Origin of the sequence: Streptomyces sp. NPDC048337 (assembly GCF_043201175.1) — a bacterium.
In the GTDB taxonomy this organism is placed as follows: Bacteria; Actinomycetota; Actinomycetes; order Streptomycetales; family Streptomycetaceae; genus Streptomyces.
The window spans coordinates 25,694-83,146 of the sequence record NZ_JBICYR010000029.1 but is presented as its reverse complement, the minus strand read 5'-3'; the positions used below and the strand labels follow the sequence as shown (position 1 = coordinate 83,146).

General features: G+C 70.7%; 49 protein-coding genes, 4 tRNA genes and 1 pseudogene. 45 read left to right on the top strand and 9 right to left on the bottom strand.

What is annotated here, in order from left to right:
- The 4 genes and pseudogenes from ACGFYU_RS33200 to ACGFYU_RS33185 form a co-directional block, all read left to right on the top strand.
- Positions 1 to 436, top strand: a pseudogene (locus ACGFYU_RS33200) (hypothetical protein); the annotation flags it as partial.
- A 173-nt stretch (positions 437 to 609) separates the two neighbouring features.
- Positions 610 to 2,025: a pyridoxal phosphate-dependent decarboxylase family protein gene (locus tag ACGFYU_RS33195; protein ID WP_393831005.1), complete on the top strand. Its 1,416-nt coding sequence runs from the start codon at positions 610 to 612 to the stop codon at positions 2,023 to 2,025.
- Positions 2,022 to 2,477 (top strand): HD domain-containing protein, encoded by a 456-nt coding sequence (locus tag ACGFYU_RS33190; RefSeq protein ID WP_393831004.1) that lies wholly within the window; start codon positions 2,022 to 2,024, stop codon positions 2,475 to 2,477. Before ACGFYU_RS33195 ends, ACGFYU_RS33190 begins: the two co-directional genes overlap by 4 nt.
- A 177-nt stretch (positions 2,478 to 2,654) precedes the next feature.
- Positions 2,655 to 2,849: a hypothetical protein gene (locus ACGFYU_RS33185; RefSeq protein ID WP_393831003.1), complete on the top strand. Its 195-nt coding sequence runs from the start codon at positions 2,655 to 2,657 to the stop codon at positions 2,847 to 2,849.
- Between the two features lie 8 nt (positions 2,850 to 2,857).
- Here the strand turns inward: ACGFYU_RS33185 and ACGFYU_RS33180 are convergent, their stop codons facing one another.
- Both ACGFYU_RS33180 and ACGFYU_RS33175 read right to left on the bottom strand, forming a co-directional pair.
- Positions 2,858 to 3,355, bottom strand: coding sequence for a DUF4231 domain-containing protein (locus tag ACGFYU_RS33180; protein ID WP_393831002.1), 498 nt, complete (start codon positions 3,353 to 3,355; stop codon positions 2,858 to 2,860).
- Positions 3,356 to 3,480: 125 nt separating this feature from the next.
- A tRNA-Gly gene (locus ACGFYU_RS33175) sits at positions 3,481 to 3,551 on the bottom strand.
- Positions 3,552 to 3,729: 178 nt separating this feature from the next.
- Between ACGFYU_RS33175 and ACGFYU_RS33170 the strand changes: the two genes are divergently transcribed.
- From ACGFYU_RS33170 to clpX, 5 genes are all read left to right on the top strand, one after another.
- Positions 3,730 to 3,806: transfer RNA gene (locus ACGFYU_RS33170), tRNA-Pro, on the top strand.
- A 190-nt stretch (positions 3,807 to 3,996) separates the two neighbouring features.
- Entirely contained in the window at positions 3,997 to 5,379 is a 1,383-nt protein-coding gene (gene tig, locus ACGFYU_RS33165; protein ID WP_393831001.1) for a trigger factor, read from the top strand.
- 287 nt (positions 5,380 to 5,666) lie between these two features.
- Positions 5,667 to 6,284: an ATP-dependent Clp protease proteolytic subunit gene (locus tag ACGFYU_RS33160; protein ID WP_329195206.1), complete on the top strand. Its 618-nt coding sequence runs from the start codon at positions 5,667 to 5,669 to the stop codon at positions 6,282 to 6,284.
- Positions 6,285 to 6,370: 86 nt separating this feature from the next.
- The gene (locus ACGFYU_RS33155) at positions 6,371 to 7,045 is read left to right on the top strand and encodes an ATP-dependent Clp protease proteolytic subunit (protein WP_382641456.1); all 675 of its coding nucleotides are present in this window, start codon (positions 6,371 to 6,373) and stop codon (positions 7,043 to 7,045) included.
- Between the two features lie 153 nt (positions 7,046 to 7,198).
- Complete coding sequence (gene clpX / locus ACGFYU_RS33150) at positions 7,199 to 8,485, top strand: ATP-dependent Clp protease ATP-binding subunit ClpX (RefSeq protein WP_393831000.1); 1,287 nt, start codon at positions 7,199 to 7,201, stop codon at positions 8,483 to 8,485.
- Positions 8,486 to 8,553: 68 nt separating this feature from the next.
- Here the strand turns inward: clpX and ACGFYU_RS33145 are convergent, their stop codons facing one another.
- Positions 8,554 to 9,462: a hypothetical protein gene (locus ACGFYU_RS33145; RefSeq protein ID WP_393830999.1), complete on the bottom strand. Its 909-nt coding sequence runs from the start codon at positions 9,460 to 9,462 to the stop codon at positions 8,554 to 8,556.
- 170 nt (positions 9,463 to 9,632) lie between these two features.
- Here ACGFYU_RS33145 and ACGFYU_RS33140 point away from each other — a divergent pair, with 170 nt between their 5' ends.
- Positions 9,633 to 12,254 (top strand): valine--tRNA ligase, encoded by a 2,622-nt coding sequence (locus tag ACGFYU_RS33140; protein WP_393830998.1) that lies wholly within the window; start codon positions 9,633 to 9,635, stop codon positions 12,252 to 12,254.
- A 63-nt stretch (positions 12,255 to 12,317) separates the two neighbouring features.
- On the opposite strand, the gene ACGFYU_RS33135 is transcribed toward ACGFYU_RS33140, so the two are convergent.
- Positions 12,318 to 12,866, bottom strand: a complete 549-nt coding sequence (locus tag ACGFYU_RS33135) for a vitamin K epoxide reductase family protein (protein WP_393830997.1) — start codon at positions 12,864 to 12,866, stop codon at positions 12,318 to 12,320.
- A 151-nt stretch (positions 12,867 to 13,017) separates the two neighbouring features.
- Here ACGFYU_RS33135 and ACGFYU_RS33130 point away from each other — a divergent pair, with 151 nt between their 5' ends.
- Entirely contained in the window at positions 13,018 to 14,163 is a 1,146-nt protein-coding gene (locus ACGFYU_RS33130) for a sensor histidine kinase (RefSeq protein WP_393830996.1), read from the top strand.
- On the opposite strand, the gene ACGFYU_RS33125 is transcribed toward ACGFYU_RS33130, so the two are convergent.
- Positions 14,164 to 15,207, bottom strand: a complete 1,044-nt coding sequence (locus ACGFYU_RS33125) for a rod shape-determining protein (RefSeq protein WP_393830995.1) — start codon at positions 15,205 to 15,207, stop codon at positions 14,164 to 14,166. It lies immediately after the preceding gene.
- Positions 15,208 to 15,345: 138 nt separating this feature from the next.
- Between ACGFYU_RS33125 and ACGFYU_RS33120 the strand changes: the two genes are divergently transcribed.
- The 10 genes from ACGFYU_RS33120 to ACGFYU_RS33075 all read left to right on the top strand — a co-directional run bounded on the left by ACGFYU_RS33120 (position 15,346) and on the right by ACGFYU_RS33075 (position 27,823).
- Positions 15,346 to 16,857 carry a bifunctional folylpolyglutamate synthase/dihydrofolate synthase gene (locus ACGFYU_RS33120; protein WP_393830994.1) on the top strand — a complete coding sequence of 504 codons (1,512 nt, stop codon included), beginning with the start codon at positions 15,346 to 15,348 and terminating at the stop codon, positions 16,855 to 16,857.
- Positions 16,858 to 16,860: 3 nt separating this feature from the next.
- Complete coding sequence (locus tag ACGFYU_RS33115) at positions 16,861 to 17,229, top strand: DUF4233 domain-containing protein (protein ID WP_393830993.1); 369 nt, start codon at positions 16,861 to 16,863, stop codon at positions 17,227 to 17,229.
- A 64-nt stretch (positions 17,230 to 17,293) separates the two neighbouring features.
- The gene (gene ndk / locus ACGFYU_RS33110; RefSeq protein WP_382641438.1) at positions 17,294 to 17,704 is read left to right on the top strand and encodes a nucleoside-diphosphate kinase; all 411 of its coding nucleotides are present in this window, start codon (positions 17,294 to 17,296) and stop codon (positions 17,702 to 17,704) included.
- A 318-nt stretch (positions 17,705 to 18,022) separates the two neighbouring features.
- A complete protein-coding gene (locus tag ACGFYU_RS33105; RefSeq protein WP_008738981.1) occupies positions 18,023 to 19,042 on the top strand; it encodes a rod shape-determining protein in 1,020 nt (339 codons plus the stop codon).
- A gap of 130 nt (positions 19,043 to 19,172) precedes the next feature.
- A complete protein-coding gene (gene mreC / locus ACGFYU_RS33100) occupies positions 19,173 to 20,120 on the top strand; it encodes a rod shape-determining protein MreC (protein WP_393830992.1) in 948 nt (315 codons plus the stop codon).
- Positions 20,121 to 20,133: 13 nt separating this feature from the next.
- Positions 20,134 to 20,838, top strand: a complete 705-nt coding sequence (gene mreD / locus ACGFYU_RS33095; protein WP_393830991.1) for a rod shape-determining protein MreD — start codon at positions 20,134 to 20,136, stop codon at positions 20,836 to 20,838.
- Positions 20,839 to 20,851: 13 nt separating this feature from the next.
- Positions 20,852 to 23,026 carry a penicillin-binding protein 2 gene (mrdA, locus tag ACGFYU_RS33090; RefSeq protein WP_393830990.1) on the top strand — a complete coding sequence of 725 codons (2,175 nt, stop codon included), beginning with the start codon at positions 20,852 to 20,854 and terminating at the stop codon, positions 23,024 to 23,026.
- 14 nt (positions 23,027 to 23,040) lie between these two features.
- Positions 23,041 to 24,240 carry a rod shape-determining protein RodA gene (gene rodA / locus ACGFYU_RS33085; RefSeq protein WP_393830989.1) on the top strand — a complete coding sequence of 400 codons (1,200 nt, stop codon included), beginning with the start codon at positions 23,041 to 23,043 and terminating at the stop codon, positions 24,238 to 24,240.
- A 49-nt stretch (positions 24,241 to 24,289) separates the two neighbouring features.
- Positions 24,290 to 25,810 (top strand): CHAD domain-containing protein, encoded by a 1,521-nt coding sequence (locus tag ACGFYU_RS33080; RefSeq protein ID WP_393830988.1) that lies wholly within the window; start codon positions 24,290 to 24,292, stop codon positions 25,808 to 25,810.
- A 72-nt stretch (positions 25,811 to 25,882) separates the two neighbouring features.
- Positions 25,883 to 27,823, top strand: coding sequence for a TIGR03960 family B12-binding radical SAM protein (locus ACGFYU_RS33075; RefSeq protein ID WP_393830987.1), 1,941 nt, complete (start codon positions 25,883 to 25,885; stop codon positions 27,821 to 27,823).
- A gap of 47 nt (positions 27,824 to 27,870) precedes the next feature.
- Here ACGFYU_RS33075 and ACGFYU_RS33070 read toward each other — a convergent pair whose 3' ends face one another.
- Entirely contained in the window at positions 27,871 to 29,283 is a 1,413-nt protein-coding gene (locus ACGFYU_RS33070) for a recombinase family protein (protein WP_393830986.1), read from the bottom strand.
- A gap of 140 nt (positions 29,284 to 29,423) precedes the next feature.
- On the opposite strand from ACGFYU_RS33070, the gene ACGFYU_RS33065 reads away from it, so the two are divergent.
- The 9 genes from ACGFYU_RS33065 (at position 29,424) to galE (ending at position 41,014) form a co-directional block, all read left to right on the top strand.
- Positions 29,424 to 29,567: a hypothetical protein gene (locus ACGFYU_RS33065; protein ID WP_393830985.1), complete on the top strand. Its 144-nt coding sequence runs from the start codon at positions 29,424 to 29,426 to the stop codon at positions 29,565 to 29,567.
- 50 nt (positions 29,568 to 29,617) lie between these two features.
- Positions 29,618 to 30,643: a hypothetical protein gene (locus ACGFYU_RS33060; RefSeq protein WP_393830984.1), complete on the top strand. Its 1,026-nt coding sequence runs from the start codon at positions 29,618 to 29,620 to the stop codon at positions 30,641 to 30,643.
- Between the two features lie 111 nt (positions 30,644 to 30,754).
- Positions 30,755 to 31,534: a TIGR03936 family radical SAM-associated protein gene (locus ACGFYU_RS33055; RefSeq protein WP_393831008.1), complete on the top strand. Its 780-nt coding sequence runs from the start codon at positions 30,755 to 30,757 to the stop codon at positions 31,532 to 31,534.
- Between the two features lie 235 nt (positions 31,535 to 31,769).
- Complete coding sequence (locus tag ACGFYU_RS33050) at positions 31,770 to 35,750, top strand: ribonuclease E/G (protein ID WP_393830983.1); 3,981 nt, start codon at positions 31,770 to 31,772, stop codon at positions 35,748 to 35,750.
- A gap of 286 nt (positions 35,751 to 36,036) precedes the next feature.
- A complete protein-coding gene (rplU, locus tag ACGFYU_RS33045; protein WP_015033583.1) occupies positions 36,037 to 36,357 on the top strand; it encodes a 50S ribosomal protein L21 in 321 nt (106 codons plus the stop codon).
- A gap of 13 nt (positions 36,358 to 36,370) precedes the next feature.
- Complete coding sequence (rpmA, locus tag ACGFYU_RS33040; protein WP_226732937.1) at positions 36,371 to 36,625, top strand: 50S ribosomal protein L27; 255 nt, start codon at positions 36,371 to 36,373, stop codon at positions 36,623 to 36,625.
- 177 nt (positions 36,626 to 36,802) lie between these two features.
- Positions 36,803 to 38,248, top strand: coding sequence for a GTPase ObgE (obgE, locus tag ACGFYU_RS33035; protein WP_393830982.1), 1,446 nt, complete (start codon positions 36,803 to 36,805; stop codon positions 38,246 to 38,248).
- A gap of 67 nt (positions 38,249 to 38,315) precedes the next feature.
- Complete coding sequence (locus tag ACGFYU_RS33030; RefSeq protein WP_393830981.1) at positions 38,316 to 39,941, top strand: glycosyltransferase family 2 protein; 1,626 nt, start codon at positions 38,316 to 38,318, stop codon at positions 39,939 to 39,941.
- Positions 39,942 to 40,000: 59 nt separating this feature from the next.
- A complete protein-coding gene (gene galE, locus ACGFYU_RS33025; protein WP_393830980.1) occupies positions 40,001 to 41,014 on the top strand; it encodes a UDP-glucose 4-epimerase GalE in 1,014 nt (337 codons plus the stop codon).
- Positions 41,015 to 41,085: 71 nt separating this feature from the next.
- Here galE and ACGFYU_RS33020 read toward each other — a convergent pair whose 3' ends face one another.
- Positions 41,086 to 42,234: a glycosyltransferase gene (locus tag ACGFYU_RS33020; RefSeq protein ID WP_393830979.1), complete on the bottom strand. Its 1,149-nt coding sequence runs from the start codon at positions 42,232 to 42,234 to the stop codon at positions 41,086 to 41,088.
- Positions 42,231 to 45,110: a CDP-glycerol glycerophosphotransferase family protein gene (locus tag ACGFYU_RS33015; RefSeq protein WP_393830978.1), complete on the bottom strand. Its 2,880-nt coding sequence runs from the start codon at positions 45,108 to 45,110 to the stop codon at positions 42,231 to 42,233. The genes ACGFYU_RS33020 and ACGFYU_RS33015 overlap by 4 nt, the downstream gene beginning before the upstream one ends.
- Before the next feature lie 167 nt (positions 45,111 to 45,277).
- Here ACGFYU_RS33015 and ACGFYU_RS33010 point away from each other — a divergent pair, with 167 nt between their 5' ends.
- From ACGFYU_RS33010 to ACGFYU_RS32980, 7 genes are all read left to right on the top strand, one after another.
- Entirely contained in the window at positions 45,278 to 46,315 is a 1,038-nt protein-coding gene (locus ACGFYU_RS33010; RefSeq protein WP_393830977.1) for a glycosyltransferase family 2 protein, read from the top strand.
- Entirely contained in the window at positions 46,312 to 46,743 is a 432-nt protein-coding gene (locus tag ACGFYU_RS33005; protein ID WP_393830976.1) for a GtrA family protein, read from the top strand. Before ACGFYU_RS33010 ends, ACGFYU_RS33005 begins: the two co-directional genes overlap by 4 nt.
- 76 nt (positions 46,744 to 46,819) lie before the next feature.
- A complete protein-coding gene (proB, locus tag ACGFYU_RS33000) occupies positions 46,820 to 47,947 on the top strand; it encodes a glutamate 5-kinase (protein WP_393830975.1) in 1,128 nt (375 codons plus the stop codon).
- Positions 47,948 to 48,032: 85 nt separating this feature from the next.
- Positions 48,033 to 48,446, top strand: coding sequence for a hypothetical protein (locus tag ACGFYU_RS32995; RefSeq protein WP_393831007.1), 414 nt, complete (start codon positions 48,033 to 48,035; stop codon positions 48,444 to 48,446).
- Positions 48,447 to 48,512: 66 nt separating this feature from the next.
- Positions 48,513 to 49,790 carry a glutamate-5-semialdehyde dehydrogenase gene (locus ACGFYU_RS32990; RefSeq protein WP_393830974.1) on the top strand — a complete coding sequence of 426 codons (1,278 nt, stop codon included), beginning with the start codon at positions 48,513 to 48,515 and terminating at the stop codon, positions 49,788 to 49,790.
- Between the two features lie 77 nt (positions 49,791 to 49,867).
- Positions 49,868 to 50,425, top strand: a complete 558-nt coding sequence (locus tag ACGFYU_RS32985) for a hypothetical protein (protein ID WP_393830973.1) — start codon at positions 49,868 to 49,870, stop codon at positions 50,423 to 50,425.
- 67 nt (positions 50,426 to 50,492) lie between these two features.
- Positions 50,493 to 51,638: a hypothetical protein gene (locus tag ACGFYU_RS32980; protein ID WP_393830972.1), complete on the top strand. Its 1,146-nt coding sequence runs from the start codon at positions 50,493 to 50,495 to the stop codon at positions 51,636 to 51,638.
- On the opposite strand, the gene ACGFYU_RS32975 is transcribed toward ACGFYU_RS32980, so the two are convergent.
- Positions 51,622 to 52,728, bottom strand: a complete 1,107-nt coding sequence (locus tag ACGFYU_RS32975; RefSeq protein WP_393830971.1) for a M48 family metallopeptidase — start codon at positions 52,726 to 52,728, stop codon at positions 51,622 to 51,624. The genes ACGFYU_RS32980 and ACGFYU_RS32975 overlap by 17 nt on opposite strands.
- A gap of 139 nt (positions 52,729 to 52,867) precedes the next feature.
- Between ACGFYU_RS32975 and ACGFYU_RS32970 the strand changes: the two genes are divergently transcribed.
- From ACGFYU_RS32970 to ACGFYU_RS32935, 8 genes are all read left to right on the top strand, one after another.
- Entirely contained in the window at positions 52,868 to 53,035 is a 168-nt protein-coding gene (locus ACGFYU_RS32970; RefSeq protein ID WP_382646447.1) for a hypothetical protein, read from the top strand.
- A gap of 51 nt (positions 53,036 to 53,086) precedes the next feature.
- Positions 53,087 to 53,704, top strand: a complete 618-nt coding sequence (nadD, locus tag ACGFYU_RS32965) for a nicotinate-nucleotide adenylyltransferase (protein ID WP_393830970.1) — start codon at positions 53,087 to 53,089, stop codon at positions 53,702 to 53,704.
- Positions 53,705 to 53,728: 24 nt separating this feature from the next.
- Positions 53,729 to 55,372, top strand: a complete 1,644-nt coding sequence (locus tag ACGFYU_RS32960) for an LCP family protein (RefSeq protein ID WP_393830969.1) — start codon at positions 53,729 to 53,731, stop codon at positions 55,370 to 55,372.
- 118 nt (positions 55,373 to 55,490) lie between these two features.
- The gene (gene rsfS / locus ACGFYU_RS32955) at positions 55,491 to 55,937 is read left to right on the top strand and encodes a ribosome silencing factor (RefSeq protein ID WP_328925687.1); all 447 of its coding nucleotides are present in this window, start codon (positions 55,491 to 55,493) and stop codon (positions 55,935 to 55,937) included.
- On the top strand, positions 55,934 to 56,590 hold the full coding sequence (locus tag ACGFYU_RS32950; RefSeq protein ID WP_393831006.1) for a histidine phosphatase family protein: 657 nt from the start codon (positions 55,934 to 55,936) through the stop codon (positions 56,588 to 56,590). The genes rsfS and ACGFYU_RS32950 overlap by 4 nt, the downstream gene beginning before the upstream one ends.
- A gap of 124 nt (positions 56,591 to 56,714) precedes the next feature.
- Positions 56,715 to 56,787, top strand: a tRNA-Ala gene (locus ACGFYU_RS32945).
- 143 nt (positions 56,788 to 56,930) lie between these two features.
- The gene (locus ACGFYU_RS32940) at positions 56,931 to 57,164 is read left to right on the top strand and encodes a hypothetical protein (RefSeq protein ID WP_008738908.1); all 234 of its coding nucleotides are present in this window, start codon (positions 56,931 to 56,933) and stop codon (positions 57,162 to 57,164) included.
- A 139-nt stretch (positions 57,165 to 57,303) separates the two neighbouring features.
- A tRNA-Ala gene (locus tag ACGFYU_RS32935) sits at positions 57,304 to 57,376 on the top strand.
- Positions 57,377 to 57,453: the final 77 nt, after the last annotated feature.

Sequence of the window (57,453 nt, the reverse complement as noted above, 5' to 3'; positions counted from 1 at the left end):
GGCCCCGGCCCCGGCCCCGGCCCCCACCCCGGCCCCGGCCCCGGCCCCGGCCCCGGCCCCGGCCCCGGCCCCGGCCCCGGCCCTGGCCCCGGCCCCGGCCCTGGCCCCGGCCCCGGCCCCGGCCCCGGCCCCGGCCCCGGCCCCGGCCCCGGCCCCGGCCCTGGCCCCGGCCCCGGCCCTGGCCCCGGCCCTGGCCCTGGCCCTGGCCCTGGCCCCGGCCCCGGCCCCGGCCCCGGCCCTGGCCCCGGCCCTGGCCCTGGCCCTGGCCCTGGCCCCGGCCCTGGCCCCGGCCCTGGCCCTGGCCCTGGCCCCGGCCCCGGCCCCGGCCCCGGCCCCGGCCCCGGCCCCGGCCCCGGCCCCGGCCCCGACCCCCTGGCCCTGGCCCTGGCCCCGACCCCCGCGAAGCCCCCGCCAGGGACCGTCCCCGGCCCCGTGAAACCCCCGCCAAGAGACCGGCCAAGCCCCCGGCGAGGGAACCGGCCCCGACCCCCGCGAAGCCCCCGCTCAGGGCCCGCAGGGCGCCGGCCCGCGACCACCGGCGCGCGCACGCGGGCCACTCGCCCCCGATTGGCCCGCCCACAACCCCCGGCCCCCACCTACCGTGCCCCCATGGACCCCACGCTCGCCACCGACCTCGCCCACCTCCCCGCCCTCCTCGCCGCCACCCACCGCGCCGCCGCCACCACCCTCGCGACCCTCGACGCACGCCCCGTCGTACCGCCCCCCACGAAGCCCCCCACGAAGCCCCCCACCCCCGCCCCCCTCCCAGAGCACGCCACCGGCACGACCGCCGCCCTCGCCGCCTTCCAAGACCGCTGGGAGCCGCGCCTCTCCGCCTCCGCCGGCCCCCGCTACCTCGGCTTCGTCACCGGCGGCGCCACCCCCGCCGCCCTCGCCGGAGACTGGCTCACCTCCGCCCACGACCAGAACTCCAACTCCTCCTTCGACGGCGCCGGCCAGGACCTCGAACGCGAAACCGTCGGCTGGCTCCGCACGCTCTTCCACCTCTCCGACGCCCACTCCGGCACCTTCGTCTCCGGCGCCACCATGTCCAACACCACCGGCCTCGCCATCGCCCGCGAATGGCTCGGCGAACGCCTCGGCGTCTCCCCGGCCGAGGACGGCGTCGCCGCCCTCGGCCCCGTCCGCGTCCTCTCCGGCGCCCCGCACTCCTCCATCGCCAAGGCCCTCTCCATCCTCGGCCTGGGCCGGAGCTCCCTCGTCCGGATCCCCACCCTCCCCGACCGCGAGGCCGTCGACCCAGCCGCCCTGGACCGCGCCCTCGCGGACACCCCCGGCCCCGCCGTAGTCGTCGCCAACGCCGGCACCGTCAACACCGTCGACTTCGACGACCTCCCGGCCATCGCCGCCCTCCGCGACCGCCACGACTTCTGGCTGCACACCGACGCCGCCTTCGGCGCCTTCGCCGCCCTCTCCCCGGACCACGCCCACCTCGCCGACGGCATCGACGCCTCCGACTCCCTCTGCGTCGACCTGCACAAATGGCTGAACGTCCCCTACGACAGCGCAGTCCAGTTCACCCGCCGCCCCGACCTCCAGGCCCGCGTCTTCCAGGCTCGTATCTTTCAAGAGGGCGCCGCCTACCTCGGCTCCCTCGGCGACCAGCCCGACCTCGTCCACCTCACCCCGGAGAACTCCCACCGGCTGCGCGCCCTCGCCGCCTGGTTCACGCTCCGCGCGTACGGCCGCCAGGGCCACCGCGAGATCGTCGAACGCGACATCGCCTGCGCCCGCGCGCTGGGCGCCGCACTGGAACGGGACCCGGCCTTCCGCCTCCTCGCCCCGGTCCGCCTCAACGTCGCCTGCTTCACCCTCGCCGACGACCCCACCCCGGCCCGCCTGACGGCTCTCCGGGAGGCCGTGGGCGCCGAGGTCTTCGTCACCCCGACCGTCTACGCGGGAACCCCCGCCCTGCGCGCCGCGTTCTCCAACTGGCGTACCACGCAGGCGGATGTACGCCGGGCCGCGGAGGCCCTCGGCGCAGCAGCAAGGGAGATCGCATGACGAGCCGTCCCCTGACCCTCATCGAGGTGGAGGCCCTGGCGCGCACCGCGCACGAGGGCCAGACGGACAAGGCCGGCCGGCCCTACGCCGAGCACCTCGCGGCCGTGGCCGAAGGCGTCCGCCTGCGCGGCGGCAGTCCCGAACAGCAGGCGGCGGCCTGGCTCCACGACTCCATCGAGGACGAGGCCCTCAGCCTGACCTGGCTGGATTCCGCCGCCCTCCCGCAGTCCGTCAAGGACATGGTCCTCGCGGTCACCAAGCGCCCCGGCGAACCGGTCGAGCAGTACACGGCCCGCATCCTCGCCACTCCCGGCGCCCTGCTCGTCAAAGAGGCCGACCTGGCCCACAACGCCGATCCCGTACGGCTCTCCGTCCTGGACGGCCCCACCCGCGACCGGCTGTCCGCGAAGTACGCGTATGTCCGCTCCCTCCTCGGCCTCACCACCCCGTGACCCCCGCACCGCGCCCGAAATATGCTCTGCGCACAGTGCCGTTGGCGGAAACGGAACGATGGTGATTCGTCACGGGGCGGATAGCCGGGGCCCGTTGGTGGGAGGATGGTCCATGTGGGGGTGTGCGTGGCCGTGCGCCCCTGGCCGACCAGGGGACGACCGAAGGTGTGATCAGTAGTGGCCATTTCGCTGTCAGTGGTGGTTCTGTTGGCGGTCATCCTGGTGGTGCTGATCCGCGGCAACCACCTCAAGGCGGGCCCCGCCATCGTCGCGGCCCTCTTCGGGTTCTTCCTGGCGTCCAGCTCCATCGCGGACGACGTGAACCGTTTCCTCAACTCCCTCGCGACGATGATCGCGAACATCAAGCTCTAGCGGACCCCCTAGAGGTCCCGCCGTTCCTGCCGCGCTTCGGGGATGACGTGCTGCGCCTGGAGGTCGGCGTTCACCTGACCGCCCAGGGTCATGACGTTCAAGGTGGCCGAGTTCTCGTTGGCGATGGCCTTCTCCACCCGCGAGACCAGCCGCGTGAAGGACTCGCCGTCCGAGAGGCCGGCGTACGGTCCCACGCGGGTCTCGAAGTAGACCTGCTCGTGGCCCAGGAGCTGCTCGGTCGACCGGTAGTTCTTCCACATCTCGCGATAGCGGTAGACGCTCTCCAGCGACACCGAACAGACGACGACCAGGCTGAGCACCGTGGCGGTGATCCTGGCGAACGGCAGGTCGATGTTGACGAGCGCGGGAACCAGCGCACCGCCGACCACGGACGCGGTCCGCATCCTGAGATGCACGGCCTTCATCCTGACGGCCTTGCGGTCGTACCACCCCTGATACTGCGCGAGCCTCTCCAGATACCGCTGGGTCGCATCCGCCTCCGGCATGCGGGGAGTACACCGACACGCGACGGCGCCGTCAATGGAAAGCCCCGCCAAGCCCGGTAAATGGCCGGAAACAACGGAGGGCCAGGCCGAGGAAAAATCCTCCGACCTGGCCCTCACATGCTCAGAGCGGGCGACGGGAATCGAACCCGCGTAGCTAGTTTGGAAGACTAGGGCTCTACCATTGAGCTACGCCCGCAACGCGTGCGCCGCAGGTCCGGGGACCGCGGCACGAACAGCATCCTAGCGGGTCGCGCCGGGGGAGCGCACACCCCTTTCGCGTCGCGCGCGGCGACCTGTCGGCGAGTCGGTCCGCGAAGTCGCGAAACCCCGCGCGTCGGAGGGTCTCCGGGCATGTACCCTACGTGTCGCACCGACGGGGTGTGGCGCAGCTTGGTAGCGCGTCCGCTTTGGGAGCGGAAGGTCGTCGGTTCGAATCCGGCCACCCCGACCACCAGCAGTGTCCCCTTTTTCTTGCTCCATCGAGGGTCACCACAAGATCGCGTTGTGGGCTGATTGCCGCTTGCGGCTACTATGCAAGCTGCGTGCCCGTGTGTCTGATGTACCGGGCCGAAGTCCGCTGAACCGCTGAATCGCAGCGAGACGGCAGAACCCCCAGCAGTCAGCCACAAGGAGACCGAACCGTGAAGAGCGCCGTGGAGACCCTGAACCCGACCCGGGTTCGGCTCACTGTCGAGGTGCCCTTCGAGGAGCTCAAGGACAGCCTCGACGCGGCGTACAAGAAGATCAACCAGCAGGTCACGGTGAAGGGCTTCCGCAAGGGCAAGATCCCGGCCCGCGTCATCGACCAGCGCTTCGGCCGCGGTGCGGTCCTGGAGGAGGCCGTCAACGACGCCCTCCCGAAGTTCTACACCGAGGCGGTCAACGAGGCCGACCTGAACCCGCTGGGCCAGCCCGAGGTCGACATCACGGAGCTGAAGGACGGCGAGCTGCTGGCCTTCACCGCCGAGGTCGACGTGCGCCCCGAGATCGAGATCCCGGACTACTCCGGCATCGAGGTCGAGGTCGACGCCATCGAGGTCTCCGACGAGGACGTCGAGAAGTCGGTCGAGCAGCTGCGCGGTCGCTTCGCGTCCACCAAGGACGTCGAGCGCGCTGCCCAGGACGGCGACGTCGTGACGATCGACCTCGAGGCGAAGGTCGACGGCGAGGTGCTCGAGGACGGCGTCGCCTCCGACGTCTCCTACACCATCGGCTCGGGCGAGCTCCTCGAGGGCATCGACGAGGCCGTCAAGGGCCTGGAGGCCGGTGGCGAGGCCACCTTCACCTCCCAGCTGAAGGGCGGCTCCGCCGAGGGCAAGGACGCCGAGGTCACCGTCAAGGTCTCCAAGGTCTCCGCCCGCGAGCTGCCGGAGCTGGACGACGAGTTCGCGCAGATGGCGAGCGAGTTCGACACCCTCGACGAGCTCAAGGCCGACAGCCGCAAGCGCCTCGAGAACATGAAGCAGTACGACCAGGCCACGCAGGCCCAGGAGCGCGTCCTGGAGAAGCTGCTGGAGCTCGTCGAGGTGCCGATCCCCGAGAAGCTGCTCGAGGACGAGGTCAACACCCGCAAGCACAACCTGGAGCACCACCAGCTCGGCCAGATGGGTCTGACCATCGAGAAGTACCTGGAGTTCCAGGGCAAGACGGTCGAGGAGTTCGACGCCGAGACCAAGGAGCAGGCGGTCAAGGGCATCAAGACCCAGTTCGTCCTGGACGCCCTGGTCAACAAGGAGAAGCTGGGCGTCAACCAGGAGGAGCTCACCGAGCACCTCATGCGCCGTGCCGCCTCCTCCGGCATGTCCCCCGACCAGTTCGCCCAGGCCGTCGTCGAGGGTGGCCAGGTTCCGATGCTCGTCGGCGAGGTCGCCCGCGGCAAGGCCCTCGCGGTCGTCGTCGAGGCCGCCAAGGTCGTCGACACCAAGGGTGAGGTCGTCGACCTCTCCGACGACGAGGACGAGGTCGAGCAGGCCGCCGAGGTCGTCGAGGCGGCCGTCGAGTCCGACGCGGACGAGGCCAAGTAACACCCCGGGCGAAGCCCGCTGAGCAGGACCCCGAGCAGTGCCCCGAAGGGCCCGGACGCAGCCGCGTCCGGGCCCTTCGGCACAGGGCTCGAAAGGCCCCCGGACCTTGCGCTCCCAGCGAACAGTTCGGGAAGCGGGATGGCGTTGTCCGACCTGCGCGTTAGGGTCCATGAATACGAGGGCTCTGCATTACCCGGACGCCGGCGGACGTGTCCGCACCGGCCGGGTGCGCCCCAGAACGAGACGCTGAGACGGCACATGGCCGTCGGAGACGAGCAGGTGGATACGTGACGAATCTGAAGCCTTACGCCGCGGGTGAGCCGTCCATCGGTGGCGGCCTCGGCGACCATGTCTACAACCGGCTGCTCGGCGAGCGCATCATCTTCCTCGGCCAGCAGGTCGACGACGAGATCGCCAACAAGATCACGGCGCAGCTCCTCCTCTTGGCCGCCGAGCCTGAGAAGGACATCTACCTGTACATCAACAGCCCCGGTGGCTCCGTGACGGCGGGCATGGCGGTCTACGACACCATGCAGTACATCCCGAACGACGTCGTCACCATCGGCATGGGCATGGCGGCCTCCATGGGCCAGTTCCTGCTCACCGGTGGCACCGCGGGCAAGCGCTTCGCGCTCCCGAACACCGACATCCTGATGCACCAGGGTTCCGCCGGCATCGGCGGCACCGCCTCGGACATCAAGATCCAGGCCCAGTACCTGCTGCGTACCAAGCAGCGCATGGCTGAGATCACCGCGCACCACTCCGGCCAGACCGTGGAGGCGATCATCCGCGACGGCGACCGCGACCGCTGGTTCACGGCGGAGGAGGCCAAGGAGTACGGCCTCATCGACGAGATCATCTCCGCCGCGTCCCTGGTCCCGGGCGGCGGCGGCACCGGGGCCTGATCCCGGCCCCGGCGCGCGAGACCTCGTACGACGTCCCGTACGCCAGCCCGTACCAGGCAAGCCTCAGCCCGCAGAACGCCACCAGGATGGTGAACACCCAGATGCACATGAACAACCTTTCTCCCGCGAGCGGCCTCTACACCGGCCCCCAGGTGGACAACCGCTACGTCATCCCGCGCTTCGTCGAGCGCACCTCGCAGGGCGTGCGCGAGTACGACCCGTACGCGAAGCTCTTCGAGGAGCGCGTGATCTTCCTCGGGGTGCAGATCGACGACGCCTCCGCCAACGACGTCATGGCGCAGCTGCTGTGCCTGGAGTCGATGGACCCGGACCGCGACATCTCGATCTACATCAACAGCCCCGGTGGCTCCTTCACCGCGCTGACGGCCATCTACGACACGATGCAGTTCGTGAAGCCGGACATCCAGACGGTCTGCATGGGCCAGGCGGCCTCCGCCGCCGCGGTCCTGCTCGCCGCCGGCACCCCCGGCAAGCGCATGGCCCTGCCGAACGCCCGTGTGCTGATCCACCAGCCCTCCGGCGGCACCGGCCGTGAGCAGCTCTCCGACCTGGAGATCGCGGCCAACGAGATCCTGCGCATGCGCGACCAGCTGGAGACCATGCTGGCCAAGCACTCGACGACGCCGATCGAGAAGATCCGCGACGACATCGAGCGCGACAAGATCCTCACTGCCGAGGACGCGCTCGCGTACGGCCTGATCGACCAGATCGTTTCCACCCGTAAGAGCAGCGCGGTCTGATCCTTGCCGCCAGTTGGCGTGAGCACGCTGCCGGATTGGGCGGTGTGAACCACGTCAAGGGGGCCCCGTACGGGGCCCCCGGCAAGGTACCGTCGGATATGAGGCACCAGGAGCGCTGAACCAGGCGTCTCCCAGGCGAAGGGGAAGCACCTCGTGGCACGCATCGGTGACGGCGGCGACCTGCTCAAGTGCTCGTTCTGCGGAAAGAGCCAGAAGCAGGTGAAGAAGCTCATCGCAGGACCCGGTGTGTACATCTGCGACGAGTGCATCGACCTCTGCAACGAGATCATCGAAGAGGAGCTCGCGGAGACCTCCGAGGTGCGGTGGGAGGAACTCCCGAAGCCCCGTGAGATCTACGAGTTCCTGGAGAGCTACGTCGTCGGCCAGGAGCCGGCGAAGAAGGCGCTCTCCGTCGCGGTGTACAACCACTACAAGCGGGTCCAGGCCGGCGAGAACGGCGGCGCGCAGGGCCGCGACGACGCGATCGAGCTCGCGAAGTCCAACATCCTGTTGCTGGGCCCCACGGGCTCCGGCAAGACCCTCCTCGCCCAGACGCTCGCGCGCATGCTGAACGTCCCGTTCGCCATCGCCGACGCGACGGCGCTGACGGAGGCCGGGTACGTCGGCGAGGACGTCGAGAACATCCTGCTGAAGCTGATCCAGGCGGCCGACTACGACGTCAAGAAGGCCGAGACCGGGATCATCTACATCGACGAGATCGACAAGGTCGCGCGCAAGAGCGAGAACCCGTCGATCACCCGTGATGTGAGCGGCGAGGGCGTTCAGCAGGCCCTGCTCAAGATCCTTGAGGGGACGACCGCCTCCGTCCCGCCGCAGGGCGGCCGCAAGCACCCGCACCAGGAGTTCATCCAGATCGACACGACTAACGTGCTCTTCATCGTGGGCGGCGCCTTCGCCGGCCTGGAGAAGATCATCGAGTCGCGTGCGGGCGCCAAGGGCATCGGCTTCGGGGCGACGATCCGCTCGAAGCGCGAGATCGAGGCGAGCGACCAGTTCCAGGAGGTCATGCCGGAGGACCTGGTGAAGTTCGGGATGATCCCCGAGTTCATCGGCCGCCTCCCCGTCCTGACCTCCGTGCACAACCTGGACCGCGAGGCCCTGCTCCAGATCCTCATCGAGCCGCGTAACGCGCTGGTGAAGCAGTACCAGCGGTTGTTCGAACTCGACGGTGTCGAGCTGGACTTCGAGCGCGAGGCGCTGGAAGCCATCGCGGACCAGGCGATCCTCCGCCAGACCGGCGCGCGCGGCCTGCGCGCCATCATGGAGGAGGTCCTGATGTCGGTGATATACGAGGTCCCGTCCCGCAAGGACGTGGCCCGCGTGGTCATCACCGCGGATGTGGTCCGCTCCAACGTCAACCCGACGCTGGTCCCGCGGATCGTCCCGAAGGACCAGGGCCCGCACGAGAAGTCGGCCTAGACGCAAGAGGTACGCAGAAGGGGCGCCCCCGGCTGGGGGCGCCCCTTCTGCGTGTGTGCCGCCCGCCGCTACTTCTTGACGCGGGAGGTGTTGTAGAGCTTCGCGGCGAAGTCGGCGGTCTGCTCCAGCGTGTAGCCCTTGCCGCCGCCGAGGATGGCGGCCACGTCCATGGCGCTGACCATGCTCATGGTGCTGTAGTCACCCCAGATGCAGATCGGCATCGTGAATTCCTTGGGGCCCTTGGACTTGGTGTCCGTGGAGACGAACTTGGCCTCCTGGCACTTGAGCACAGCGCCCTTGAAGCCGGCCGGGGTGATCGCCTTGGGCGTGCCGACGAGCTCGGCCTTGCCGTCCTTGTCGTCCTTGCCGGCCTTCAGCTTGGCCATCGCGAAGTACGCGTCCACGGCCTTCTCCGGGTCCGCGATCTCGCCGTAGACACCCTGGAAGTTGATCGCCTTCATCGACAGCGGGTTGCTCGGGTCGCCGGACACGTAGTCCATGCCCACCTGGGTGGGGTTCTTGACGCCGGCGGCCTCGGCCTCCTTCTTGTCCTCGTCGGTGAACTCCTCCTGCGTGTACTTCGGGTCCTTCTTGAAGGTGTCCACCGTCTCCGGGGCGACCAGCTTGTAGCCCTTGGTGTCCGCCGCGATGGAGCCGCCGGCGCCGCCGCCCTTCAGGAAGTACCAGCCGCCGCCCGCGATCAGCGCGACCGCGACGACCACCGCGATGATCACGCCGGCCTTGGACTTCTTCGGCTGCTGCGGGGGCATGCCGCCGTACGGGGGCTGCTGGTAGCCGTAGCCCGGCTGCTGGGGCTGCTGCGGGTAGCCCTGCGGGGGCACGCCCGGCTGCTGCGGGTAGCCGTAGCCGGGCTGGGGGGCGGGCTGCCCGTAGGGACCCGGCGGCGGGGGCTGCTGCCCGTAAGGTCCCGGCTGCTGCGGCTGCTGCCCGTAAGGCCCTGGCTGGTTGTAGCTCATCCCTGCGTCCCCCTTTAGGAACTTCTTATGTTTGCCCACATCCTCTCGGAAGATCGACTCTGTCCGGGCGCCGGGGTCCCAGGCGTTACGGAACTACGACGCGGGTACCGGGCGGCCGCCGCGCGGTATCGATTCGTAACGGGGGTGGGGCCACCCTTATCCTGTGGCTCGTGACCGAGAACACGCAGACACCCAGCAGCCCCAACTCCGAATTGCCGACCTCGTACGCGCCGGCCGAGGTAGAGGGGAAGCTCTACGAGCGCTGGGTGGAGCGTGGGTACTTCACGGCCGATCCCGCGAGCGAGAAGCCCGCGTACACCATCGTCATCCCGCCGCCGAACGTCACCGGCTCCCTGCACCTGGGGCACGCCTTCCAGCACACGCTCATGGACGCGCTGACCCGCCGCAAGCGGATGCAGGGCTACGAGTCGCTGTGGCTGCCCGGCATGGACCACGCTGGCATCGCCACCCAGAACAAGGTCGAGCAGCAGCTCGCCGAGGAGGGCAAGTCCCGCCACGACCTGGGCCGCGAGGAGTTCGTCGAGCGGGTCTGGCAGTGGAAGGAAGAGTACGGCGGCAAGATCCTCGGCCAGATGCGCCGCCTCGGCGACGGCGTCGACTGGTCCCGTGAGCGGTTCACCATGGACGAGGGCCTGTCCAAGGCCGTCCAGACCATCTTCAAGAAGCTCTACGACGACGAGCTGATCTACCGCGCCGAGCGCATCATCAACTGGTGCCCCCGCTGTCTGACGGCCATCTCCGACATCGAGGTGGAGTACCAGGAGGACGCGGGCGAGCTCGTCTCCATCAAGTACGGCGAGGGCGAGGACACCCTGGTCGTCGCCACGACCCGCGCCGAGACGATGCTCGGTGACACGGCCATCGCCGTCCACCCGGACGACGAGCGCTACAAGCACCTGCTCGGCAAGCTCATCAAGCTCCCGCTGACCGACCGCTCGATCCCGGTCGTCGCGGACACGCACGTCGACCCCGAGTTCGGCACCGGCTGCGTCAAGGTGACCCCGGCGCACGACCCGAACGACTTCGCCATCGGGCAGCGCCACGGCCTGCCCAATATGACGATCATGGACGAGCACGGCGTCATCACCGTCCACGGCCCCTTCCTCGGCCTGGACCGCTTCGAGGCCCGTTCCGCGGTCGTCGGCGCCCTGCGCCAGCAGGGCCGGATCATCGCCGAGAAGCGCCCGTACCTGCACTCCGTCGGGCACTGCTCGCGCTGCAGCACCACCGTCGAGCCCCGCCTGTCCCTCCAGTGGTGGGTCAAGGTCGAGACCCTCGCCAAGGCCGCCGGTGACGCGGTCCGTGACGACCGGGTCACGATCCACCCGAAGGAGATGGAGAAGCGCTACTTCGACTGGGTCGACAACCTCAACGACTGGTGCATCTCGCGCCAGCTGTGGTGGGGCCACCGGATCCCGGTCTGGTACGGCCCGAACGGTGAGGTCGTCTGCGTCGGACCGGACGACGAGGCGCCGACGGGTGAGGGCTGGGTCCAGGACACCGACGTCCTCGACACCTGGTTCTCGTCCGGCCTGTGGCCGTTCTCGACGCTGGGCTGGCCGGAGAAGACCCCGGACCTGGCGAAGTTCTACTCCACCGACGTCCTGGTCACCGGCCACGACATCATCTTCTTCTGGGTCGCCCGGATGATGATGTTCGGCCTGTACGCCATGGACGGCGAGGTCCCCTTCAAGACGATCGCGCTGACCGGTCTGGTCCGCGACGAGCGCGGCAAGAAGATGTCGAAGTCCTTCGGCAACGTCGTCGACCCGCTGGACTGGATGGACAAGTACGGCTCCGACGCCGTCCGCTTCACCCTGGCCAAGGGCGCCAACCCGGGCACCGACGTGCCGATCGGCGAGGACTGGGTCCAGGCGTCCAGCAAGTTCGCCAACAAGATCTGGAACGCCACGCGCTTCGCGCTGATGAACGGCGCCACCATCGAGGGCGAGCTGCCGCCGGTCGAGCAGCTGTCCGCGACCGACCGGTGGATCCTGTCGCGCCTCAACAAGACGGTCGCGCAGGTCGACGCGTACTACGACGACTTCCAGTTCTCGAAGCTCAGCGAGGCGCTGTACCACTTCGCCTGGGACGAGGTCTTCGACTGGTACGTCGAGCTCTCGAAGACGACCTTCTTCGCGGGTGGCGAGCCCGCCAAGGCCTCGGCCCGGGTCCTCGGCGAGGTCCTCGACGTGATGCTGCGCCTGCTGCACCCGGTGGTCCCGTTCGTCACCGAGACGCTGTGGACCACGCTGACCGGCGGCGAGTCCCTCGTGATCGCTGACTGGCCGAAGGACAGTGGCTTGCGCGACGAGGCCGCCGAGGCCGAGATCGAGGGCGTCCAGAGCCTGGTCAGGGAGGTCCGCCGGTTCCGCAAGGAGCAGGGCCTCGACGACAAGCAGAAGGTCCCGGCCCGCCTGGACCTGGCGGGCACCGCGCTCGCCGCCCACGAGGACGCCATCCGCCAGGTGCTGCGCCTCCAGCCGGAGGGCGAGGCCTTCAGCGCCACCGCGACCCTGCCGGTCGCCGGCGCCACCGTCGCGCTCGACCTGTCGGGCACCATCGACGTCGAGGCCGAGCGCAAGCGCCTGACCAAGGACCTCGGCGCCGCCGAGAAGGAGAAGCAGCAGGCCGAGGCGAAGCTCGGGAACGAGGCCTTCCTGGCCAAGGCCCCCGACAACGTCGTGGACAAGATCAAGGGCCGCCTGGCCAAGGCCGAGGCGGACATCGCCCGGATCCAGTCCCAGCTGGCCACGCTGCCGGCCGCGTAACACCCCGTACGAGAAGGGCCCCCGCACCGTTCGACCGGTGCGGGGGCCCTTCGCGTACGCGCTTCACAGCAGGCGGCTGCCGAACTCCGTCAGGATCAGCACGGCCACCACGCCGTACGCGGTGAGTGGCACCAGCCAGTGGGGGAGGGCCCGCAGCCGGGAGCCGGGTCCGGAGAGGTGCCGTGTGACGTACCAGAAGAGCGGGATCATCACCGCCCAGACGACCATGCACCACGGACACAGCGCCCCGATCACGTACAGGCACTGGCCGACCAGCCACACCGTGAAGGCGAACCCCGCCGCGATCCCGGCCCACAGGCCGCGCCACAGCCACCGCGGGAACCGGGCCCCGGCCACCAGCGCGATCCCCAGACCCGAGAGCGCCGCGAAGCCGGCGACGCCGAGCAGCATGTTGGGGAAGCCCAGCAGATTGCCCTGCCAGGTGGTCATCACGTCGCCGCAGCTCAGTACCGCGTTGACATTGCATCCCGGGGTGAAGAGGGGGTCCTCCAGGGTGCGGATGCGGTCGTGGGTGAGCACGCCGGAGGCCAGCGTGCCGATCAGCCCGCCGACCAGCAGGAGCAGGGCGGTGCCGCGGGAGTGCGTGGTCATCTTTCCGACGTTACGAGCGCCGCGCGAGCCGGGGCAGAGCGGAAGGTCGTCGGTCCGCTGGGCCTTTCGACCTGTCCAAAGTGCCCTAAATCACTCTTTCTCGGGTCGGGTGAATCCCGATCCCGGATGCTCACCACGGATGATGGAGGGCATGCACGTCAAGCCCGTCGCCTCGGCGCTCCACTGGGCCGCGGCCTCCGGCCGCCGGCTGACCCGGGGCTGGGCAGGCTCGCAACGGGCGCTGGACCTGCTCACGGCGATCAGCTGTCTCGCCCTGATGGCGCTGGACCTGCCCGGCCTGGCCGCCGCCGACAACTCGCTCAACGGCCCGCTGGCCGCCGCCGTCCTGGCCGCCGGCTGTTCGACCCTGCTGGTGCGGCGGCGCGTGCCGTGGATCTCGTACCTCGCGGCGCTGCTGTTCATAGGCTGGCTGCACGAGCTCACCCTGATCCAGTTCGCGCTCTACTCGGTGGGCCGCTACCGCGGCCGCCGCGCCGGGATCCTGGCCACCCTCGCGTACCTGTGCTTCGCGCTGGTGATGTTCAACGTCCCGGGCTGGCCGGAGTCCACGACGCTGAGCGGTTTCCTCAGCCTGGTCGTGCCCATCGGGGCGCTCGCCTCGGCCGTGGGCATCGCCGCGTACCGGCACGACCTGGTGGCGGAGCTCACCGCCCGGCGGGCCGAGTCCGCCGTGCTCCAGGCCGTCCAGCAGGAGCGCACCTCCGTCGCCCGCGACGTCCACGACTTCGTCGGGCGGGAGCTGACCCTGCTGACGGTGCGCTCCGAGGTGCTGTCGATGCGGGCGCGCGAGACGGCGTACGCCAAGGACTTCGAGGAGCTCGCCGACACCGCGCGCCGGGCCCACCTGGTGCTGAACGAGATCATCGTGCAGCGCGGGGAGCGGGCTGCCTCGACCCCGGGGGTGGACGGGCTGCCGGCGCTCGCGGAGGAGAGCGGGCGGGCCGGTTCGCCCGTACGGCTGGCCATGGATCCGGACGTCAACGGGCTGTCGCCGCTGCGGCAGGCGGCGGTCTACCGGGTGGTCCAGGAGTGCCTGACCAACGCGGCCAAGCACGCGCGCGGGCAGACCATCGACGTGTCGATCGCGACGGACGGCCCGCGGTTGCGGATCGCCGTCAGCAACGCGCTGGCCGGCCGGACCCCCGGCCGGGCCCCCGTCTCGGCGGGCTCGGGCACGGCGAGCATGTCCGAGCGCGTCCGCAGCCTGGGCGGCGAGCTGACGGCGACGCGTACGGAGGACACGTACGAGGTCGTGGCGACGCTGCCCCGCGGCTAGCTATGCCTTCGCCGGGGCCAGCAGCCCGTTCAGCGTGTCCAGGTCCTCCACGCAGCGGCCCGAGCCGAGGGCCACGCAGTCCAGCGGGTTGTCGGCGACGAAGACCGGGATGCCGGTCGCGGAGGCCATCCGCAGGTCCAGGCCGGGCAGCAGCGCGCCGCCGCCGGTCAGGACGATGCCGTGTTCCATCACGTCGCCGGAGAGCTCCGGAGGGCATTCCTCCAGGGTGGTGCGGACCGCCGCGATGATCATCTCGACCGGCTCGTCGAGCGCGGCCCGTACGTCCGACGCGCTCAGCGAGAGCGTCTTCGGCATGCCGCCGACCTTCTCGCGCCCGCGCACGGTGAAGGTGCGGGTCTCCAGCTCGGGCAGGTCCGGCACCGGCCAGGCCGAGCCGATGGCCACCTTGACGTCCTCGGCGGTGCGCTCGCCGATGAGCAGGGCGTGCTCCTTGCGGACGTAGTCCATGATCGCCGCGTCGAGCCGGTCACCGCCGACGCGCAGCGACTGGGAGGTGACGATGCCGCCCAGGGAGATGACGGCCACCTCGGAGGTGCCGCCGCCGATGTCCACGACCATCGAGCCGCGCGGTTCGGCCACCGGCAGCCCGGCGCCGATCGCCGCGGCCATCGGCTCCTCGATCAGGTGCACGGCCTTGGCGCCGGCCCGGGTGGAGGCGTGGATGATGGCCCGCCGCTCGACCTGGGTGACCCCGGAGGGCACGCAGATCACCATCCGGGTGCGGGGGCGCCGGCCCGGGACCGCCTTGCGCACGAAGTGCCGGATCATCTCCTCGGCGGCCTCGTAGTCGCAGATCACGCCGTCCTTCAGGGGGCGGATCGCGGTGATGGAGCCGGGGGTGCGCCCGATGGTCTCCTTGGCCTCCGCCCCGACGGCCAGCGCGGTGGTGGTGCCCGCCTTCACGGCGACCACCGACGGCTCGTTCAGGACGATCCCGTGCCCCCGTGCGTAGACGAGGGTGTTGGCGGTCCCCAGGTCTATCCCTATGTCGCGGCTGGATGCCGTCTTGTTGGGCCCCGTCATTTCAGTGCGCGCCTGCGGCATTTGTTCCCCTATCTCCTGCCCGCAAGGCTTGCATAACGATCTGGTCGCCCCGCCCGCCGAAAGTCCCGAAACGCCCGGGTCGAAAGTCCCGCGGGTCCTCGTCCGTAGACTGGGCGTGTGAGTGAGCAGCAGCCCGAGAGCGACGACCGCTTCGACGAGTTCGACCAGATCGTGGCGGAGGAATCCGACCGCGACCCCGACCTGGCGGTGATCGAGGCCGGCAGCCGCACCCTGCGCGCGCAGGCCGGACCGCCACAGGGCGACCCGGTACCCGCCCGGCCCACCGACCCGGAAGTGGCGAAGGCGCTGCTGGAGGTGGAGCAGGAGCTCTCCACCCGCTGGGGCGAGACCAAGCTGGAGCCGTCGGTGTCGCGGATCGCGGCGCTGATGGACGTACTGGGCGAGCCGCAGCGCGCGTACCCCTCCATCCACGTCACCGGCACCAACGGCAAGACCAGCACGGCCCGCATGATCGAGGCCCTGCTGAACGCCTTCGAGCTGCGCACCGGCCGCTACACCAGCCCGCACGTGCAGTCGATCACCGAGCGGATCAGCCTCGACGGGGCGCCGATCGACCCGGAGCGGTTCGTCGAGACGTACTACGACATCAAGCCGTACGTGGAGATGGTCGACGCCGCCGAGGAGTACCGGCTGTCGTTCTTCGAGGTCCTCACCGGAATGGCGTACGCGGCCTTCGCGGACGCCCCGGTCGACGCCGCCGTGGTCGAGGTCGGCATGGGAGGCAGCTGGGACGCGACCAACGTCATCGACGCCTCGGTCGCGGTGATCACCCCCATCAGCCTGGACCACACGGACCGGCTCGGCTCCACGCCCGGCGAGATCGCCCTGGAGAAGGGCGGCATCATCAAGCAGGGCGCGACCCTCATCCTGGCGCAGCAGCCGGTGGACGCCGCCCAGGCGCTGCTGAAGAAGGCCGTCGAGGTGGACGCGACGGTGGCCCGCGAGGGCATGGAGTTCGGCGTGGTCGCGCGCGAGGTCGCGGTCGGCGGGCAGCAGCTGACGCTGCGCGGCATGGGCGGGGAGTACGAAGGCATCTTCCTGCCGCTGTACGGCGCCCACATGGCGCACAACGCGGCGGTGGCGCTGGCCGCGGTCGAGGCCTTCTTCGGGATCGGCCAGGAGGGTGCCCGCGTCCTGGACGTGGAGACCGTACGACAGGCCTTCGCCTCGGTGACCTCGCCGGGCCGCATGGAGGTCGTGCGGCGCAGCCCGACGGTGGTCCTGGACGCGGCGCACAACCCGGCGGGCGCGGCGGTCACCGCGGAGGCGGTCACCGAGTCCTTCGGGTTCAGCCGGCTGATCGGGGTCGTGGCCGCGAGCGAGGGCAAGGACGTCCGCGGGGTGCTGGAGGCCTTCGAGCCGATCTTCGCGGAGGTGGTGGTGACGGAGAACTCCAGCCACCGGGCGATGGGCGCGGACGAGCTGGCGGCCGTCGCGGTCGAGGTCTTCGGCCAGGACCGGGTCCAGGTGGAGCCGCGGCTGGACGACGCCCTGGAGGCGGCGATCACCCTGGCGGAGGAAGAGGCCGAGTACGGAGGGGCCGGGGTCCTGGTGACCGGTTCCGTGATCACGGTGGGCGAGGCCCGCCTGCTGCTGAAGAGGGGCTGAGGGATGCGCACGCTGTGTGCGAGCACGCTGATCGGCGAGTTCTTCGTGATCGGCTTCGCGGGCCTGGTGGCCATGAAGGACCCGGACCTGACCCAGGCGGAGGTCTGGACGGTGTGCGGGGTCACGATGCTGCTGTCCGTGCTGCTGTGCGGGATGCTCTCGCGCCCCGGGGCGGTCCAGCTGGGCTGGGCCCTGCAGATCGGCCTGATCGCGAGCGGGTTCGTCGTCCCCACGATGTTCTTCCTCGGCGCCGTCTTCGCCGCCCTGTGGTGGTGCTCGGTGCACTACGGCCGCAAGATCGACACGATCAAGGCCCGGTGGGCGGCCGCGCAGGAGGCGCAGGCCGCGCCCACGGCGCCTGACGCTGCGTGACGGGTCACCGAAACAGCCCTGTAGATTCGTCCTACCGCACCCGTATGCCGCAAGGAGCCGCAACATGACCCAGCGCACCCTCGTCATCCTCAAGCCCGACGCCGTCCGGCGCGGCCTGGTCGGCGAGATCATCGGCCGTATCGAGCGGAAGGCCGGCTGGACCATCCCCGCGCTGGAGCTGCGCACGCTGGACCAGGAGACCCTGGAGACGCACTACGGCGAGCACAAGGGCAAGCCGTTCTACGAGCCCCTCATGGGCTTCATGGCCAGTGGTCCGGTCGTCGTCCTCGTGGTCGAAGGGGAACGCGCGATCGAGGGTGTCCGCCAGCTGGCCGGACCCACTGACCCGATTGCCGCGGCGCCGGGCTCCATCCGGGGCGACTTCGGCACCGTCACCCGGGAGAACCTGATCCACGCCTCGGACTCCGAGGAGTCCGCGGAGCGCGAGCTGAAGCTGTTCTTCCCCGCCCTCTGAGGGTTCCCCGGACACTTTTCGGGCACTCTTTCCTGACGCGACATCAGCCGAATAGCGCTCACGACCTGGGGCGACCGAAGTAATTTCGGTCGCCCCTTGGTATTTCCGGCCACGAACGGGAACGCCTGGGCAGGACACGACGTCACCACTAAGGGGGCGGGTATCCGTTCCGGCGGGATTGCCGGAGTCCCGTCGCGCGGTGGCCGTACTCACGGCACTACGATGGGGCCTCCACCCACACACCCACCTCGCCGACCTGACAGCAGCCGCTATCAACTGGAAGGCCAGACGCTCCTCATGGGGAACAAGGGGAACAACATGTCGTTCATCGGCCGTGACATGGCGATCGACCTCGGGACCGCCAACACGCTGGTGTACGTGAGGGGCCGGGGGATCGTCCTGAACGAGCCGTCCGTGGTCGCCATCAACACGAACACCGGCGGCATTCTGGCGGTCGGCTCCGAGGCGAAGAAGATGATCGGGCGCACGCCCGGCAACATCGTCGCCGTACGGCCCCTCAAGGACGGCGTGATCGCCGACTTCGAGATCACCGAGCGCATGCTCCGGTACTTCATCCTCAAGATCCACAAGCGCCGCTACCTGGCCCGCCCGCGCGTCGTGGTCTGCGTGCCCTCCGGCATCACCGGAGTGGAGCGCCGCGCCGTCATCGAGGCGTCCACGCAGGCCGGCGCCCGCCAGGTGCACATCATCGAGGAGCCCATGGCCGCCGCCATCGGCTCGGGCCTGCCCGTCCACGAGGCCACCGGCAACATGGTCGTGGACATCGGCGGCGGCACCACCGAGGTCGCCGTCATCTCCCTCGGCGGAATCGTCACGGCGCAGTCCATCCGGGTCGCCGGCGACGAGCTCGACAACGCGATCATCCAGCACATCAAGAAGGAGTACTCGCTCCTCCTCGGTGAGCGGACCGCCGAGCAGATCAAGATCACCATCGGGTCGGCGTACGACCTCGACAAGGACGAGCACACCGAGATCCGCGGCCGCGACCTGGTCTCCGGACTGCCCAAGACGGTCGTCATCTCGGCCGCCGAGGTGCGCAAGGCCATCGAGGAGCCCGTCAACGCCATCGTCGACGCGGTCAAGACCACGCTCGACAAGTGCCCGCCGGAGCTCTCCGGCGACATCATGGACCGCGGCATCGTCCTCACCGGCGGCGGCGCCCTGCTGCGCGGCCTCGACGAGCGGCTGCGCCGCGAGACGGGCATGCCGATCCACATCGCCGAGGACCCGCTCGACTCCGTGGCGCTCGGCTCCGGCAAGTGCGTCGAGGAGTTCGAGGCGCTCCAGCAGGTCCTCGACGCCCAGCCCCGGCGCTGACCTGCGCACATCCCTCCGTCCGGAGGACAACACACAAGGATCCGCCGTACGGGTGCTACCGGGCCCGTACGGCGGATCGTTGATATACAGGCAAAAGAGAATTCCGACGAGGAAGGCACGGCCGCCGCACGTGAGGGACACACGAGAAAGCCGGCTGCTCCTGGTGCTTCTGATCGCCATCGCGTTCGCGTTGATCACGGTGGACATCAGGGCGGGCGAGGAGTCGCCGGTCGACGGTGCCCGGCAGGCCGCGGCAGCGGTCTTCGGGCCGGTCGAGAAGGGCGTGTCGACCGCGGTCGACCCGGTCGCCAACGCCATAGGGGCGGTACGGGATTCCGGCGAGCGGCACAACCGCATCGCCACCCTGGAGCGCGAGAACGCGGCCCTGAAGGCCAAGCTGGGCAGCGACGCCCAGACCCAGAGCCGCATCCGCGAGCTCGACGAGATGCTCAAGCGGGCCGGCGCCGGACAGTACGGCATCAAGGGCGCCGAGGTCATCGCCATAGGAGCGGCCCAGGGCTTCTCCTGGACCGTGACCATCGACGCCGGCAGCAAGGACGGCATCGAGCGCGACATGACCGTCCTCAACGGCGACGGACTCGTCGGCCGGGTCTCCACGGTCGGCCCCGACACCGCCACCGTGGTCCTCGCCAACGACCCGGCCTTCACCGTCGGCACCCGCCTGGAGAAGACCGGCGAACTCGGCTTCGCCACCGGACAGGGCGACCGCGCCCTGTCCGTCCAGATGCTCAACGGCAAGGCCAAGGTCAACCCCGGCGACCGGCTCGTCACCTTCGGCTCGCGCGGCAACAAGCCCTTCGTGCCCGGCGTCCCGATCGGCGAGGTGGTCAAGGTCGACCCCGCGCGCGGCGACCTGACCCGTACCGTCTGGGTGCGCCCGTTCGTCGGGTTCTCGCGCCTGGACATCGTCGGCGTCGTGGTGATGCCGCCGCGCGAGGACCCGCGCGACGCCGTCCTGCCGCCCAAGCCCGAGGCCCCCAAGCCCACCCCGACGGTCACCGTCACGGTCACCCCGTCCGGGTCCGCCAGTGTGCCCGCCAAGCCGGACGACGAGTAGGAGCAGACCGACCATGCGCTTCAACCGGATCCTGCTCTCGGCCACGCTCGTCGTGGTCGCCCTCGTCATCCAGGTCACCGTTCTTGGCCGGCTCCAACTGCCCGGCGCCGTCCCGGACCTGCTGCTGCTCACCGTCGTCGCCCTCGCACTCGTGTACGGGCCGGTCAGCGGCTCCCTCATCGGCTTCGCCGCCGGGCTCCTCGCCGACCTGGCCCCGCCCGCCGACCACGCCGCCGGGCGGTTCGCGCTCGTCCTGTGCGTCATCGGCTACGTGGCCGGCCTGGTCCGCCCCGACAACGGACGGTTCCGTTCCGCCTGGGGCCCGATGCTCACCGTGGTCGCCGCGGCGATCGGCTCCACCCTGCTCTCCGCGGGCGTGGGCGCCCTCGTCGGCGACACCGCCGCCCGCCACGTGGGCCTGACCGGGCTGCTGTTCACCGCGACCCTGTACGACCTGCTGCTCGCGCCGTTCACCGTGCCGTGGATCATGGCGCTCGCCCGGCGGGCCGAGAACGACCCGATGGCCGTCGAGGCCGGCGGCGGCCCCCCGCAGAGCAAGGACGTCTCCTCCGGCTGGCTGGCAGGCGGCACGGGCCTGCGCATCGGCAGTCAGCGCGGCGGCCTGCGCCTGATGACCTCCCGCTCGCGCGCCAACCGGGCCGGCCGGATAAAGGGGGTCAAGGCCGTGAAGGGCGTGAAGAGCGTCAAGAAGCTGTGAGGGAGGAGCAGGCGTGAGCAACATCCCGGAGACCGGCCGCACCTCCCGGGTGCAGATCCGGCTGATCATGATCCAGGTACTCGTCTTCTCGATGCTGGTCACCCTCGGCGGCCGGCTCTGGCTCCTCCAGATCCGCGAGGGCGCGGAGTACTACCACGAGGCGAAGAGCAACCACGTCCAGCGCGTCGTCCAGCCCGCCGTGCGCGGCTCGGTCCTCGACGCCCGCGGGGTCCCCCTCGCCGACAACGAGACCCGCCTGGTCGTCTCCGCCAGCCGCACCAAGCTGATGAAGATGAAGGACCGCGGCAAGGCCGTCATGACCCGCCTGGCCGGCGTCCTGGACATGACGCCCAAGGAGGTCATGGAGAAGGTCCGGCTCTGCGACTCCCAGACCCCCGCGCCCTGCTGGAACGGCTCCCCGTACCAGCCGATCCCCGTCACCCTCGAAGCCACCACGCAGCAGGCGCTCCAGCTCCGCGAACGCCCCGAGGACTTCCCCGGCATCACCGCGGAGCCCACCGCCGTCCGCCGCTACCCGGCCCCCGGCGGGGCCCGCACCGCGCAGGTGCTCGGCTACCTGTCGCCGGTCACCGACGACGAGATCCAGAAGGCCAAGGACACCGACTCGCCGCACCTGCGCTCGGACCAGGTGGGCCGCTCCGGCATCGAACGCACCTACGACAGGCAGTTGCGGGGCAAGGCGCAGGTCACCTCCTACGAGGTCGACAACCTGGGCCGGGTCATGGGCCAGACCCAGTCCGACCGGGGCATCGCCGGATCCACCCTCGTCACCAGCATCGACGCCCGGGTCCAGGGCGTCGCCGAGTTCGAGCTCCAGCAGGCGATGAAGACCGTCCGCAACGAGGTCGACAACATCACCGGCCGCAAGTACGAGGCCGACTCGGGCGCCGTCGTCGTCATGGAGGCCAAGACGGGCCGCGTCGTCGCGATGGCCTCCCAGCCCGACTACGACCCCAACGCCTGGGTCGGCGGCATCTCCGGCAAGGACTACGCCAGGCTCACCAGCCAGATCTCCAACTACCCGCTGCTCAACCGGGCCATCCAGGGCCAGGCCCCCGCGGGCTCCATCTTCAAGGTGGTCTCGGCGAGCGCGGCCGTCCGGGCCGGCTACGCGTTCGACGACAAGTACAACTGCAGCAGCTCCTACAACATGGGCGGCCGGAGCTTCGCGAACTTCGAGTCCAAGGGGCACGGCCCCATCACCCTCGGCGAGGCCCTCAAGTTCTCCTGCAACACCGTCTTCTACGCCCTCGGGCACAAGGAGTGGCAGCGCGACGGCGGCCTCAAGCCCCACCACCCCCACGACTGGTTCTACCGGACCGCCCGCGAGTTCGGCCTCGGCTCCGAGACCCACATCGACCTGCCGAACGAGGTCACCGGCCGCATCCCCGACCGCCAGTGGAAGCAGAGCTTCTGGAAGGCCAACAAGAGCGCCTGGTGCAAGCAGGGCAAGAAGGGCGGCACCTACGTCGAGCAGATCGCCTACGAGAGCTGCCTCGAAGGCAACCAGCTGAAGGCGTACGACAGCATCAACTTCGCCATCGGCCAGGGCGACGTCCTCGTCACCCCCATCCAGATGGCCACGGCCTACTCCGCCATCAGCAACGGCGGCACCCTCTACAACCCCACCGTCGGCAAGGCCATCATCAGCCCCGACGGCAAGCACATCGAGATGATCGAGCCCCAGTCCCACGGCAGGCTGCCGATCGACGCCCAGACCATCAGCGACCTCGACAGCGGCCTGCGCATGGTCGTCGAGCCCGGTGGCACCGCCGCCTGGCGGTTCGGCGGCTGGCCGATGGACAAGATCCCGATGCACGCCAAGACCGGCACCGCGCAGGTCTACGGCAAGCAGACCACCTCCTGGCTGGCGACCTACACCAAGGACTTCACGATCGTCATGACGATCTCCCAGGGCGGCACCGGATCCGGAGCCTCCGGCCCCGCCGTCCGCAACATCTACAACGCCATGTACGGCCTCGACATGGAGGGCAAGCAGGACCTGAAGAAGGCCCTGCTGCTGACGCCGGAGGCCAAACTGCCCAAGATCTACCCCGACGGCTCCATCGACTCCCCCGAGATCCGGCCGTACGTGCCCCCGTCGCCGGAGGAGCCCGCCCCGCCCGTACTCGCCGGGCCCCCCGCCACACGCCCCGTACGGGACTGAGGACCGAAACCGACATGCAGACCGCCAACAAGTTCTCCGTCTCCCGGTACGCGCCCGAGCGCGGGGCGATGGCCAAGCTCACCGCCCGCGACTCGGTGCTGCGCCGGCTCGACTGGCCGATACTCCTCTCCGCCCTCGCGCTCTCCTTCATCGGCGCCCTGCTGGTGTGGTCGGCCACCCGCAACCGCACCCAGCTGAACCAGGGCGACCCGTACTACTTCCTGGAACGGCACGCCCTGAACACCGGCATCGGCCTCGTGCTGATGATCGGCACCGTCTGGCTCGGCCACCGCACCCTGCGCGGTGCGGTGCCCGTCCTCTACGGGCTCTCGCTCGTGCTCGTCCTGGCCGTGCTCACCCCGCTCGGCGCCACCATCAACGGCGCCCACGCGTGGATCGTGATCGGCGGCGGATTCTCCCTGCAGCCCTCCGAGTTCGTGAAGATCACGATCATCCTGGTCATGGCGATGCTGCTGGCCGCCCGGGTGGACGCGGGCGACCTCACCCACCCCGACCACCGCACGGTCGTCAAGTCGCTGTGCCTGGCGGCCGCCCCCATGGGCATCGTCATGCTGATGCCCGACCTGGGCTCCGTCATGGTCATGGTCGTCATCGTCCTCGGCGTGCTGCTCGCCTCCGGCGCCTCCAACCGCTGGGTGCTCGGCCTGATCGGCTCGGGCGCGGCCGGAGCCATCCTGATCTGGCAGCTCGGCGTCCTCGACGAGTACCAGATCAACCGCTTCGCGGCCTTCGCCAACCCCGAACTCGACCCCTCGGGCGTCGGCTACAACACCAACCAGGCGCGCATCGCGATCGGCTCCGGCGGACTGACCGGCTCCGGGCTCTTCAAGGGCTCGCAGACCACCGGCCAGTTCGTCCCGGAGCAGCAGACCGACTTCGTCTTCACGGTGGCGGGGGAGGAGCTGGGCTTCGTCGGAGCCGGCCTCATCCTGGTGCTGCTGGGCATCGTGCTGTGGCGGGCCTGCATGATCGCCCGCGAGACGACCGAGCTGTACGGGACGATCGTGTGCGCCGGGATCATCGCCTGGTTCGCCTTCCAGTCCTTCGAGAACATCGGGATGACCCTCGGGATCATGCCGGTGGCCGGGCTGCCGCTGCCCTTCGTCTCGTACGGAGGCTCGTCGATGTTCGCCGTGTGGGTGGCCATCGGGCTGTTGCAGTCGATCAAGGTGCAACGGCCCTTGTCGGCCTAATCCGCCGTTCACCCTGCCGACGTGATCCGTTCAGGACTAAGTTCGGTCTATGGCGGACACGAAGCGCGAGATCGAGCGGAAATTCGAGTTCTCTAAGGCCAAACTCTCCCGGCGCGGGGTGCCGGACCTGACGGGCACGGCCGCCATCGCGGCCGTCTCCGACCAGGGCACCGTGGACCTCGACGCCGTCTACTACGACACCCCCGACCAGCGGCTCGCCGCCGACGGTCTCACCCTGCGCCGCAGAACCGGCGGCGCGGACGCCGGCTGGCACCTGAAACTGCCCGTCTCCCCGGGCGTGCGCGACGAGATCGCGACCGCCCTCAGCGACACCGTCCCGCCCTCCCTCGCCGCCCTCGTCCGCTCCCGGGTGCGCGGCACCGGGCTCGAACCCCAGGTCAGGCTGATCTCCTCGCGTCGGGTCAGCCACCTCCTCGACGCCGAGGGGGCCCTGCTCGCCGAACTGTCCACCGACGCGGTCCGCGCCGAGCGCGGCGAGTCCACCGCCGCCTGGACCGAAGTCGAGGTGGAACTGGCCGACGGAGTCGACCCCGGCCTGCTCGAAGCCGTCGAGAAGACCTTCCGCAAGGCCGGGCTGCGGGTCTCCGACGCCCCCTCGAAACTCGCCCGCGCCCTCGCCGAGACCGGCACCGCGCCCCCGACCCGGCCCGCGCCCGACCCGGGTGACGGCACGGCGGGCGCGTACGTCCTGGCGTACCTGCGCGAACAGCGCGACGCCCTGGTCGCCCTGGACCCCGCCGTACGCCGGGGCCTGCCGGACTCCGTCCACCAGATGCGGGTGGCCGGCCGCCGGATGCGCAGCGCCTTCAAGACCTACCGCAAGGTGCTGGACCGCGCCGTCACCGACCCCATCGGCGAGGAACTGCGGCTCCTCGCCGCCGAACTCGGCGTAGACCGCGACCAGGAGGTCCTGCTGGAGCGGATCCAGACCCGCCTCGGCGAACTGCCCCGCACCCTGCTGCTCGGCCCGGTCCGCAGCCGGCTCCGCACCTGGAACACCACCCGCCGCTCCGGATCGAGGCGCCGGGCCCTCGCCGTCCTGGACAGCGCGCGCCACCTCGCCCTGCTGGACTCCCTCGACGCCCTCCTGGCGAACCCGCCGCTGCTCGACGCCGCCGCCGGCCCCGCGGAAAGCGTCCTGCCCAAGGCGGTCCTGCGCGACTACGAACGCCTCGCCGGCCGGGTCGACGACGCACTGCGGCTGGCCCCGGGCGGGGAACGCGACGTCGCCCTGCACGAGGCCCGCAAGGCGGCCAAGCGCGCCCGCTACGCGGCGGAGGCGGCCGTGCCCGCCCTCGGGAAACCGGCGAAACGCCTGGCCAAGGCGATGAAGTCGGTCCAGACCCTGCTCGGCGACCACCAGGACAGCGTGGTCGCCCGCGAGGCCCTGCGCGGCCTCGCCGTCCAGGCGGCGGGCGCGGGGGAGTCGGCCTTCACCTGGGGCGTGCTCTACGCCCGCGAGGAAGCCCTGGCCGAGCGGCGCGAACGGGAGCTTCCGGCCATCTGGGCCGAGGTCTCCGCCCCCGGACTGCGGACCGGCCTCGGATGATCACGCGGGAGGGGGCGGCTGAGCCTCGGGGTACGCTTGAGAGTCGCCCCCTGCCCGCTTCACGAAAGTCGCGTGATGTCCGAGTCGGTCTTCCCACAGCTCGAAGCTCTGCTCCCGCATGTGCAGAAGCCCATCCAGTACGTCGGTGGTGAGCTCAACTCCACCGTGAAGCCGTGGGAGAGCGCGGACGTCCGCTGGGCGCTCATGTACCCGGACGCGTACGAGGTCGGGCTGCCCAACCAGGGCGTCATGATCCTCTACGAGGTGCTGAACGAGCGCGAGGGCGTGCTCGCGGAGCGCACGTACTCGGTGTGGCCGGACCTCGAAGCGCTCATGCGCGAACACAAGGTCCCCCAGTTCACGGTGGACAGCCACCGCCCGGTATCGGCCTTCGACGTGTTCGGCCTGTCCTTCTCCACGGAGCTGGGCTACACGAACATGCTCACGGCCCTGGACCTCGCGGGCATCCCGCTGGAGTCCAAGGACCGCACGGTCGACCACCCGATCGTCCTGGCGGGCGGCCACGCGGCCTTCAACCCGGAGCCGATCGCGGACTTCATCGACGCGGCGGTCATCGGCGACGGCGAGCAGGCCGTCCTCGACATGACCGAGATCATCCGCGCCTGGAAGGCGGAGGGCCGTCCGGGCGGACGCGAGGAGATCCTCCTGCGCCTCGCCAAGACGGGCAACATCTACGTCCCGGGCTTCTACGACGTCGAGTACCTGCCCGACGGCCGCATCGGCCGCGTCGTCCCGAACCGCTCCGGCGTGCCGTGGCGCGTGTCCAAGCACACGGTCATGGACCTCGACGAGTGGCCGTACCCCAAGCAGCCCCTGGTCCCGCTCGCCGAGACCGTCCACGAGCGCATGTCCGTGGAGATCTTCCGCGGCTGCACCCGCGGCTGCCGTTTCTGCCAGGCCGGCATGATCACGCGCCCCGTGCGGGAGCGAAGCATCACCGGCATCGGCGAGATGGTGGAGCGCGGCCTCAAGGCCACGGGCTTCGAAGAGGTCGGCCTCCTCTCGCTCTCCTCGGCGGACCACACCGAGATCGCCGACATCGCGAAGGGCCTCGCGGACCGCTACACGGACGACAAGGTCGGCCTCTCCCTCCCCTCCACCCGGGTGGACGCCTTCAACGTGGACCTGGCCAACGAGCTGACCCGCAACGGGCGCCGCTCCGGCCTGACCTTCGCCCCCGAGGGCGGCTCCGAGCGCATGCGCAAGGTCATCAACAAGATGGTGTCGGAAGAGGACCTGATCCGCACGGTCGCCACCGCGTACGGCAACGGCTGGCGCCAGGTGAAGCTGTACTTCATGTGCGGCCTGCCGACGGAGACCGACGAGGACGTCCTGCAGATCGGCGACATGGCGGTCAACGTCATCGCCAAGGGCCGCGAGGTCTCGGGCCAGAACGACATCCGCTGCACCGTGTCGATCGGCGGTTTCGTCCCGAAGCCGCACACCCCGTTCCAGTGGGCCCCGCAGCTGTCGGCCGAGGAGACGGACGCCCGCCTGGGCAAGCTCCGCGACAAGATCCGCGGCGACAAGAAGTACGGCCGCTCGATCGGCTTCCGCTACCACGACGGCAAGCCGGGCATCGTCGAGGGCCTCCTCTCCCGCGGCGACCGCCGCATCGGCGACGTCATCCGCGCCGTGTACGAGGACGGCGGCCGCTTCGACGGCTGGCGCGAGCACTTCTCGTACGACCGCTGGATGCAGGCCGCGGAGAAGACCCTGCCCGCGTACGGCGTGGACGTGGCCTGGTACACGACCCGCGAGCGCACCTACGAGGAGGTCCTGCCCTGGGACCACCTGGACTCCGGCCTCGACAAGGACTGGCTCTGGGAAGACTGGCAGGACGCCCTCGACGAGACCGAGGTCGAGGACTGCCGCTGGACCCCGTGCTTCGACTGTGGCGTGTGTCCTCAGCTCCAGACCAGTATTCAAATCGGACCGACTGGCAAGAAGCTGCTCCCGCTGAGCGTGGTGGGTGAATCCCCGAAGTCGTGACGTTGTTTGAATGTCCCCTTGCCGAGAGGCAGGGGGCATTCGCATTTCTAGAGGCCGGACGTGAATTCGTCCCTGGTGATCACGAGCCGCTGACGTACGTCGTCAGGGATGACAAGCTGCGTGTGGACCTGAGGGGCGCGGGCCTTCCGAACCTTGGTCCTTGTGACCTTGCACGTGACGCCTGCGCGGAGAAGGTCCTTGGTCATTTCCTTGACTCCCCCTGCGGTCCAGTGCTGGCGGAAGGTCTTGCCCGTATGCCTCAGCACCCAGTGGTCCCCCGCGTACTCCCTGAGATATACGGGCTCGTCTCCGAGTGCGGACAGGGCGTCATCCATAAGTCTGGCGTAGATGGTCTGAGGGTTGGGGGCTCCCTGCCCGCCTCCGCGGCAGGCGCGGCATCGGAGGTACTCGTAGCTCCTGGAGCCTGACCTCGTCTTATGTGCGAGCATGTTGGTGCCGCAATCGGCACAGACAAGGACTCCGAGGAATGTGGTCCCCCCGTCCGTCTGGCGGGCGGGCTGGCGCTTGGCGCGGCGATCCAGGGCCGCCTGAAGCTCTTGGAACTGTTCCGCAGTGAAAATTTCTTCGGCGACGCGGATCGGATTCCCGTCCTTTCCGAGTACCAGCTTCGAACGCCGAACGCCGCCCTTCTTGTCTTCTTCTACGCGGTACCCCACGAGGGCCGGGTTCCGAAGCCTGCGAAGTAGCGTGGCGGCGGTGAGTCCCGGGCCACAGAGGCCGGCGCGTACCAGCACGCTGGCCAAGCGCTTGGCCGAGGCGCCCTGCAGGATTCTGCCTCGACACCAGTGCAGGGCGCGCTGTGCGTCTTTGTCGATGGCGAGGACACTCCTTCCTTCTGCGTCCCGGGCCGTGGTGTAGCCGTACGCGGGTTTGCCGACCAACCACGCACTTTGCGTTTTCGTGTAGGTCCAGAGGCTCGCGACTCGAGTGCCGGTGTTGGCTGCCTCGATCTCGGCGACACTGCTGACGAGCGCAGCAAGCGTTTTCCCGGCTTCTGTGGTCAGGTTGATGGGGTCGTGTTTTGAGATCAGATTCTTGCCGTACGTCAAGCACCAAGTGATCATTGTGGTCAAGTCGGCCACTCGTCGTACCATGCGGTCCATCTTCCAGAAGAGCAGTACGTCGAATTCCGGCGTCCTGTCTCTGAGCCAGGGGCCGAGCTGTGGACGTCGCCACGGCGGCACCTTTGTCGCGGAGACGTTCAGGTCGCGTGCTACCCCGACGACCCTGTATCCCCGTTCCCTGGCGAGCAGGCGAAGGTCGAGTTCCTGACGTAAGGGTGAGGTGGTGGTTTCTGTGAGAACCGATAGGCGAACGGACAGCAGTGCCCGCGGAGCGTCGGCAGGCAACGAGCATTCATCTCTCTCCAACTCGGCCAGGAGTGCTTTGTCTGTTGCAGTCCATGAGTCGTCCGTAAAATGCCTCTGGTGTGTTTTCATGCTGGGACGCTAGCAATGCGGGGGGAGGTGGTTTAGGTGGTTGAGCATAGTTGGTCGAATCTGGCGAGTTCCGTCAGGTTCGTAGAGGTGTGTTATCGCTGCCCAGTGGAATGTCAAATGTCTTGAATAGGATTCGGGTGATGGCGGAGACCGAGATTGACGTCGATGAGGATGCGTTGGCGTTGACTGCCGAGGCGCTCGGCACGCATACGGTTGAGGACACCGTGAACGCGGCGCTGGTGCAGATCGCGGCAGGCGTCCAGCCCTCGGGGTCCGTCGACTGAAACGGGGCCCCGGACGCAACCGGTGGGGTGCCTCTGGTGTCCTTGGCGGCATGGAACTCGAGGAGTCGCGGCCGGAGCAGGGCGACGGGTGTCTGGTCGGGGTCGTTCGGATACCCGTCAAGGTCGTGGCGGTGCTGGTCGTACTGCCCGTACGAGTGGTCTGGGAACTGCTCGTCGCCTTGGGTCGGGCCGCCCGCCGGCGTGTCCTCGGGCCGCTCCACGTCCACATCGTCGAGCCGGTGCTGCGGGCCTTCGGCTGGGTGCTGACCGTCGTGCTGAAGCTGGTGTTCGTCTGGCCGTGGGTGGTGCTGTGGCGGTACGTGGTCAACCCCGTCGGGCGGGGCCTGGCGTGGCTGGGGCGCGGTGCGTACGAGTATCTGCTTGCGCCGGCCGGGCGGATCCTGGGCGTCTACGTGTTGCGTCCGCTCGGGGCGGCACTGGCCTGGATCGGCCGCGGCGGGCTGCGGTACCTGCTCGCCCCGCTCGCCAAGGGCGTCGCGTGGGCCGGCTGGGCCCTGGGCATGGCGCTGTTCGTCTGGCCGTGGGTCGCATTGTGGCGGTACGTGCTCGCGCCCGTCGGCCGCGGAATCGCATGGCTGGCCGCCGGGGCCTACCGGTACGTGCTCACTCCGGTCGGGCAGGGCCTCGTATGGCTGGCGGTCGCGCTGTACCGGTACGCCCTGCGGCCCGTCGGGATCGGTGTCGCGTGGGTGGCCGGTGTGCTGTACCGGTACGTGCTCGTGCCGGTCGGGCAGGTGGTCGGGTGGGCCTGGGGGGTGGCGGGGGTGATCGTGGGGGCGTTGTGGCGCGGGGGCAAGTGGGTCGGGTGGGTGGTGGTCGGGTGGCCCGCCTCCCGGGTCTACCGGTACGTGCTGACCCCCGTCGGGCATCTCGTGCGCGAGGTGTGGCGGGCCGGGCGGGTCGCGGTGCGCGAGGCGCGGGCCTCCGTGCGGCGGGCGCTGTTCGGTACTCCTCCCCGGGAACCGGCGAGGTCACGGGCGCGTACTCTGGGTAGTACGACAGCCGCCGACGCGGCACCCGCTGACGAGATCTCCCTGCCCCGACGGCAGGGGTGAGCCGGAGCGGGTCGAGAAGACCTCAGGGCGACGCGCGAGCCGCGGAGCCCCGCACAAGGAGAAGAACCCCTGGGCAAGCGACAGCCCGAAGGCCCGCCCCCCGCACCGGTGGTGCAGCGCATCCGACTGCGCTACACCAAGCGCGGCCGCCTCCGGTTCACCAGCCACCGCGACTTCCAGCGCGCCTTCGAGCGGGCCCTGCGCCGCGCCGAGGTGCCGATGGCGTACTCGGCCGGCTTCACCCCGCACCCCCGCGTCTCGTACGCGAACGCCGCCCCGACCGGGACCGGCAGCGAGGCCGAGTACCTGGAGATCGGCCTCGCCGAGGCCCGCGACCCCGAGAAGCTGCGCGAGCTGCTCGACGAGTCGATGCCGACCGGCCTCGACATCGTCGACGCCGTCGAGGCCCGCACCTCCGGCCTCGCCGACCGGCTGACCGCCTCCGTGTGGGAGCTGCGCCTGGACGGCGTGGAGGTCGCGGAGGCGGAGACGGCCGTGGCGGCCTTCCTGGCCGCCGAGACCGTGGAGGTCCAGCGGCGCACCAAGAACGGCATGCGGACTTTTGACACGCGTGGAGCCGTTGTCAGCCTTGAGGCACTTCCGGCTCCGGCTGATAGGCCTCTGGACAATGCCTGTGCGATACTGCGCCTGGTTGTTCGGCATCTGACACCTGCCGTGCGACCCGACGACGTCCTGTCCGGTCTCCGAGCTGTGGCCGACCTGGCGCCGCCGGTCCCCTCAGCGGTGACCAGGCTGGCGCAGGGGCTCTTCGACGAGGAGTCCGGCACGGTGACCGACCCGCTCGCGCCCGACCGCGAGGCTGTCACGGCCGCCCCACCCACGGCCGCCGTAGCCGCCGACGCGAAGGCGCCGGAAGGTCCCGCCGCGTAGGGATCGTCGTCGTCGCGCCGCCCTGGCACTCGGGAGCCACCTGGGTCGGGCAGCGCACAGACCTGAAGACTTCCGCCAGGCCGTACGGACCATACGTACGGAACCGGCGGCCATGGACTACAGCTCCCGTGTGGCGAACGCGCCCCGGAGGCCGGCTCCGCGCTCATTACGCGGAGCCGTGCCGGACCGGAAGTCAGCCGCGGCGCCCGGGAGCGTGACGGGAGAACCGCCCGCAATGCCCAACAACGAAAACGGCACCACCGCCGACAACAACAGCCCGAGTGACAACCTGCCCCCGCGCAGGCGTCGCCGCGCCGCGTCCCGGCCCGCCGGTCCGCCCGGCGCCGCCGCGGCCGAGGCCACTCCGGTGATCGAGGCCGCCCCGGCGGCCCCCGCGGAAGAGGCCGCCCCGGCCGCCGCCCCCGCTCGTCCCCGCCGCCGTGCGACCCGCGCCGTGGCCGCTCCCGAGGCCGTGGCCGCGGAGGCCGTGGTCGTCGAGGCCCCGGCCGCTGCCGCCCCCGTCGCCGAGGAGCCCGCCGCTCCGGCCCCGCGCGCCCGTCGCCGTGCGACCCGCGCCGTTGCCGCCCCGGAGGCCGCTGCCGCCGAGGCCGCCCCGGCCGCGCCGGTGGCCGAGGAGGAGGCTCCGGCCGCTCCCGCCCCCCGTACCCGTCGCCGTGCGACCCGCGCCGTGGCCGCTCCCGAGGCTCCGGCCGCGGAGGCCGTGGTCGTGGAGGCCCCGGCCGCTGCCGCCCCCGTCGAGGAGGAGCCCGCCGCTCCGGCCCCGCGCGCCCGTCGCCGTGCCACGCGCGCCGTCGCCGCCCCGGCTGCCGTGGCCGCCGAGGTCGTCGAGGCTCCCGTGACGGAGGCCCCGGCTGCTGCCGCCCCCGTCGAGGAGGAGCCCGCCGCTCCCGCCCCGCGCGCCCGTCGCCGTGCGACCCGCGCCGTCGCCGCCCCGGCCGCCCCTGCCGCTGCCGTCGAGGAGGCCGCCGAGGCCCCCGCCGAGGTGGAAGAGGCCCCCAAGGCCGCCGCCCGGACCTTCACCGTCGCCGACGCGCTGGACTCCCCGAAGCGCGGCGGCCGCCGCCGCGCCACCCGGTCCTCCGCCCCGGCCGCCCCCGCCGCTCCCGCGGCCGCCCCCGCGCAGCCCGCCGCCGAGGCCGAGGCGCCCGCCGCCCCGGCCCGCGCCCGCCGTGCCGTGCGTCCCGCCGTGCCCACCTTCCAGGCCCCGGTCTTCGCCGAGCCGATGTTCCAGACCCCCGAGACCGCCGCGATGGCCGCCATGGCCGCGCGCGCCGCCGCCCCGGCCGAAGAGGTCGAGGAGGAGGAAGAGGCCGAGATCGAGGCCGAGGCCGTCCAGGCCCCCGCCCCGCAGCCGGCCGGTCGCCGCCGTCGCCGCGGCCGTGGTGCCGCCGAGGCCGCTCCGGTCGCCGAGCCCGCGCCGGTCTCCCTCCCCGAGGTGCTCGCCGAGGAGGAGCCGGAGGCCGAGGCCGCCGAGCTTGAGGAAGAGGCCGCCGAGTTCGAAGAGGGCGAAGAGGGCGAGCGCCCCTCGCGCCGCCGCCGTCGCGGTGGCCGTCGCCGTCGCCGCGGCGAGGCCGCCGAGCTCGAGGAGACCGCCGAGGAAGAGGCGGAGGCCGCCGAGCAGGAGGCCGAGGAGGAAGAGGAAGAGGAGGCCGAGGAGGCCGCCCTCGGCTCCACCTCCAGCCGTCGCCGCCGTCGCCGTCGCCGTCGCAGCGGTGACGCCGCCGAGGTCGAGGCCGGCGAAGAGGAGGGCGTGCGTACCGTCGTCAAGGTGCGCGAGCCCCGCCCGGCCCGCGAGAAGGCCGAGCCGTCCGACGAGGTCCAGTCCATCAAGGGCTCGACCCGCCTGGAGGCGAAGAAGCAGCGCCGCCGCGAGGGTCGCGAGCAGGGCCGCCGCCGCGTGCCGATCATCACGGAGGCCGAGTTCCTGGCCCGCCGTGAGGCCGTCGAGCGCGTCATGGTCGTCCGCCAGTCCGGCGAGCGCACCCAGATCGGCGTCCTCGAGGACAACGTGCTCGTCGAGCACTACGTCAACAAGGAAGAGGCCACCTCGTACGTCGGCAACGTCTACCTGGGCAAGGTCCAGAACGTGCTGCCGTCGATGGAGGCCGCCTTCATCGACATCGGCAAGGGCCGCAACGCGGTCCTGTACGCCGGCGAGGTCAACTTCGAGGCGCTCGGCATGGCCAACGGGCCGCGCCGCATCGAGTCCGCCCTCAAGTCCGGCCAGTCGGTCCTGGTGCAGGTCACCAAGGACCCGATCGGCCACAAGGGCGCCCGCCTGACCTCGCAGGTCTCGCTGCCCGGCCGCTACCTGGTCTACGTGCCCGAGGGCTCGATGACCGGTATCAGCCGCAAGCTGCCCGACACCGAGCGCGCGCGCCTGAAGACCATCCTCAAGAAGATCGTCCCCGAGGACGCGGGCGTCATCGTGCGCACCGCCGCCGAGGGCGCGAGCGAGGACGAGCTGCGTCGCGACGTCGAGCGTCTGCAGGCCCAGTGGGAGGACATCCAGAAGAAGTCGAAGCAGATCTCGACCTCTTCCCCGAGCCTGCTGTACGGCGAGCCGGACATGACCGTCCGCGTCGTGCGCGACATCTTCAACGAGGACTTCTCGAAGGTCATCGTCAGCGGCGACCAGGCGTGGGAGACCATCCACGGCTACGTGTCCCACGTGGCCCCGGACCTGGCCGACCGGCTGTCCCGCTGGACCTCCGAGGTCGACGTCTTCGCGACGTACCGGATCGACGAGCAGCTCGCCAAGGCGCTCGACCGCAAGGTGTGGCTGCCCTCGGGCGGCTCGCTTGTGATCGACAAGACCGAGGCGATGATCGTCATCGACGTCAACACCGGCAAGTTCACCGGTCAGGGCGGCAACCTCGAGGAGACCGTCACCAGGAACAACCTGGAGGCGGCCGAGGAGATCGTGCGCCAGCTGCGGCTGCGCGACCTGGGCGGCATCGTCGTCATCGACTTCATCGACATGGTCCTGGAGTCCAACCGCGACCTGGTCCTGCGGCGCATGCTGGAGTGCCTGGGCCGTGACCGGACCAAGCACCAGGTGGCCGAGGTCACCTCGCTGGGCCTGGTCCAGATGACCCGCAAGCGGGTGGGCCAGGGTCTGCTGGAGTCCTTCTCCGAGACCTGCGTCCACTGCAACGGCCGCGGTGTCATCGTGCACATGGAGACCCCGACCGCGGTCGGCGGCAACGGCAAGCGCGCCAAGCGCCGCGCCGGCAAGGCCGAGTTCGACCAGCACGAGCACGAGATCGAGACGGTCGAGGCGGAGGTCTTTGAGAGCGAGGCCGAGGTGGCCGCCGAGGCCGCCGCGCCGCGGGCGCTGCCCGAGCCGGAGTTCGTCGCGGACGAGGAGCTGTACAGCAGCGCGGCCGAGGCGGAGGCCGCCGCGGGTCTGAGCGGCCGCCGCAGCCGTCGCCGTGCCACCCGCAAGGCGACCGCTCCGGCGGGCGCCCCGCGCGGTACGGCCGTCCCGGCGCAGGTTCCGGCCCCCGTGGTCGAGGCCGAGCCGGTGACCGAGCCCGCCGACACGGTCCTGGAGCCGGCCGCCGAGGTCGTCGCCGAGGCCGTGGAGGCCGCGGAGACGGTCGAGGCCGCTGTGGTCGAGGAGGCCGCGCCGAAGGGCCGGACCCGTCGCCGCGCGACCCGCAAGGCCACCGCCCCGGCAGGTGCCCCGGCCCCCGTGGCCGAGGTGGCCCCGGAGCCGCAGCCGGAGCCGGTCGTCGTGCCGGAGCCGGAGCCCGTCGTGGAGCCCGAGCCCGAGCCGGTCGTCGTGGCGGCCGAGCCCGAGCCCGTCGCCGAGGCCCCCGTGGCCGAGGCCGCGCCGGCCCGTCCGCGCCGGCGTGCCACCCGTAAGGCCACCGCCCCGGCCGGTTCCCCGGCGGGCGCGGCCGAGGCGGCCGTGGTGGTCGTGGAGTCCCCGGCGGCCGAGCCGGAGCCCGAGGCCGCCCCGGTGGAGGCCGAGGAGCCCGCTCCCGCCAAGAAGGCGGTCCGCAAGACGGCCGCCAAGAAGGCGACGACCACGGCGAAGAAGGCCCCGGCCAAGAAGGCGGCGGCCGCGAAGAAGACCGTCGCCAAGAAGACGACGGCCAAGAAGACCGCGGCGAAGCGGACGACGAAGAAGACCGCGGCGGCGGAGCAGCAGACGCTGCCCTCCGTCTCGGCTCCGACCGAAGACTGATCCGCCGCATGACACGACCGTGGGCCCCGCCGCGAGGTGGGGCCCACGGCCTTGCGGGGCCCGGTTTGACCCTCCGGAACCAGCCCCGTAACCTAGACCGTCGGCGTGTCTTGAACGATTACCCGTTCAGCGTGCGTCGCGCTCCTGAGCACCTTCCTCCCGCATCGTCCGCGCAAGCGGCCGGGTCACGGGAGAGGCCGCTCGTCCAATCCGGATCAGTTCGGGCCCCGGCCCGCCTGAGCGGCTGGCTTCAGGAGCATCCGTCCCGAGTGAGAGAGAGATCCGCGTGTACGCCATCGTGCGCAGCGGTGGTCGCCAGCACAAGGTTGCTGTTGGTGACATCGTTGAGGTTGACAAGATTTCCACTGCCAAGGTTGGCGACACGGTCGAGCTCTCGACCCTGCTCGTTGTCGACGGCGACGCCGTGACCAGCGACCCGTGGGTCCTGGCGGGCATCAAGGTCACGGCCGAGGTCGTGGACCACCACAAGGGCGCCAAGATCGACATCCTGCGCTACAAGAACAAGACCGGCTACCGCCGTCGCCAGGGTCACCGTCAGCAGTACACGGCGATCAAGGTCACCGGTATCCCCGCGGCTGCGAAGTAAGAGGGACTGAGACATGGCACACAAGAAGGGCGCATCGTCCACCCGGAACGGGCGCGACTCCAATGCCCAGCGGCTCGGCGTGAAGCGCTTCGGCGGTCAGGTCGTTTCCGCCGGCGAGATCCTCGTCCGCCAGCGCGGCACCCACTTCCACCCGGGTGCGGGTGTCGGTCGTGGTGGCGACGACACGCTGTTCGCGCTGCAGGCTGGCTCGGTCCAGTTCGGCACGCACCGCGGCCGCAAGGTCGTCAACATCGTTCCGGCCGCCTGATCCAGCTTCGGCTGATCGAGCGTACGTAACTTCCCGAGGGCGGATCTCAGCTCTTTCCGGCGCGAGCCGGGAAGAGAGGTCCGCCCTCGGCGCGTTGTCACATAGACACGCTTAGGCACGTTTAATGGGCGGCAAGGCCTGCCCGGGACATTCCCGTATGTATCTGGAGGAACACCCATGACCACCTTCGTGGACCGCGTCGAGCTGCACGTCGCCGCGGGTAACGGGGGCCACGGCTGCGCCTCCGTTCACCGGGAGAAGTTCAAGCCGCTGGGCGGCCCCGACGGCGGCAACGGCGGCCGTGGCGGCGACGTGATCCTGGTGGTGGAGCAGGCGATCACCACCCTGCTGGACTACCACCACAGCCCGCACCGCAAGGCCACCAACGGCAAGCCCGGCGAGGGCGGCAACCGCTCCGGCAAGGACGGCCAGGACCTGGTCCTGCCCGTGCCGGACGGCACCGTCGTCCTCGACAAGGAGGGCAACGTCCTCGCCGACCTCGTCGGCCAGGGCACCACCTACGTCGCCGCCCAGGGCGGCCGCGGCGGCCTCGGCAACGCCGCGCTGGCCTCGGCCCGCCGCAAGGCGCCCGGCTTCGCGCTCCTCGGCGAGCCCGGTGACACCGGCGACGTGGTCCTGGAGCTCAAGACCGTCGCCGACGTGGCGCTGGTCGGCTTCCCGAGCGCCGGCAAGTCCTCGCTGATCTCGGTGCTCTCCGCCGCCAAGCCGAAGATCGCGGACTACCCCTTCACCACCCTCGTCCCGAACCTGGGCGTGGTCACCGCCGGCTCGACCGTCTACACGATCGCCGACGTCCCCGGCCTGATCCCGGGTGCCAGCCAGGGCAAGGGCCTCGGCCTGGAGTTCCTGCGCCACGTCGAGCGCTGCTCGATCCTCGTGCACGTCCTGGACACCGCGACCCTGGAGTCCGACCGCGACCCGGTCGGCGACCTCGACCTCATCGAGGAGGAGCTCAAGCTCTACGGCGGCGGCCTGGAGAAGCGCCCGCGCCTCGTCGTCCTGAACAAGGTCGACATCCCGGACGGCCAGGACCTCGCGGAGATGGTCCGCCCGGACCTGGAGGCCCGCGGCTACAAGGTCTTCGAGGTCTCCGCGGTCGCCCGTACGGGCCTCAAGGAGCTCTCGTACTTCCTCGCCGAGGTCGTGGCCAAGGCCCGCGCCCGCAAGCCGAAGCAGGAGGCGACCCGTATCGTCATCCGCCCGAAGGCCGTGGACGACGCCGGCTTCACCGTCGCCTACGACGAGGCCGAGGACGTGTACGTGGTGCGCGGCGAGAAGCCGGAGCGCTGGGTCCGCCAGACCGACTTCAACAACGACGAGGCCGTGGGCTACCTCGCCGACCGCCTCAACCGCCTCGGTGTCGAGGACGCGCTGAAGAAGGCCGGCGCCCGCGCCGGTGACGGCGTCGCCATCGGCTCCGACGAGAACGCGGTCGTCTTCGACTGGGAGCCGACCATGATGGCCGGCGCCGAGATGCTGGGCCGCCGCGGCGAGGACCACCGCATGGAGGCTCCACGTCCGGCCACGCAGCGCCGCAAGGAGAAGGAAGCCAAGCGCGGGGACGCGGCGCAGCAGGAGTACGACGAGTTCCGGCCGTTCTGATCTGCCCTTTTTGGACCGGTGGGCGGCCTTGAAGTGATGTTTACTCGGGTCGCCTAATATCCACCGGGTGAGCAGCGCAAACCCTCCTCCCACCGTCTCCGTCGTGGTGATCGCGTACAACGACGCCGGGCTCGTGGGCGAGGCCGTTACCTCGGCCCTCGCCCAGGGCCCGGTGGTCGCCGAGGTCATCGCGGTGAACGACGCCTCGTCCGACGGCACCGCGCAGGTGCTGGACGAGCTGGCCGCCGTACACCCCCGCCTCAAGGTCGTGCACCGCACGGAGAACAGCGGCGGGTGCGGCACGCCGCGCAACGACGGCATCGCGGCCGCGTCCTCCCCGTACGTCCTCTTCCTCGACAGCGACGACGTGCTGCCGCCGGGGGCGGCCGAGGCCCTGGTGCGCGCCGCCGAGGAGCACCGCGCGCCGGTCACCGTCGGCGCGTGCGTACGGCGTGAGCTGCCGCTCCACCACGACGTGCCGTGGGTCCCCGGGCTCTACACCCCGGGCGAGGTGATCGAGCGGCCCTCCGACCGGCCGGAGCTGGTCCGCGACACGCTCTGCGTCAACAAGCTGTACGACCGGTCCTTCCTGGAGAAGCACGCGATCCGCTTCCCCGACGGACGGTTCGTCTACGAGGACTTCGCCTTCACCGCCCGGGTCCTGGCCGCGGCCCCCCGCATCGCGGTGATCGGCGACCTCGTCTACGTCTGGCACGTGCGCCGCGACGCCGCCAAGGTGTCGATCTCCCTGGACCGCAAGGACGTGGGGAACTGGCGCGCCCGCGTGGAGGCCCACCGCACCGCCGCGCGGACCCTCGCGGCCGCCTCCCCGGAGCTCGGCCGTGCCTGCCAGGTGAAGTTCCTGGAGTACGACCTGCGCATGTACGTGCGCGAGCTGGGCAAGGACCCCGAGTACCAGGCGGCCTGGTGGACGCTGACCCGCGCGTACCTCGACACCTTCGACGAGGCCGTGGTCGAGGCCGCCGCCCCGCACGCCCGCTGGATCGTACGGGTGCTGCGCGCCACCGCCACCCCGCCCGCCGACGTGGAGCGGCTGACCCGCTTCGCGGCCGAGCCGCCGCGCCTGCTGCCCCCGTACGCGACCACCGCCGACGGGGTGCCGGTGTGGAGCGAGGAACTTCCGGTGGAGCTGGACGGCCTGCGCGACATGCCGACCGCCGCGCTGCCGGTGACCATAGACGCCGAACCGGCCGGCAACGCCGCCGTACGGCTGCGCCTGCACGACCTCTACGGGCGGCTCGCCGCGGCCGGCCCGCGCACCGTGCAGCTGCGCTTCCTGCCCCGCGCCGGCGGAGACCCCGTACTGGCGCAGCCGGTGGAGCTGAGCCGGGACGAGGACGGCGACGACTGCTGGACGGCCGTGCTGCCCTTCCGCCTCGACGACCTGGCCGCCACCGGCCGCCGGCTGGGCCTGCGCCGGCTCCAGGCGTGGCACGTCGGGGTGGTCGTGGAGTGCGCGGACGGGAGCTCCCTGCTCACCTCCCTGCGCCCCCGGGGCGGCCTGCTGCGCCGCCGCGCCCTGCCGAGCAGCCGGTACGGTGTCCTGCTGACGCAGCCCTACCGTACGGGTTCCGGTTCGCTGGCCCTGCGCCTCGCGCCGGGTGCCGCGGGCGCGCTGTACCTCGTACGGAACAGACTTGACCGGGCCAAGGCGGGCCGCGCCTCGCGCTGACGGGCACGAGATCCACGACCTTCAGCGACAGAACCACGGACAGGACCAAGGAGTTACACATGACGTTTCTGATCACCGGTGGCGCCGGCTACATCGGCGCGCACGTCGTCCGCGCGATGCTCCTCGCGGGGGAGAAGGTCGTCGTCTTCGACGACCTCTCCACGGGCAAGGAGGAGCGCGTTCCGGAGGGCGTCCCGCTGGTGACCGCCTCGGTTCTGGACCGGCTCGCCCTGGACGAGGCCATCGCCGAGCACAAGATCACCGGCGTCGTGCACCTCGCGGGCAAGAAGCAGGTCGGCGAGTCCGTCGAGAAGCCGCTGCACTACTACCACGAGAACGTGCACGGCCTCACGGTCCTGCTCCAGGCCGTGGCCGCCGCCGGCATCCGCAACTTCCTCTTCTCCTCCTCCGCCTCCGTCTACGGCATGCCCGACGTGGACCTCGTGACCGAGGACACCCCGTGCGCGCCGCTGAGCCCCTACGGCGAGACCAAGCTGGCCGGCGAGTGGCTGGTCCGCGCCGCCGGCAAGGCGCACGGCATCTCCACCGCCTGCCTGCGCTACTTCAACGTGGCGGGCGCCGCGACCCCCGAGCTGGCCGACACCGGCGTCTTCAACCTGGTCCCGATGGTCTTCGAGCGCTACGACGCCGGCCAGGGCGCCAAGATCTTCGGTGACGACTACCCGACCCCGGACGGCACCTGCATCCGCGACTACATCCACGTCGAGGACCTCGCGGAGGCTCACGTGGCCGCGGCCCGCAAGCTCGCCGAGTGGGCGGCGGCCGGGGACTACAAGGACCTCACCGTCAACATCGGGCGCGGCGAGGGCGTTTCCGTCGCCCAGATGGTCGCCCTGCTCAACGAGGGCACCGGCCACACCCACGCCCCGGTGATCAGCCCGCGCCGCCCCGGCGACCCGGCGAAGGTCGTGGCCTCGGCCGACAAGATCACCAGCGAGCTGGGCTGGAAGGCCCGGCACGACGTCCGCGAGATGGTCACCTCCGCCTGGGCGGGCTGGGAGGCCAACAAGGCGGCCAGCCGGGACGCGCACAAGGACGTCCACAAGGGCTGACGCCCTGGCCCGTACGCACGAAGCCGCCCGCCCCGGCATCCGGGGCGGGCGGCTCTTCGTACGTACGGCGGTCAGCGCTCCAGGAAGGAGAACAGCGCCTCCCACCGGTCGGTGATCTCAGTGCTGGAGAACCGCTTCACCGACGTGAAGGCGGTGTCGCCGAGCCGGTCGCGCAGCTCGCGGTCCGACATGAGCGCGTCCAGGTGCCCGGCGAGCTCCATCGTGTTGCCGAGGCGGGCCAGCAGCCCGTCCTGGCCGTGCGTCACGATCTCCCGTACGCCCGGCGCGCAGTCGAAGGCGGCCACCGGCAGGCCCGTCGCCATCGCCTCCAGCAGCGTGATCGGGAAGCCCTCGGCCCGCGAGGCCTGCGCGAAGACCGAGGCCCCGCGCAGCGCGCCCAGCACGTCGTCGGTGCTGCCCATCCACTCCACGGAGTCGTCCAGCCCCAGCGAGGTGCAGTGCGCCCGCAGCGCCGGCTCCTCCAGGCCCGCCCCGTAGATCCGCAGGACCCAGTCGGGGTGGTGCGGGACGGCATCCGCCCAGGCGTCGAGGAGCAGGTCGACGCCCTTCTCGAAGGCGAGGCGGCCGACGCTGGCGACGACCTTCCCGGTGCGCGGGGCGGGGGAGTCGGGCATGAAGGGAAGCGGGTTCGGCATGCTCCCGACGTTCTCCATGCCCGCCCGGATCCACAGGTCCGCGTCCTCGGCGGTCAGCACCAGCAGCCGGTCCACCTCGCGGTAGTGGCGGCGGACGCGGTCTCCCCGGGTGGACTTCTTGCTGGCCTCGAAGGACTCGTGGCTCATGCCGATGACGCTGAGCCCCTTGGTGTCGGCGAGCGCCACCCACTCCATCGCCCAGACCTGGGTGACGATGACCACACCGCCGGGGCGCGCGGCCCGCAGCAGCTCGCTCAGCTGCTCCGCCTTGGCGCGCATCCCCGCCCGCCGGGCCGCCTGGCGGCGCCGCTCGGGCGCGTTCAGCCGGCCCTTGATGCCGCGCAGCCGGCGGGCCGCCGGCGGGTGGGCGTCGTAGAGGGTGGTCACGTCGTAGGGCAGGTCCTGCGGCAGCTTCTGCCGGATCTCCTCGGCGACCGGGGCGATGCCGACGACGTGCACCTTGTGCCCGCGGTCGGTGAACAGCCGGGCCATCTGGTGCGACCAGGTGGTCACACCGCCGAGCTCGTCGACGTTGTTGGAGACGATGAAGATGTCCCGGCTCACTTGCCGCTCCTCGTGAAGAACTTCTCGACGATCTGGCGGGCCGCGTCCCCGCGGTCGTACTCGCCGAACTCGGTGAGGAAGCGCTGGCGTGCCTCCGCGTACTTGGCGTCCGCCTCCTCGAAGGCGGCGAGCGCCTGGAAGAGCTCGTCCGCCGTGGCCACGACCGGGCCCGGGGCCTTCTCCTTCAGGTCGAAGTACGTGCCGCGGATGTCGTTGGCGTACTTCTCGTAGTCGTACGCGAAGAACAGCATCGGCCGGTCCAGGACCGCGTAGTCGAACATCACGGACGAGTAGTCGGTGATCAGACCGTCGGCCAGGGCCAGCAGCGGGGTGATGTCGTGGTGCCGGGACACGTCGACGACGCGGCCCGCGACCGACGGCGGCAGCGAGACGCTGTTGAGGTAGTGGGTCCGCACCAGCAGCGTGAAGCGGTCGCCGAGCCGGTCCGCGAACTCCTCCACGTCGAAGGGGAAGGTGAAGCCCTCGACCGAGCCGTCGGCGGCGGCCCGGAAGGTCGGCGCGTAGAGCAGCACCTTCTTGTCCGGGTCGATGCCGAGCTCGGCCGCCAGCGGGCCGCGGACCCGCTCGCCGCTGTGGGCCTCGCTCCGGTGCGCCTCCACCAGGGCGTCGTTGCGCGGGTAGCCCGTGCGCAGCAGCACCTCGTCGCGCAGCCGGAAACCCTTGGCGAGGGTGCGGGTGTCGTGCTCGGAGCGGATCAGGAAGTGGTCGAAGCGGTCGACGGCCGCCTGGAAGCGGTCCTGGCCGGCGCGCCCCTGCGCCTTGGTGCGGGGCTCGTGGAAGCCCATCCGCTTGAGCGCCGAACCGTGCCAGGTCTGGATGTACGTGGTCCCCGGGCGCTTGGTGAGGGCCAGCGGGAAGCCCTGGTTGTCGACCCAGAACTCGGCCTGGGCCAGCGCGCGCAGGTAGGCCCAGCTCCAGCGCCGCACCAGGGTGGCCTCCTTGGGGAACCCGGTGGGCTTGGCGCCCGCGTACGACCAGATCGCCTCGAAGGGCACGCCCTGGCGCACCATCTCCTCGTAGATCGCCTTCGGGCTGTCGCTGTACTGCTTGCCCATGTGGCTCTCGAAGACGACCGTGCCCTTCTTGATCGGCAGCTTCGAGAAGACCTCGTGGTAGATCTTGACCTTCTGCTCGCCGGAGCCCATGTTGCGGCGGGCCCGCAGGGCCTTGCGCAGGCCGCGCTTGACCACGTTGGCCGTCTTGCCCTGTATGGCGTTGTTGAGCAGGGTCTGGGTGCGGACGGCGGCGGCGCCCTCGGCGGTCAGGACGTAGGAGAGGTTGCCCTTCTTGGTCATCTCCGGCTCGAAGCGGTCGGAGACGAGGCGGGTCAGCCGCGGCCGCACGCGCAGCCGGGCCGCCGACTCCAGGTCGACCCCGCCGACCGAGACGCGGGTGGTGACCTTCTCGCTCCCGGCGGTCAGCTTGAGGCGGACGTCCCAGACGGCGTCGATGATGCCGAGGGGGCGGACGGTGCCGCCGATGTCGGCCGTACCGGTCCACTCGATCGTGTCACCGGCGTGGCGCACCGTTGCCACCGGGAAGCTGAACGAGCGCACGCCGATCTGACGGCGGGCCCGGAACTCCAGGGACGCCTTCAGTTCCGCGTCGGGCTCGATGCGGCCGAGCGGGTTGACGACGGCGCCGGACAGCGTGACGGTGCCGCGCCCGTCGTCCTCGTAGGAGGTGAGCCGGTTGCCGAGCTGGAGGGAGCCGAGCGGGGTGGTGTGGAAGCCCTGCTCCGTGACGTCCAGTATCCGGCGGGCCTCGGCGGCGTCTTCGTCGTCGAGGTGGTCGGCGCACCAGTAGACGCGCCCGTCGCGCTCGGCGAGCGGCGAGGAGAGCCGGCCCTTGTTGGTCATGGCGTCGGCGGCCGGGAGCAGGTTGTCCCAGTCCTCCTTGCCCAGCAGGTAGGCGCAGATCGCCTGGAGGTACGTGACGTTCTCGTACGCGGCCGGGTCGATCCCCGCCAGGTAGCCGTTGGCGAGGCGGGCGAACTCCTGGCGGTACTCGTCGCTGAGCAGCGGCAGGTCGCGCAGGTGCAGCACCAGGTCGTGCTTGAGGAACTTCGCGTCCTTGGCGGTCTTGATGTCCGTGTGGCCCTTGGAGGCCAACAGCTCGTCGACGCGGCGGTGGATCTCCATCCGGTGGACGAAGTTCGCGATCTCGTGGCGCCGGTTGCTGATCGACTTCGACGCGGCCTTCTCGATCACGTTCCAGAAGTAGACGTGGTTCGGGATCAGCGTGATGCGCCGGGCGGCGACGTACGCCTGCGCGGAGAAGAGCAGGTCCTCGTAGTGGATCCCGACCGGGAACTCCAGGCCCTGCTCCAGCAGGAATGCGCGCCGGTAGCACTTGTTCGTGGAGAGGGTGTCGTAGACCAGCAGGTCGGGGAAGTCGGTGATCGACTCCAGGGTGCGCGTGCGCGAGTAGATCCACGGGTACCACTCGGTGGTCTTGCCCCACCGGTTGTCGAGGTGCACGCGTACGCACATGCCCGAGACCAGGTCGGAGCCGGTGCGCTCGGCGGCGTCCAGCATGTTCCGGCAGGCATTGCGCTCGAGCACGTCGTCGCTGTCCAGGAACATGACGTACGTGCCGGTGGCCTGCTGGATGCCGTGGTTGCGGGGCGCGCCGCAGCCACCGCTGTTCTCCGGCAGCCGGAAGGCGCGCACTCTCCCCGGATGCGCGGCTTCCAGTTCCTGGGCTACCGCGTACGAGCGGTCCTGGCTGCAGTCGTCGACGATCACGACCTCGACCCCGTGCAGGGTCTGGTCCAAAACGGACTGGACTGCTGTCGACAGACGCTCTGCGTCGTTGTAGACGATGACGACCACGGAGACGTCAGGCACGTGCACCTCGATCCCTTCGCTGCATTCCGCTTATCCCGCTCAACCCGTCAAAGCTACCCTGTGCCGAACTCGGCTCAGGCAGGCCGACCGTCCGCGTGCATACTTCTAAGGAAGAGGTGAGTGGCGGGTCCGGTCGCCGATAATCACCCGTTCGGACCCAGCAGGAAGTGTTCATGACGAAGCTGTCCGTAGTTGTCCCTTGCTACAACGAAGAAGCCGTCATCGATAGCTTCGACGCGGAGATCCGCAGGGTTCTGGACGCCCTCCCCGTCGAGTACGAGGTCTGCTACGTCGACGACGGAAGTCGCGACGGCACCCTCGACAAGCTCCGGAAGATCGCCGCCGAGCACGGCCGGCAGACGCGGTACGTCTCCTTCAGCCGCAATTTCGGCAAGGAGGCCGGCATGCTCGCGGGCCTCCGCGAGGCCACCGGCGACGCCGTGGTGATCATGGACGCGGACCTCCAGCACCCGCCGGAGCTCATCGCGACCATGCTCGACTACTACCGGCAGGGCCACGACCAGATCATCGCCCGCCGCACGCGCGAGGGCGACAAGAAGGTCCGCTCCGCGCTCAGCCGCCTCTACTACCGCGGCGTGAACCGCTGGGTCGACGTCGAACTCACCGACGGGGTGGGCGACTTCCGCCTCCTCTCCCGACCGGCCGTGGACGCGCTGCTGTCGCTCCCGGAGTACAACCGCTTCTCCAAGGGCCTCTTCTCCTGGATCGGCTTCGACACCGTCCACTTCGACTACCGCAACGCCCAGCGCGAGGCCGGCGAGACGAAGTGGAAGTTCGGCTCGCTGCTGAACTACGCCATGGACGGCCTGATCTCCTTCAACAACAAGCCGCTGCGGGTCGGGATCTGGATCGGGGTGTCGCTGGTCGCCCTGACCGGCCTGTACGCACTGTGGATCACGATCACGGCGATGACCAACGGCATCGACTCGCCGGGCTACGTCACCCTCGTCGCGATGATCGCCGGCATCGGCGGCGTTCAGATGATCATGCTGGGTCTGATCGGCGAGTACATCGGCCGCATCTACTACGAGACCAAGCGCAGGCCGCACTTCCTGGTGAAGGAATCGCACGGCGAGCGGGTGGCGGAAGCGGCGATCGCGGAGCGCGGCCCGGAGCGGGACACCGGGCGGGACCGCGGGCGCGAACCCGAGCGCAGCGGCCACGGCAGTGCGGAGCGCAGCGCCCGATGAGCCGTAGGGACCAGCTCGGCCAGATCTTCCGCTTCGCCCTCGTGGGCGGGGTCAACACCGGCACCTTCTTCGCCATCTACCTGCTCCTGCACCCGTGGATGCCGTACTTCGCCGCCTACTCGCTCGCCTTCGTGCTGGCGATGGTCGGCTCCTTCTTCATGAACACCTACTTCACCTACCGGACCCGGCCGACCTGGAAGAAGTTCCTCCTCTTCCCGCTGACGAACGTCACGAACTACGTGATCCAGTCGGCCGGCCTGTACGCCCTGGTGACCTGGGCCGGGATGGACACCCGGATCGCCCCGCTGGTCGCGGCGATCGTGGCCATTCCGTTCACCTTCCTGCTCTCGCGCAAGATCCTCGTCCCCGGCGCCGCCGCGCGGGCCGAGGAGCAGCAGCGCGCGGAAGCCGGTTCGTCCAGGGGCTGAAACCCCCGGGCGGACGCCGCGGCCCACCCCGTAGATTGAGACGGCAGGCAATCCGGCGAGGGGCAAGGGGTAAGACGTGTCAGCGGCTAGGCAGGGTGTCGTGGACGCCCGCAGGATCGTGGTCAAGGTCGGCTCCTCCTCCCTGACCACCGCCGCCGGCGGCCTCGACGCCGACCGGGTGGACGCGCTGGTGGACGTCCTGGCCAAGGCCCGCAGCGGCGGGGAGAAGGAGATCGTCCTCGTCTCCAGCGGAGCTATCGCCGCCGGACTGTCCCCGCTCGGGCTGCGCCGCCGCCCCAAGGACCTGGCCCGCCAGCAGGCCGCCGCCAGCGTCGGCCAGGGGCTGCTCGTCGCCCGCTACACCGCCTCCTTCGCCCGGTACGGCATCCGCGTCGGCCAGGTGCTGCTCACCACCGACGACACCAGCCGCCGCGCCCACTACCGCAACGCGTACCGCACCCTGGACCAGCTGCTGGCCATGGGCGCGCTGCCCGTCGTGAACGAGAACGACACCGTCGCCACCGACGAGATCCGCTTCGGCGACAACGACCGCCTGGCCGCGCTGGTCGCCCACCTCGTCCGCGCGGACCTCCTCGTCCTCCTCTCCGACGTGGACGGCCTCTACGACGGCGACCCCTCGCTGCCCGGCACCACCCGCATCGACGAGGTCCACGGCCCCGAGGACATCGCGCACGTCTCCATCGGCAGCGCCGGCAAGGCGGGCGTGGGAACCGGCGGCATGGTCACCAAGGTCGAGGCGGCGCGGATCGCGGCCGCCGCAGGGATCCCGGTGGTGCTCACCTCCGCGAGCCAGGCCGCCGACGCGCTGGCCGGGCGCGCCACGGGCACCCACTTCCACGCGACGGGCCGCCGCTCGGCGGACCGGCTGCTGTGGCTCCAGCACGCCTCCACCCCCCAGGGGCACCTCGTACTCGACGACGGCGCGGTCCGCGCGGTCACCGAGCGCGGCAGCTCCCTGCTCGCGGCCGGCATCGCGGCGGTCGAGGGCGAGTTCACGGCGGGCGACCCGGTGGAACTGCGCGACACCTCGGGCCGGGCGGTGGCGCGCGGCCTGGTCAACTTCGACGCCAAGGAACTGCCGCGGCTCCTCGGCCGTTCCACCCCCGAGCTCGCCCGTGAACTCGGACCCGCGTACGAGCGGGAGGTCATCCACCGGGACGATCTGGTCCTGCTCCAGGGCTGAGGTTCGGCAAAACCGCCGCGCGGCGGGCCGGGGACTGGTCAACTGTGAGGGGCGGACGGACACGCGTAGCGCAGACAGGAGGCGGCTGGTGAGACGAGCGCTGACCAGCGTCGGGCCGGGGGACGGTGACGGCGGCGGAGACGAGCGGGACCAGACCTCCCGCCTCTGGCACGTGACCCTGAGTGTCTCCGGCAAGCCGGCGCCGCTCGCCGAGGTCCGGCGGGGGCTGGAGCAGCTGGCCCATGACCACCCCTTCCTGCTGACCAGCCGGTACGCCGACGACCACGCCGAGATCCGGTACTGGGAGGAGGCCCGCGACCTCCACGACGCGGCGGCCGTCGCCCTCCGCCTCTGGGGCGAACACCGCTCCTCGGCGAAGCTCCCGCCCTGGGAGATCGTCGGCCTGGAGGTCATCGACCGCGCCACCTACCACCAACGCGTGGCAGAGGGCTACGGCCCGCCCCCGGCCCACCCGGTGGGTGTGCACCCGTACCAATGATCGGGGGCCGTCTCGCGGGGTGAAACCCCGTTCGGGGGGTACGCCCCGGGGATTACCCTGGGCGGCATGACCTCGCTGGATGCCACCACCTCACCCGTCACCGCCACCGCGCAAGCGGCCCGCACCGCGGCTGCCGCCATCGCGCCACTGCCGCGGTCCGCCAAGGACACCGCGCTGCTGGCGATCGCGGACGCGCTGGAGGCCCGTACGGCCGAGATCGTCGAGGCCAACGCCGTCGACACCGACAAGGCCCGCGCGGCCGGTACCAGTGAGACCGTCATCGACCGCCTCACCCTCACCCCCGAGCGCGTCGCCGCCATCGCCTCCGACGTACGGGACGTCGCAGCCCTCCCCGACCCCGTCGGCGAGGTCGTCCGCGGCAACACCCTCCCCAACGGCATCGACATCCGCCAGGTCCGCGTCCCGCTCGGCGTCGTCGGCATCATCTACGAGGCCCGCCCCAACGTCACCGTCGACGCCGCGGCCCTCTGCCTCAAGTCCGGCAACGCGGTCCTGCTCCGCGGCAGCTCCTCCGCGTACGCCTCCAACACCGCGCTCGTCGCCATCCTGCGCGACGCCGTCGAGAGCGCCGGCCTGCCCGCCGACGCGATCCAGCTCGTCCCCGGCGAGTCCCGCGACTCCGTCCGCGAGCTGATGCGGGCCCGCGGCCTCGTCGACGTGCTCATCCCGCGCGGCGGTGCCTCCCTCATCAAGACCGTGGTCGAGGAGTCCACCGTTCCGGTCATCGAGACCGGTACCGGCAACTGCCACGTCTACGTCGACGCCCAGGCCGACCTGGACATGGCCGTGGACATCCTCATCAACTCCAAGGCCCAGCGGCCCTCCGTCTGCAACGCCGCCGAGACCCTCCTCGTCCACCGCGACATCGCCGACGCCTTCCTGCCGCGCGCCCTCGACGCCCTCGCCGACGCCGGCGTGACCGTCCACGGCGACGCCCGGGTCCTGGCCGCCGCCGAGGGCACCAAGGCCACCGCCCTGCCCGCCACCGACGAGGACTGGGCCGCCGAGTACCTCTCCTACGACATCGCCGCCGGTGTCGTGGACTCCCTCGACGACGCCGTCGCCCACATCCGCCGCTGGACCTCCGGCCACACCGAGGCGATCGTCACCACCTCGCAGGCCGCCGCCCGCCGCTTCACCCAGCTGGTCGACTCGACCACGGTCGCCGTGAATGCGTCCACCCGGTTCACCGACGGTGGTCAGTTCGGCTTCGGCGCCGAGATCGGGATCTCCACGCAGAAGCTGCACGCCCGGGGCCCGATGGGCCTTCCCGAGCTGACCTCCACCAAGTACATCGTCACGGGCGACGGTCACATTCGGTAGTCGCGGACCGAACGCGGTGTGGCCGGATTTCGGCTCACACCCTGCCCAAAGCAGCCCCCCAGGTCTAGGCTGGTCCTGTGCCGGACGACGTGGGGGGCAAGTTCCCGGACGACGGGGAGCCCGACGACGACCGCGGAGGCGCGGACAAGGACTTCGCCTCCGTGGTGTTCGACGAGGACTTCGTCCGGAACGCCGAGATCCATGAACCGAGCGCCGCCGAGCGCCAGCGGGCGGCCGACCGGGCGCGCGCCGAGGCCGAAGCGGCCCGCGCCGTCGCCGGCGGATGGACCGGCGACGACGACTACGACAGCTACGGTTACGGCCACCCCGACGGGTACGGCCCCGACGACCACGGCTGGGACCACGACCGCGGCCACGGCTACGGCTATGCCGACGGTCCGTACGGGGCCTACGGCGGCAGCCTGCGCCCGTACCGCGGCCGCTCGCCCTGGCTGCGTCCCGTCGCCTGGGTCCTCGCCTTCGTGATGGGCCTCGGCATGGTCGCGCTCGCCTTCAGCGCCGTCTACCGCAGCGCCGCGGGCGAGGCGGACCCCGCCCCCGCGCCCGCCAGCACCCCCTTGCGGGAAGTCACCGGCGTCGGCGCGTTTACGTACCCCTCCGGCCGCCAACCCTGAAGGTACGACCCCACTCGCATGCGACGGAGCTGGGGGCTTCTCTGAAGCGGGGACAGCGGGAGAAGCGATGGCCGTTCCAGGAGATCCGCCCAACGGCACCCCCGATGGCATCGGAGAGGGTGACGACGAATTCCGCTCGGACGAATTCCGGTCGGTGGTGTTCGACGAGGACTTCGTCCGCGCTGCCCGGCTCCAGGAGTACTCCGCACAGGAGCGCATGGGCGAGCACGCCCGCGCCGTACGCAGCCGGTCCATCTGGTCGTCCGGCGGATCCGCCTCCCGTGCGAGCACTCCCGGCCGGGGCGCCCGCCAGGGCATGCTGCTCGTGCTGCTCATCGCCACGGCCTTCGCCGCCGCCGTCTACATGGGGCTGCGCAACCCGTACGTCCCCCCGCCGGGCGGCCCCGCCCAGCCCCTCGCCAGCACCGTCGTGCCGCTCGCGCCGGCCGCCGCCGTGCCCGGCGGGCGGCCCGCCGATCTGTACGCGACGAGCCCCGCCGCCGACTACCGCGTCGGGGCGGCCGGGATCACCCTGCCCGCCGTGCGCCGCACGCACCACTTCACCGACAGCCAGGTCGTCACCGCGCTGTCCATCGCCAAGGACTACCTGGTGCAGTCCTCACTGGACCCCGACGTCCTGGCCGGAACCGCCTCCCGGCCCGTGCGGGTGCTGCTCGACCCCGACCAGCTGGCGCAGTTCGACCGCAGCATGAGCACGCCCCTCGGCGACGGCAGGCACGCGGCCACCGGCTGGCTGGTCCGCTTCGACCAGGGCACCGCCGTCCTCGCCGACTCCCGGGTCCGCGTGAGCGGCACCCTCGCCTTCGAGGAGGTCGCCCCCGACGTGCTGGAGGTGATCACCGACCACACCTTCGTGTACGCGGTACGCCCGGCCACCGGAGCCCCCGCCGCTGCCGACGGGGCCTCGCTCTTCACCGTCCGCCGCGAACTGAAGCTGCGCTTCGACCGGGAGGACCTCGCCGCCCGGCGGGCCGAGCTGGCCACGTCCTACGTGATGGCCGGGCCGCAGGACTGCTCCGCCGACCCGGCCGGAGCCTTCCGCCCCGTCCTGGCCGGAGCCGGACCGACCACGGTGGGCCCGGCCGCGAGCGACCCGTACGCCAGCGGCCATCCGCGGCGCACGGCCGGGCTGTGCGGCGTGCTGGCCCAGCCCGCCGCCCCCACGACCGGCCCGGTCAGCCCTGCTCCGTAGTCCCGCCCGTAGCCCCGCCCGTGTCCGTCCCCTTGGCCTCGGCGCCGCCGCCCCCGGCGGACCCCGATCCGGTGCCGGTGAACTTGTCGCGGAGCTTGCCGCCCAGGTCGCCCGCCCCGCCGGCGATGTCGCCCACCAGCTTCATCAACGGATCCTTGCTGGTGCGCACCGAATCGGCGTAGTGCGCCGCGGACTGCCGGAAGGAGTCGGTCACCGAGGTGTCCTTGTCCTCGTCCCGCCGCGGGTAGTGGCCGTCCATGATCCGCTGGAAGTCGCGGCTCTCCGACCACTTCTTCAGCTCGGCCGCCCGCACCGTGGTGAAGGGGTGCGTGCGGGGCAGCATGTTGAGGATCTTCAGCACGGAATCGCGCAGGTCACCGCTCGACTCGTACTCCTCGGCCTGGGCCAGGAAGGCGTCCACATTCATCTCGTGGAGGTGGTTGCCGCCCGCGATCTTCATCAGTCCGCGCATCGAGGCCTGCACGTCCTGCCCCACCAGCAGCCCGGCCCGGTCCGCCGACAGCTCCGACTTGCGGAACCACTCCCGCAGCGCCGTCACGATCGCCATGATCGCCACATTGCCCAGCGGGATCCACGCCACCTTCAGCGCCAGGTTCGTCAGGAACAGCAGGACCGTGCGGTACACCGAGTGACCCGACAGCGCGTGGCCCACCTCGTGGCCCACCACCGCCCGCATCTCCTCCTCGTCGAGCAGCTCGACCAGGGCCGTGGTCACCACGATGATCGGCTCGTCCAGACCGATGCACATCGCATTGGGCTTCGGGTCCTGCTGCACGTACATCTGCGGGACCTTCTCCAGGTCCAGGATGTAGCAGGCGTCGCGGAGCATCGCGTACAGATGCGGGAACTGGGTGTCGCCCACCCGGACGGAGTCCGACAGGAACAGCAGCCGCAGGCTGCGCTCCGGGAGCAGTCCGCTCATGGCCTTGAACACGGTGTCGAAGCCGCTCAGCTTGCGCAGCGCCACCAGCGCCGAGCGGTCCGCCGGGTGCTCGTACGCCCGTGAGGAAATGCCGGGGAACCTCCTGCGGTCCCGCGCCGGCGTCTTCTCGAACCCTGTCTCCGTCATAGCGCCCTCCCCTGGATCGACCTGACTGCTCTGCGTCTATCCTCTCCAACGCCTGAGTCGGCGCGAGCGTGCCCCAGGCCCCCGCATACGATGTGAGCGAAGTCTCCGCCCGCTCCCCGACTCGATAGGTATCTGCCTGATGAGCCTCTCCTCCACCGCCCACAACCTGGTCGTCCTCGCCTCGGAGGGGGCCGAGCAGCACGGCGGCAACCACGACAGCCTCAACCCGTACCTGACCGGCGGCGGCGCGCTCTTCATCCTCTGCCTCATGCTCTGGATCACCACGCGCCTGAACCGTGACCGCTAGGCCCCGACCGCCAGCGGTGGATGCGACACCGGGCCAGTAGGCTCTGCGCTCATGGGAGAGCAGGAAGTGCCTACGGGCCCGGTCAAGCGCCGGCTCGGCGTGATGGGCGGGACATTCGACCCGATCCACCACGGACACCTGGTGGCCGCCAGCGAGGTCGCCGCCCTTTTCCACCTCGACGAGGTGGTGTTCGTACCGACCGGCGAGCCGTGGCAGAAGTCGCAGCGGGCCGTGTCGCCCGCCGAGGACCGCTACCTGATGACGGTCATCGCCACGGCCTCGAACCCGCAGTTCTCGGTCAGCCGCATCGACATCGACCGCGGCGGGCCGACGTACACGATCGACACCCTGCGGGACCTGAAGGCGCTGAACGACGACGCCGACCTGTTCTTCATCACCGGCGCCGACGCCCTCGCACAGATCCTGACCTGGCGTAACGCCGATGAGCTCTTCTCGCTCGCCCATTTCATCGGAGTGACCCGGCCGGGCCACGTCCTCACCGACGACGGCCTGCCCGAGGGCGGAGTATCCCTGGTCGAGGTGCCCGCGCTGGCGATTTCCTCCACGGACTGCCGCGCACGGGTCGCCGAGGGGGATCCTGTCTGGTACTTGGTGCCGGACGGTGTGGTGCGCTACATCGACAAGCGTGAGCTGTACCGGGGAGCCTGAGCTTCCGGAGAGAGGGGCCCCGCGGTGAACGACCGACAGGATCCGTACGACCCGTACGCCGGCAACGAGCAGCAGCTCATCGGCTACGACGCGTACGGGCGGCCGGTGTACGGCCAGGTGCCCGCGCAGTCCGCCCCGCAGTACGAGCAGCCGTACGAGCAGGCCTACGACCCGCAGCAGGGTTACGGCTACCAGCAGCCGCAGCAGTACTACGCGCCGCAGCCGGCCGACCGGGAGTACGGGCAGCAGGCGTACGCCCAGCCGCCCTCCTACGGGTACGACACGCAGCAGACCCAGCAGTGGATCCCGCAGCAGACCGCCCCGGAGCCCCAGCAGGACCGGCAGCCCGAGCGGCAGCAGGACCGGCCGGCCGCGGCGCAGGTCCCCGAGCCGCGCAAGGCACCCGACTACCGCACCGAGCAGTTCTCCTTCATCGAAGAGCCGGACGAGGACTCCGAGGACGTCATCGACTGGCTCAAGTTCACCGAGAGCCGGACGGAACGCCGCGAGGAGGCCCGCCGCCGCGGCCGCAACCGCGTGGTGGCGCTGATCGTCGTCCTCGCCCTGTTCGTCGTCGGCGGCCTCGGCTACCTCTGGTACGCGGGCAAGCTGCCGTTCCTCGACGGCCCGGGGGACACGAAGACGGGAGCCACCGCCGACGCCGGGGCCCAGAAGCGGGACATGATCGTCGTCCACGTGCACAACACCAAGAAGGGCGGCACCTCCTCGGCGCTGCTCGTCGACAACGTCACCGCGAAGCAGGGCGCCACCGTCCTGCTGCCCAACACCCTCGGCGTCCCCGGCCCGGACGGCACCACCACCGGCCTCGGCAAGGCGGTCGAGGAGGGCGGCCTCGGCACCCGCGAGTCCCTCGACTCGGTGCTCGGCACCCGCATCGGCGGCACCTGGCGCCTGGACACCCCCTTCCTGGAGAACCTGGTCGAGCTGGTCGGCGGCATCGAGGTCGACACCGACACCGCCGTCCCGGCCGACGACGCCGCCAAGGCCCCGGCCGTGGCCCAGGGCCAGAAGCAGAGCCTGAGCGGCGCGATGGCCGTCGCCTACGCCACGTACAAGGCCCAGGGCGAACCGGAGGCCAAGCAGCTGGACCGCATGGGCAAGGTGCTCTACGCCGTCCTGCGCAAGGTGCCGAGCGATCCGAAGGCGGCAGCCGTGACGGTCGAGAGCATGGGCCAGATCCTCGACCCGGCCCTGAACGCGCAGACCCTCGGCGCCCTGCTGTCGCGCCTGGGCGCACACGCCAAGGTGGGCGCGTACCGCACCGACGTCCTCGCGGTGAAGCCGGACGGGACGCTGACGGACGAGGCCACCAAGAACGTCGTCAAGGAGGTCCTCGGCGGCTCGGTCGCCGCCGCGCAGCCCGGCGCCACCCCCCGCGTGGGCCTCAAGGACGCCACCGGCGACGAGAAGACGCAGATCGCGGCCAAGGCGGCCCTGTTGAACGGCGGCTACACCTTCGTGGAGGGCGGCAAGGCCGACAAGACCGCCGCCACCTCGCAGATCACGTACCAGGACGACGCGCAGCGGGACCGGGCGATCGAGGTCGCCAAGACGCTGGGGCTGCCGGAGACGGTCGTGAAGAAGGGCGAGAACGCGGTGAACGCCGATGTCGTGGTGACCCTGGGCAAGGACTACAAGCCGTCCTGACCCGGTGGCGGAGGGCGCCCGGGCGCGCCGTCGCCCGCGCGGAACGTTCCGCGCGGGCGGTGTCGGCGGTACATGAGACCCTTGTAAGGATCTGCCCGCCAACCCGAAAGCATGGCCAGTGACCGCCACGGACCGCTCCATCGAGCTCATCACCACCGCTGCCCAGGCAGCGGCCGACCGGCTCGCCCACGACATCATCGCGTACGACGTCAGCGACGTGCTGTCGATCACCGACGCCTTCCTGCTCGCCTCGGCGCCCAACGACCGCCAGGTCAAGTCGATCGTGGACGAGATCGAGGAGCGCCTGCTCAAGGAGCTCGGCGCCAAGCCGGTGCGCCGCGAGGGCGACCGCGACGCCCGCTGGATCCTGCTCGACTACGTCGACATCGTCGTCCACGTCCAGCACAGCGAGGAGCGGGTCTTCTACGCGCTGGAGCGCCTGTGGAAGGACTGCCCCGAGATCGAGCTGCCCGAGGACGCCAAGCTCACCATCGGCAAGGCCGAGGAGCACGCCAAGCTGCGCGAGGCGGCGGGCGACGACGACCTGGACGGTGATCTGTTCTGAGCACGACCACCTCGGGCAAGCCGGGCAGGAAGATCGTCCTCTGGCGGCACGGCCAGACCTCGTGGAACCTGGAGCGCCGGTTCCAGGGCTCCACGGACATCGAGCTGACCGATGCCGGTGTGGCGCAGGCGCGCCGCTCGGCGCGGCTGCTCGCCTCGCTGAAGCCGGACGCCATCGTGGCCTCCGACCTCCGCCGCGCCTCCGCCACGGCCGCCGAGCTGGCCGCCGTCACGGGGCTGCCGGTGGCGCACGACGAGGCGCTGCGCGAGACCTACGCCGGCGAGTGGCAGGGCCTCACGCACGACGAGATCCTCGCGAAGTACGGCGAGCAGTACACGGCGTGGAAGCGTGGCGAGCCGGTCCGCCGTGGCGGCGGCGAGCTGGAGACCGAGGTCGCCGACCGCGCCGCGCCGGTGGTGCTGGAGCACGCCGACCGGCTGCCGGAGGGCGGCACGCTCGTCGTGGTCAGCCACGGCGGCACCATCCGTACGACCATCGGCCGTCTGCTGGGCCTGGAGGCGTACTACTGGGAGGCCCTGGGCGGCCTCTCCAACTGCTGCTGGTCCGTCCTCGGCGAGGGCGCGCGCGGCTGGCGTCTGCTGGAGCACAACGCCGGCACGCTGCCGGAACCGGTGCTCGGCGACGACGACTGAGCGGCTCCCTGCCGCTTCCCGCCGGGGCTCCGACCCGGATTTCACTTTCCGGCTGGTCACAGGCTAGAGTTCTTCTTGTTCGCAGCGAAGAACACCGGAGACGGGGGGAAGCGCAGCGGAGAGCGGGGCTATAGCTCAGTTGGTAGAGCGCCTGCATGGCATGCAGGAGGTCAGGAGTTCAATTCTCCTTAGCTCCACAATCAGGATCCCGTCCCCAACAGGGGGCGGGATCCTTGCTTTTATCCCCTTTGCGATTGCTGACCTGGCCCGCACCGCCGTGGCAGAATCGGACGGCCGGAGGGGGAGTCGACGGCCCGACGTGGGAGGGAGTCGCTGACGGATGGGTGCACACCGGCGCCGGTGCGACTGGTGCAACAACGGCACGCCGATCGTGCGGGACATGGACCCGGTCAACCCCGACTACCAGTACTGGTGCGAGGAATGCGCGCGGGCGCTGATCATAAAAGGCGACCCGATCGAGACGTACCGCGAGCTGGAGGGGGAGCCGATCTACGGCCGGCTGCTCGACGAGCACTGCACGCTCAAGCGGTTCTATCAGTTCGCGAGAGCCTGAAAGCGTGACGAGATAGGCCAAATCGGACATGGCTCGGGGCTGGCGGAAACCGATTTTTGGACGAGGGCCATGACCGTGTAATGTTTGGGACGTCGCCAAGGGAAACCGGCAAGGGGAACCGAAGCGGCAAGCAAGGCAAGGGGCTATAGCTCAGTTGGTAGAGCGCCTGCATGGCATGCAGGAGGTCAGGAGTTCAATTCTCCTTAGCTCCACAGTGAAGAAGCGGGGGCCCCCGCTCGGGTGGGCCCCGGGTGGTTTTTGTGGGCCCCCCGAACGGGCCGGCGGGCGC

Bases quoted from the DNA above. Each gene is read 5' to 3' on its own strand.
- ACGFYU_RS33195 (WP_393831005.1), top strand. From the start codon at position 610: ATGGACCCCACGCTCGCCACCGACCTCGCCCACCTCCCCGCCCTCCTC.
- ACGFYU_RS33190 (WP_393831004.1), top strand. From the start codon at position 2,022: ATGACGAGCCGTCCCCTGACCCTCATCGAGGTGGAGGCCCTGGCGCGC.
- ACGFYU_RS33180 (WP_393831002.1), bottom strand. From the start codon at position 3,355: ATGCCGGAGGCGGATGCGACCCAGCGGTATCTGGAGAGGCTCGCGCAG.
- ACGFYU_RS33155 (WP_382641456.1), top strand. From the start codon at position 6,371: ATGGTGAACACCCAGATGCACATGAACAACCTTTCTCCCGCGAGCGGC.
- ACGFYU_RS33145 (WP_393830999.1), bottom strand. From the start codon at position 9,462: ATGAGCTACAACCAGCCAGGGCCTTACGGGCAGCAGCCGCAGCAGCCG.
- ACGFYU_RS33135 (WP_393830997.1), bottom strand. From the start codon at position 12,866: ATGACCACGCACTCCCGCGGCACCGCCCTGCTCCTGCTGGTCGGCGGG.
- ACGFYU_RS33130 (WP_393830996.1), top strand. From the start codon at position 13,018: ATGCACGTCAAGCCCGTCGCCTCGGCGCTCCACTGGGCCGCGGCCTCC.
- ACGFYU_RS33125 (WP_393830995.1), bottom strand. From the start codon at position 15,207: ATGACGGGGCCCAACAAGACGGCATCCAGCCGCGACATAGGGATAGAC.
- ACGFYU_RS33115 (WP_393830993.1), top strand. From the start codon at position 16,861: ATGCGCACGCTGTGTGCGAGCACGCTGATCGGCGAGTTCTTCGTGATC.
- ndk (WP_382641438.1), top strand. From the start codon at position 17,294: ATGACCCAGCGCACCCTCGTCATCCTCAAGCCCGACGCCGTCCGGCGC.
- ACGFYU_RS33105 (WP_008738981.1), top strand. From the start codon at position 18,023: ATGTCGTTCATCGGCCGTGACATGGCGATCGACCTCGGGACCGCCAAC.
- mreD (WP_393830991.1), top strand. From the start codon at position 20,134: ATGCGCTTCAACCGGATCCTGCTCTCGGCCACGCTCGTCGTGGTCGCC.
- rodA (WP_393830989.1), top strand. From the start codon at position 23,041: ATGCAGACCGCCAACAAGTTCTCCGTCTCCCGGTACGCGCCCGAGCGC.
- ACGFYU_RS33080 (WP_393830988.1), top strand. From the start codon at position 24,290: ATGGCGGACACGAAGCGCGAGATCGAGCGGAAATTCGAGTTCTCTAAG.
- ACGFYU_RS33070 (WP_393830986.1), bottom strand. From the start codon at position 29,283: ATGAAAACACACCAGAGGCATTTTACGGACGACTCATGGACTGCAACA.
- ACGFYU_RS33065 (WP_393830985.1), top strand. From the start codon at position 29,424: ATGGCGGAGACCGAGATTGACGTCGATGAGGATGCGTTGGCGTTGACT.
- ACGFYU_RS33060 (WP_393830984.1), top strand. From the start codon at position 29,618: ATGGAACTCGAGGAGTCGCGGCCGGAGCAGGGCGACGGGTGTCTGGTC.
- ACGFYU_RS33050 (WP_393830983.1), top strand. From the start codon at position 31,770: ATGCCCAACAACGAAAACGGCACCACCGCCGACAACAACAGCCCGAGT.
- rpmA (WP_226732937.1), top strand. From the start codon at position 36,371: ATGGCACACAAGAAGGGCGCATCGTCCACCCGGAACGGGCGCGACTCC.
- obgE (WP_393830982.1), top strand. From the start codon at position 36,803: ATGACCACCTTCGTGGACCGCGTCGAGCTGCACGTCGCCGCGGGTAAC.
- galE (WP_393830980.1), top strand. From the start codon at position 40,001: ATGACGTTTCTGATCACCGGTGGCGCCGGCTACATCGGCGCGCACGTC.
- ACGFYU_RS33010 (WP_393830977.1), top strand. From the start codon at position 45,278: ATGACGAAGCTGTCCGTAGTTGTCCCTTGCTACAACGAAGAAGCCGTC.
- ACGFYU_RS33005 (WP_393830976.1), top strand. From the start codon at position 46,312: ATGAGCCGTAGGGACCAGCTCGGCCAGATCTTCCGCTTCGCCCTCGTG.
- ACGFYU_RS32990 (WP_393830974.1), top strand. From the start codon at position 48,513: ATGACCTCGCTGGATGCCACCACCTCACCCGTCACCGCCACCGCGCAA.
- ACGFYU_RS32980 (WP_393830972.1), top strand. From the start codon at position 50,493: ATGGCCGTTCCAGGAGATCCGCCCAACGGCACCCCCGATGGCATCGGA.
- ACGFYU_RS32975 (WP_393830971.1), bottom strand. From the start codon at position 52,728: ATGACGGAGACAGGGTTCGAGAAGACGCCGGCGCGGGACCGCAGGAGG.
- ACGFYU_RS32970 (WP_382646447.1), top strand. From the start codon at position 52,868: ATGAGCCTCTCCTCCACCGCCCACAACCTGGTCGTCCTCGCCTCGGAG.
- nadD (WP_393830970.1), top strand. From the start codon at position 53,087: ATGGGAGAGCAGGAAGTGCCTACGGGCCCGGTCAAGCGCCGGCTCGGC.
- ACGFYU_RS32940 (WP_008738908.1), top strand. From the start codon at position 56,931: ATGGGTGCACACCGGCGCCGGTGCGACTGGTGCAACAACGGCACGCCG.